The organism is Klebsiella sp. RCJ4 (genome assembly GCF_009025755.1).
Classification (GTDB): domain Bacteria; phylum Pseudomonadota; class Gammaproteobacteria; order Enterobacterales; family Enterobacteriaceae; genus Klebsiella; species Klebsiella michiganensis.
Window position 1 is genome coordinate 1 of the sequence record NZ_WCIN01000011.1, and the last position, 57,671, is coordinate 57,671.

The 57,671-nt window shown below is 56.8% G+C and carries 50 protein-coding genes, 1 rRNA gene, 1 pseudogene and 1 riboswitch (1 of these 53 running past the window's edge); of the genes and pseudogenes, 29 read left to right on the plus strand and 23 right to left on the minus strand.

Annotated elements, in window-relative coordinates; all coding sequences use genetic code 11:
• Positions 1–44: 44 nt before the first annotated feature.
• The 3 genes from F8562_RS03355 to btuB form a co-directional block, all read right to left on the minus strand.
• A 16S ribosomal RNA gene (locus tag F8562_RS03355) occupies positions 45–1,584 on the minus strand.
• A 376-nt stretch (positions 1,585–1,960) separates the two neighbouring features.
• Positions 1,961–2,815 (minus strand): glutamate racemase, encoded by an 855-nt coding sequence (gene murI / locus F8562_RS03360; protein ID WP_004856053.1) that lies wholly within the window; start codon positions 2,813–2,815, stop codon positions 1,961–1,963.
• Positions 2,760–4,628, minus strand: coding sequence for a TonB-dependent vitamin B12 receptor BtuB (btuB, locus tag F8562_RS03365; protein WP_004856052.1), 1,869 nt, complete (start codon positions 4,626–4,628; stop codon positions 2,760–2,762). Before btuB ends, murI begins: the two co-directional genes overlap by 56 nt.
• Positions 4,629–4,693: 65 nt before the next feature.
• Positions 4,694–4,876, minus strand: a riboswitch (cobalamin riboswitch).
• A gap of 116 nt (positions 4,877–4,992) precedes the next feature.
• Between btuB and trmA the strand changes: the two genes are divergently transcribed.
• Positions 4,993–6,093, plus strand: a complete 1,101-nt coding sequence (gene trmA / locus F8562_RS03370) for a tRNA (uridine(54)-C5)-methyltransferase TrmA (protein ID WP_014837056.1) — start codon at positions 4,993–4,995, stop codon at positions 6,091–6,093.
• A gap of 46 nt (positions 6,094–6,139) precedes the next feature.
• Here trmA and F8562_RS03375 read toward each other — a convergent pair whose 3' ends face one another.
• Together F8562_RS03375 and fabR are read right to left on the minus strand one after the other, a co-directional pair.
• Positions 6,140–6,499, minus strand: coding sequence for a YijD family membrane protein (locus F8562_RS03375; protein ID WP_004856046.1), 360 nt, complete (start codon positions 6,497–6,499; stop codon positions 6,140–6,142).
• 15 nt (positions 6,500–6,514) lie between these two features.
• Positions 6,515–7,150: an HTH-type transcriptional repressor FabR gene (gene fabR, locus F8562_RS03380; RefSeq protein WP_004107582.1), complete on the minus strand. Its 636-nt coding sequence runs from the start codon at positions 7,148–7,150 to the stop codon at positions 6,515–6,517.
• Between the two features lie 196 nt (positions 7,151–7,346).
• Between fabR and sthA the strand changes: the two genes are divergently transcribed.
• Positions 7,347–8,747, plus strand: a complete 1,401-nt coding sequence (sthA, locus tag F8562_RS03385; protein WP_004116922.1) for a Si-specific NAD(P)(+) transhydrogenase — start codon at positions 7,347–7,349, stop codon at positions 8,745–8,747.
• Here sthA and oxyR read toward each other — a convergent pair.
• The 4 genes from oxyR to argC form a co-directional block, all read right to left on the minus strand.
• Positions 8,730–9,647 carry a DNA-binding transcriptional regulator OxyR gene (gene oxyR, locus F8562_RS03390; protein WP_014227441.1) on the minus strand — a complete coding sequence of 306 codons (918 nt, stop codon included), beginning with the start codon at positions 9,645–9,647 and terminating at the stop codon, positions 8,730–8,732. The genes sthA and oxyR overlap by 18 nt on opposite strands.
• Before the next feature lie 267 nt (positions 9,648–9,914).
• A complete protein-coding gene (gene argH, locus F8562_RS03395; RefSeq protein WP_094909527.1) occupies positions 9,915–11,288 on the minus strand; it encodes an argininosuccinate lyase in 1,374 nt (457 codons plus the stop codon).
• 77 nt (positions 11,289–11,365) lie between these two features.
• The gene (argB, locus tag F8562_RS03400) at positions 11,366–12,142 is read right to left on the minus strand and encodes an acetylglutamate kinase (protein ID WP_088941751.1); all 777 of its coding nucleotides are present in this window, start codon (positions 12,140–12,142) and stop codon (positions 11,366–11,368) included.
• A gap of 6 nt (positions 12,143–12,148) precedes the next feature.
• Positions 12,149–13,153 carry an N-acetyl-gamma-glutamyl-phosphate reductase gene (gene argC, locus F8562_RS03405; protein WP_014837055.1) on the minus strand — a complete coding sequence of 335 codons (1,005 nt, stop codon included), beginning with the start codon at positions 13,151–13,153 and terminating at the stop codon, positions 12,149–12,151.
• Between the two features lie 184 nt (positions 13,154–13,337).
• Here argC and argE point away from each other — a divergent pair, with 184 nt between their 5' ends.
• Positions 13,338–14,489, plus strand: a complete 1,152-nt coding sequence (gene argE / locus F8562_RS03410; RefSeq protein ID WP_014837054.1) for an acetylornithine deacetylase — start codon at positions 13,338–13,340, stop codon at positions 14,487–14,489.
• Positions 14,490–14,743: 254 nt separating this feature from the next.
• The gene (gene ppc / locus F8562_RS03415) at positions 14,744–17,395 is read left to right on the plus strand and encodes a phosphoenolpyruvate carboxylase (RefSeq protein ID WP_004856030.1); all 2,652 of its coding nucleotides are present in this window, start codon (positions 14,744–14,746) and stop codon (positions 17,393–17,395) included.
• A 96-nt stretch (positions 17,396–17,491) separates the two neighbouring features.
• Here the strand turns inward: ppc and zinT are convergent, their stop codons facing one another.
• On the minus strand, positions 17,492–18,139 hold the full coding sequence (gene zinT, locus F8562_RS03420; RefSeq protein WP_014837053.1) for a metal-binding protein ZinT: 648 nt from the start codon (positions 18,137–18,139) through the stop codon (positions 17,492–17,494).
• A 151-nt stretch (positions 18,140–18,290) separates the two neighbouring features.
• Here zinT and F8562_RS03425 point away from each other — a divergent pair, with 151 nt between their 5' ends.
• The 4 genes from F8562_RS03425 (at position 18,291) to F8562_RS03440 (ending at position 22,059) form a co-directional block, all read left to right on the plus strand.
• Positions 18,291–19,154 carry an AraC family transcriptional regulator gene (locus tag F8562_RS03425; RefSeq protein ID WP_014837052.1) on the plus strand — a complete coding sequence of 288 codons (864 nt, stop codon included), beginning with the start codon at positions 18,291–18,293 and terminating at the stop codon, positions 19,152–19,154.
• A 205-nt stretch (positions 19,155–19,359) separates the two neighbouring features.
• Entirely contained in the window at positions 19,360–20,022 is a 663-nt protein-coding gene (gene fsa / locus F8562_RS03430) for a fructose-6-phosphate aldolase (RefSeq protein WP_004107558.1), read from the plus strand.
• 55 nt (positions 20,023–20,077) lie between these two features.
• Entirely contained in the window at positions 20,078–21,181 is a 1,104-nt protein-coding gene (gene gldA / locus F8562_RS03435; RefSeq protein ID WP_014837051.1) for a bifunctional L-1,2-propanediol dehydrogenase/glycerol dehydrogenase, read from the plus strand.
• A gap of 128 nt (positions 21,182–21,309) precedes the next feature.
• Positions 21,310–22,059 carry a DeoR/GlpR family DNA-binding transcription regulator gene (locus F8562_RS03440; protein WP_014227432.1) on the plus strand — a complete coding sequence of 250 codons (750 nt, stop codon included), beginning with the start codon at positions 21,310–21,312 and terminating at the stop codon, positions 22,057–22,059.
• Between the two features lie 122 nt (positions 22,060–22,181).
• Here the strand turns inward: F8562_RS03440 and metF are convergent, their stop codons facing one another.
• Together metF and F8562_RS03450 are read right to left on the minus strand one after the other, a co-directional pair.
• Positions 22,182–23,069: a methylenetetrahydrofolate reductase gene (metF, locus tag F8562_RS03445; RefSeq protein WP_004856019.1), complete on the minus strand. Its 888-nt coding sequence runs from the start codon at positions 23,067–23,069 to the stop codon at positions 22,182–22,184.
• A 166-nt stretch (positions 23,070–23,235) separates the two neighbouring features.
• On the minus strand, positions 23,236–24,141 hold the full coding sequence (locus tag F8562_RS03450) for a LysR family transcriptional regulator (RefSeq protein WP_014837050.1): 906 nt from the start codon (positions 24,139–24,141) through the stop codon (positions 23,236–23,238).
• A gap of 90 nt (positions 24,142–24,231) precedes the next feature.
• On the opposite strand from F8562_RS03450, the gene F8562_RS03455 reads away from it, so the two are divergent.
• On the plus strand, positions 24,232–24,603 hold the full coding sequence (locus F8562_RS03455; RefSeq protein ID WP_004856015.1) for a carboxymuconolactone decarboxylase family protein: 372 nt from the start codon (positions 24,232–24,234) through the stop codon (positions 24,601–24,603).
• 39 nt (positions 24,604–24,642) lie between these two features.
• Here the strand turns inward: F8562_RS03455 and F8562_RS03460 are convergent, their stop codons facing one another.
• Together F8562_RS03460 and metB are read right to left on the minus strand one after the other, a co-directional pair.
• Entirely contained in the window at positions 24,643–27,075 is a 2,433-nt protein-coding gene (locus tag F8562_RS03460) for a bifunctional aspartate kinase/homoserine dehydrogenase II (RefSeq protein ID WP_014837049.1), read from the minus strand.
• A gap of 2 nt (positions 27,076–27,077) precedes the next feature.
• A complete protein-coding gene (metB, locus tag F8562_RS03465) occupies positions 27,078–28,238 on the minus strand; it encodes a cystathionine gamma-synthase (protein WP_014227429.1) in 1,161 nt (386 codons plus the stop codon).
• A gap of 266 nt (positions 28,239–28,504) precedes the next feature.
• Here metB and metJ point away from each other — a divergent pair, with 266 nt between their 5' ends.
• Positions 28,505–28,822 carry a met regulon transcriptional regulator MetJ gene (gene metJ, locus F8562_RS03470; RefSeq protein WP_004107547.1) on the plus strand — a complete coding sequence of 106 codons (318 nt, stop codon included), beginning with the start codon at positions 28,505–28,507 and terminating at the stop codon, positions 28,820–28,822.
• 97 nt (positions 28,823–28,919) lie between these two features.
• Here the strand turns inward: metJ and rpmE are convergent, their stop codons facing one another.
• On the minus strand, positions 28,920–29,135 hold the full coding sequence (gene rpmE, locus F8562_RS03475; protein ID WP_004107543.1) for a 50S ribosomal protein L31: 216 nt from the start codon (positions 29,133–29,135) through the stop codon (positions 28,920–28,922).
• A gap of 230 nt (positions 29,136–29,365) precedes the next feature.
• On the opposite strand from rpmE, the gene priA reads away from it, so the two are divergent.
• The 7 genes from priA to rraA all read left to right on the plus strand — a co-directional run bounded on the left by priA (position 29,366) and on the right by rraA (position 37,654).
• Positions 29,366–31,561 (plus strand): primosomal protein N', encoded by a 2,196-nt coding sequence (gene priA / locus F8562_RS03480; RefSeq protein ID WP_014837047.1) that lies wholly within the window; start codon positions 29,366–29,368, stop codon positions 31,559–31,561.
• A 150-nt stretch (positions 31,562–31,711) separates the two neighbouring features.
• Complete coding sequence (gene cytR / locus F8562_RS03485) at positions 31,712–32,740, plus strand: DNA-binding transcriptional regulator CytR (protein WP_004856005.1); 1,029 nt, start codon at positions 31,712–31,714, stop codon at positions 32,738–32,740.
• Between the two features lie 91 nt (positions 32,741–32,831).
• The gene (ftsN, locus tag F8562_RS03490; protein WP_071846047.1) at positions 32,832–33,800 is read left to right on the plus strand and encodes a cell division protein FtsN; all 969 of its coding nucleotides are present in this window, start codon (positions 32,832–32,834) and stop codon (positions 33,798–33,800) included.
• 90 nt (positions 33,801–33,890) lie between these two features.
• Entirely contained in the window at positions 33,891–34,421 is a 531-nt protein-coding gene (gene hslV / locus F8562_RS03495; RefSeq protein WP_004107530.1) for an ATP-dependent protease subunit HslV, read from the plus strand.
• 9 nt (positions 34,422–34,430) lie between these two features.
• Positions 34,431–35,765, plus strand: coding sequence for an HslU--HslV peptidase ATPase subunit (gene hslU / locus F8562_RS03500; protein WP_004127247.1), 1,335 nt, complete (start codon positions 34,431–34,433; stop codon positions 35,763–35,765).
• Between the two features lie 384 nt (positions 35,766–36,149).
• Positions 36,150–37,076, plus strand: a complete 927-nt coding sequence (gene menA / locus F8562_RS03505) for a 1,4-dihydroxy-2-naphthoate polyprenyltransferase (protein ID WP_014837046.1) — start codon at positions 36,150–36,152, stop codon at positions 37,074–37,076.
• A 92-nt stretch (positions 37,077–37,168) separates the two neighbouring features.
• Positions 37,169–37,654, plus strand: a complete 486-nt coding sequence (rraA, locus tag F8562_RS03510) for a ribonuclease E activity regulator RraA (protein ID WP_004127241.1) — start codon at positions 37,169–37,171, stop codon at positions 37,652–37,654.
• 59 nt (positions 37,655–37,713) lie between these two features.
• On the opposite strand, the gene pfkA is transcribed toward rraA, so the two are convergent.
• The 3 genes from pfkA to cpxP form a co-directional block, all read right to left on the minus strand.
• Complete coding sequence (gene pfkA / locus F8562_RS03515; RefSeq protein ID WP_004127238.1) at positions 37,714–38,676, minus strand: 6-phosphofructokinase; 963 nt, start codon at positions 38,674–38,676, stop codon at positions 37,714–37,716.
• Positions 38,677–38,878: 202 nt separating this feature from the next.
• Entirely contained in the window at positions 38,879–39,775 is an 897-nt protein-coding gene (gene fieF, locus F8562_RS03520; protein WP_014227425.1) for a CDF family cation-efflux transporter FieF, read from the minus strand.
• A gap of 149 nt (positions 39,776–39,924) precedes the next feature.
• The gene (gene cpxP / locus F8562_RS03525) at positions 39,925–40,428 is read right to left on the minus strand and encodes a cell-envelope stress modulator CpxP (RefSeq protein WP_004855993.1); all 504 of its coding nucleotides are present in this window, start codon (positions 40,426–40,428) and stop codon (positions 39,925–39,927) included.
• Positions 40,429–40,577: 149 nt separating this feature from the next.
• On the opposite strand from cpxP, the gene cpxR reads away from it, so the two are divergent.
• Together cpxR and cpxA are read left to right on the plus strand one after the other, a co-directional pair.
• Positions 40,578–41,276: an envelope stress response regulator transcription factor CpxR gene (gene cpxR / locus F8562_RS03530; protein WP_004127228.1), complete on the plus strand. Its 699-nt coding sequence runs from the start codon at positions 40,578–40,580 to the stop codon at positions 41,274–41,276.
• The gene (cpxA, locus tag F8562_RS03535) at positions 41,273–42,646 is read left to right on the plus strand and encodes an envelope stress sensor histidine kinase CpxA (RefSeq protein ID WP_004107505.1); all 1,374 of its coding nucleotides are present in this window, start codon (positions 41,273–41,275) and stop codon (positions 42,644–42,646) included. Before cpxR ends, cpxA begins: the two co-directional genes overlap by 4 nt.
• A 91-nt stretch (positions 42,647–42,737) precedes the next feature.
• Here cpxA and yiiM read toward each other — a convergent pair whose 3' ends face one another.
• Positions 42,738–43,412, minus strand: a complete 675-nt coding sequence (gene yiiM / locus F8562_RS03540) for a 6-hydroxyaminopurine reductase (protein WP_014227423.1) — start codon at positions 43,410–43,412, stop codon at positions 42,738–42,740.
• A gap of 71 nt (positions 43,413–43,483) precedes the next feature.
• Positions 43,484–44,104, minus strand: a complete 621-nt coding sequence (gene sodA / locus F8562_RS03545; RefSeq protein ID WP_004127220.1) for a superoxide dismutase [Mn] — start codon at positions 44,102–44,104, stop codon at positions 43,484–43,486.
• Positions 44,105–44,395: 291 nt separating this feature from the next.
• Here sodA and rhaT point away from each other — a divergent pair, with 291 nt between their 5' ends.
• Positions 44,396–45,430, plus strand: coding sequence for an L-rhamnose/proton symporter RhaT (gene rhaT, locus F8562_RS03550; protein ID WP_004107493.1), 1,035 nt, complete (start codon positions 44,396–44,398; stop codon positions 45,428–45,430).
• Positions 45,431–45,435: 5 nt separating this feature from the next.
• Here rhaT and rhaR read toward each other — a convergent pair.
• Both rhaR and rhaS (F8562_RS03560) read right to left on the minus strand, forming a co-directional pair.
• Positions 45,436–46,283 (minus strand): annotated as a pseudogene (rhaR, locus tag F8562_RS03555) (HTH-type transcriptional activator RhaR).
• 73 nt (positions 46,284–46,356) lie between these two features.
• A complete protein-coding gene (rhaS, locus tag F8562_RS03560; protein ID WP_151891886.1) occupies positions 46,357–47,193 on the minus strand; it encodes an HTH-type transcriptional activator RhaS in 837 nt (278 codons plus the stop codon).
• A 311-nt stretch (positions 47,194–47,504) separates the two neighbouring features.
• Here rhaS (F8562_RS03560) and rhaB point away from each other — a divergent pair, with 311 nt between their 5' ends.
• The 9 genes from rhaB (at position 47,505) to rhaM (ending at position 57,499) form a co-directional block, all read left to right on the plus strand.
• Positions 47,505–48,971 (plus strand): rhamnulokinase, encoded by a 1,467-nt coding sequence (gene rhaB, locus F8562_RS03570; protein WP_014837042.1) that lies wholly within the window; start codon positions 47,505–47,507, stop codon positions 48,969–48,971.
• A complete protein-coding gene (rhaA, locus tag F8562_RS03575) occupies positions 48,968–50,227 on the plus strand; it encodes an L-rhamnose isomerase (protein ID WP_014837041.1) in 1,260 nt (419 codons plus the stop codon). The genes rhaB and rhaA overlap by 4 nt, the downstream gene beginning before the upstream one ends.
• Positions 50,228–50,364: 137 nt before the next feature.
• Positions 50,365–51,195, plus strand: a complete 831-nt coding sequence (gene rhaD, locus F8562_RS03580; protein ID WP_014837039.1) for a rhamnulose-1-phosphate aldolase — start codon at positions 50,365–50,367, stop codon at positions 51,193–51,195.
• 81 nt (positions 51,196–51,276) lie between these two features.
• Entirely contained in the window at positions 51,277–52,263 is a 987-nt protein-coding gene (rhaS, locus tag F8562_RS03585) for a rhamnose ABC transporter substrate-binding protein (protein ID WP_004127197.1), read from the plus strand.
• Between the two features lie 144 nt (positions 52,264–52,407).
• Complete coding sequence (locus F8562_RS03590) at positions 52,408–53,919, plus strand: sugar ABC transporter ATP-binding protein (protein WP_014837038.1); 1,512 nt, start codon at positions 52,408–52,410, stop codon at positions 53,917–53,919.
• The gene (locus F8562_RS03595) at positions 53,919–54,923 is read left to right on the plus strand and encodes an ABC transporter permease (RefSeq protein WP_094909526.1); all 1,005 of its coding nucleotides are present in this window, start codon (positions 53,919–53,921) and stop codon (positions 54,921–54,923) included. The genes F8562_RS03590 and F8562_RS03595 overlap by 1 nt, the downstream gene beginning before the upstream one ends.
• A complete protein-coding gene (locus F8562_RS03600) occupies positions 54,920–55,924 on the plus strand; it encodes an ABC transporter permease (RefSeq protein WP_014227415.1) in 1,005 nt (334 codons plus the stop codon). Before F8562_RS03595 ends, F8562_RS03600 begins: the two co-directional genes overlap by 4 nt.
• Before the next feature lie 115 nt (positions 55,925–56,039).
• Entirely contained in the window at positions 56,040–57,188 is a 1,149-nt protein-coding gene (fucO, locus tag F8562_RS03605; protein ID WP_014837036.1) for a lactaldehyde reductase, read from the plus strand.
• On the plus strand, positions 57,185–57,499 hold the full coding sequence (gene rhaM, locus F8562_RS03610) for an L-rhamnose mutarotase (RefSeq protein ID WP_014227413.1): 315 nt from the start codon (positions 57,185–57,187) through the stop codon (positions 57,497–57,499). Before fucO ends, rhaM begins: the two co-directional genes overlap by 4 nt.
• Positions 57,500–57,546: 47 nt before the next feature.
• On the opposite strand, the gene F8562_RS03615 is transcribed toward rhaM, so the two are convergent.
• Positions 57,547–57,671, minus strand: partial view of a carbohydrate porin gene (locus tag F8562_RS03615; protein ID WP_042933929.1) — the final stretch only. Its footprint extends 1,255 nt past the window's final position; the window shows 125 of its 1,380 coding nt (coding positions 1,256–1,380); its start codon lies beyond the right edge, outside the window — the gene reads right to left on this strand; it ends in the stop codon at positions 57,547–57,549.

Here is a 57,671-nt window from a genome sequence, read left to right on the forward strand (position 1 = left end):
ATCAGACAATCTGTGTGAGCACTACAAAGGCAGGTTCTTTAAGGTAAGGAGGTGATCCAACCGCAGGTTCCCCTACGGTTACCTTGTTACGACTTCACCCCAGTCATGAATCACAAAGTGGTAAGCGCCCTCCCGAAGGTTAAGCTACCTACTTCTTTTGCAACCCACTCCCATGGTGTGACGGGCGGTGTGTACAAGGCCCGGGAACGTATTCACCGTGGCATTCTGATCCACGATTACTAGCGATTCCGACTTCATGGAGTCGAGTTGCAGACTCCAATCCGGACTACGACATACTTTATGAGGTCCGCTTGCTCTCGCGAGGTCGCTTCTCTTTGTATATGCCATTGTAGCACGTGTGTAGCCCTACTCGTAAGGGCCATGATGACTTGACGTCATCCCCACCTTCCTCCAGTTTATCACTGGCAGTCTCCTTTGAGTTCCCGACCGAATCGCTGGCAACAAAGGATAAGGGTTGCGCTCGTTGCGGGACTTAACCCAACATTTCACAACACGAGCTGACGACAGCCATGCAGCACCTGTCTCAGAGTTCCCGAAGGCACCAAAGCATCTCTGCTAAGTTCTCTGGATGTCAAGAGTAGGTAAGGTTCTTCGCGTTGCATCGAATTAAACCACATGCTCCACCGCTTGTGCGGGCCCCCGTCAATTCATTTGAGTTTTAACCTTGCGGCCGTACTCCCCAGGCGGTCGACTTAACGCGTTAGCTCCGGAAGCCACTCCTCAAGGGAACAACCTCCAAGTCGACATCGTTTACAGCGTGGACTACCAGGGTATCTAATCCTGTTTGCTCCCCACGCTTTCGCACCTGAGCGTCAGTCTTTGTCCAGGGGGCCGCCTTCGCCACCGGTATTCCTCCAGATCTCTACGCATTTCACCGCTACACCTGGAATTCTACCCCCCTCTACAAGACTCCAGCCTGCCAGTTTCGAATGCAGTTCCCAGGTTGAGCCCGGGGATTTCACATCCGACTTGACAGACCGCCTGCGTGCGCTTTACGCCCAGTAATTCCGATTAACGCTTGCACCCTCCGTATTACCGCGGCTGCTGGCACGGAGTTAGCCGGTGCTTCTTCTGCGGGTAACGTCAATCGACAAGGTTATTAACCTTATCGCCTTCCTCCCCGCTGAAAGTACTTTACAACCCGAAGGCCTTCTTCATACACGCGGCATGGCTGCATCAGGCTTGCGCCCATTGTGCAATATTCCCCACTGCTGCCTCCCGTAGGAGTCTGGACCGTGTCTCAGTTCCAGTGTGGCTGGTCATCCTCTCAGACCAGCTAGGGATCGTCGCCTAGGTGAGCCGTTACCCCACCTACTAGCTAATCCCATCTGGGCACATCTGATGGCAAGAGGCCCGAAGGTCCCCCTCTTTGGTCTTGCGACGTTATGCGGTATTAGCTACCGTTTCCAGTAGTTATCCCCCTCCATCAGGCAGTTTCCCAGACATTACTCACCCGTCCGCCACTCGTCACCCGAGAGCAAGCTCTCTGTGCTACCGTTCGACTTGCATGTGTTAGGCCTGCCGCCAGCGTTCAATCTGAGCCATGATCAAACTCTTCAATTTAAGTTTGATGCTCGTGAATTAAACTTCGTAATGAATTACGTGTTCACTCAGAGACTTGGTATTCATTTTTCGTCTTGCGACGTTAAGAATCCATGTCACTTTGAGTGCCCACACAGATTGTCTGATAAATTGTTAAAGAGCAGTTGCGACGCGCTTCAGCGCTCTGTCGCGAGGTCCCGTATAATACGTTTTCCTCATTCAGAGTCAAGCGATTATTTTCGCTTTTCTCTGCCGGTATTCATCGCTGAATCCCGCTGACCCGGCGGGCTGTAAGCCGTTGTTCCGTGTCAGTGGAGGCGCATTATAGGGAGTTCTGAGACGTTGACAAGCCCTGTTTTCAAAAAATCTTTCAACCGTCTCTTTTTTGTGCAAAACGCTATGAAAGCGCCAGTTTTTCCAGCGACTCGAAGCCATAGCGCCGCAAAACGCTCAAAAGCTGCTCAGTTTCAGGCGTCAGCGCCATACAGTACGCAATATTGGCATCACTCGATTTTGCGTCAGGCGCTTCGTGCTCTAATAGCCAGGCGGTGCGACGCGCAATCGCAGCTCCGGAGTCGATCATTCTCGTCCCTTCCGGCAGAACCTGCTGCAGCTCTTCTTGTATTAGAGGGAAATGCGTACATCCCAGCACAACCGTATCAGGCGGTTCCTGCATTCGTAGCCAGGGACGCAGGATGCGCCGCAGTTCATCCAGCGGGACCGGCTCACCGTGCAGTTTGGCCTCTGCCAGTTCTACCAGCTCTGCCGACCCCAGCATTTCGATTTTGCATTCATTCGCAAAACGGGAGATCAGTTCGCGCGTATAAGGGCGTTTTACCGTTCCGCGCGTCGCCAGCAGGCCAACAACGCCATTCGCCGTTAAGCGGGCCGCCGGTTTTATCGCCGGAACGACGCCGACAACCGGAAAGGCGAATTTATCGCGTAAGGCGGGGAGGGAAACGGTACTTGCGGTGTTACAGGCAATAACGGCCAGCGCCAGAGGGTAACGCTGCTGAACCGCAGTCACAATCTCCAGGACGCGTTCAACAATAAACTCTTCACTCTTCTCGCCGTAGGGGAAAGCAACGTTGTCGAAAGCGTAGATATAATGCAGATTCGGCAGAAGCTGCCGAATCTCATTGTAAACCGACAGCCCACCGACGCCGGAATCAAACACCAGCACGGTGGGACGTGGATCAGAAGGTGTAGCTGCCAGACAAGTAGTATTCTCGTCCTGCAGTTTGGTAGCCATAAGCTGTCTCGTAATCTTTATCGAACAGGTTAGCTATTTTACCACGAACTGTCAGGCGATCGGTGATCGGATACGATGCAGAAACGTCTACCGTGCTGTAGCTCGGCAAAATTCTTTGCGTATTGTTGTACTGGGAGGTGTTGTTATCGTAACGCTTCCCATAATACTGCCAGGACACATCCATATCGACATCAAACATGGACCAGTCCAGCTGATACTTTGCCTGTCGTTTAGAACGTCGGGCCAGCACTTCACCGTTATCATCGTTACGCGGATCGACATACTGCAACGTTACGCGATGGCTGAAAATACCGGTATCGATACTTCCCGTCCATTCCACGCCTTTAATCGTCGCGGCATTGATATTGTCGTATTCCCCGTCATAGGTAACAGGATCGGAATAATAGGTAATCAGGTTAGTAATTTTGTAATGGTACGCGGACAAGCGCCAGTCCACGGGACCGGTGAGCCCTTCCAGCCCAGCTTCCCACTGTTTCGACTCTTCAGGTTTCAGATTAGGATTCGCGTTGATACCAAATCGGGTGGAGCCAAACTGTTGCCCTAAAGAAGGCGCGAGGAAGCCGGTACCGTAGCCGAGAGTCAGGCGATAATTTTCGACAAACTCCCAGCCTGCAGTAGTCTGCCAGGTACCGTGCCAGCCAAACTGCTCATCGTGGTCTTCACGTCCGGACGCTTCGAGGGTCACGTCGCCAACTTGCTGCTGGCCCGTCAGGTACAGTCCCGTATTGTCACGTTTGTAGGTATCCGACATCGCCGTATCTGATGAAGTTAACCGCTGCTGCTGCCAGTCCACCCCTGCGCTGACAGAGCCATGACCGACAATAACGTTATTGCCCCATTGCAGGTTACGCTGCGTCATCCTGTCGAGCGTCGTCCCATCATTATAACGGCCATAAATACTGCTGTAGTTGTAGTCCTTTATCTTCTGATAGCTGGCGATGAGCTGGGAGGAATAAATTCCGGAATTAAAGTTCAGCCCCGCATCCCAGCTCTGGTTATAGAGCTGGCTTTCATCGGCGCTGTAGGCCGGGCTATACGGCGGGCTTCCCAGATCGTAATCAGAGTTGTTGGTGTAGCTGTGTCCGCGGAAGAAACCGTCAACATTCTCGTTAAATTTATGCTCGAGGCTGCCCCAAAACGTTTTATTACGAAAACCGTCGCGATCGCCGTCGTGATCCCAGGTTGAATCGGGCTGAACGTTAAAGCCTTTATTACCCTCATAAGAACCCGCAACCGTCGCCACCGTATCGCCAAAGCGATGGCGCAGGGTACCGTCATATTGTTGGTAGCCTTTCGATCCTACCCCAGCGGTAATTTTGGATTGTTCTTTATCGGAATGCGTAATGACGTTAATCACGCCGCCCATTGCCCCGGAACCATAAATCGCTGAACGCGGGCCGCGGATATATTCGACGCGCTGCACCAGCGACAAAGGGATCTGGTTCAGATCGGGGTTATTTGTAATACCCGGTCGGGCCATGGGAACGCCGTCAACCAGCACCAGAACTTGTTTGGCTTCAGTACCACGGATAAAAAGAGAGGAGGATTGACCCATGCCACCATTTTGTGCGACGTCCACGCCAGGCAATCGGCGCATCACATCGTTTAAATCTTTCGCCTGCCAGCGATCGATATCTTCCCGGGTAACCACATCGGTCGGCGCAAGAACCGTATTGACCGGCTGTTGAAAACGGTTTGCTGTGACCACTAACGTATCTGAATTGCTGTCCTGCGCCCAGCCGGAAAATGCCGTGACGGAGAGCGCCGTCATCAGCGAAGCTTTTTTAATCATTTTTAAAGCATCCGTAATAAACAAAGGATGCCGCCGGCTCTATCAGTAGCACGCGATGATAGAAACCAAATGCGACGTATTCCGGCAGGTCTTCGGGCTTGGAGTGTTTAATGGACGAGGACTTCCCGCTAAATAGCCGCAGTGTCTGCATAATGCGCTCATCCCACTTTTCCTTACCGCTGCGCGTCAGCTCCAGATTTACACTGGATTCCCTATTAACTCATAGGACCGGTAGCACGATGCTATAATCAGAAACATATAGATGTCCAGACTTCTACCGTTATATTTCCTTATATCATCAGGGCTGGACATCCCCGGCGCTTTCCCTACAATCCCCGCGTACTTATTTTATTCAGGATGCATCATGACCCCCGAACACCTTCCTACCGAACAATATGAAGCGCAGCTGGCAGAAAAAGTCGTCCGTTTGCAGAAAATGATGGCGCCTTTTAGCGCCCCGGTTCCGGAAGTGTTTCGTTCGCCGGTCAGCCACTACCGCATGCGCGCAGAGTTTCGCCTGTGGCACGATGGCGACGATCTGTACCACATTATGTTCGACCAGCAGACCAAATCCCGGATCCGCGTCGAGACTTTCCCGGCCGCCAGCGAGCTGATTAATCAGCTGATGGCCGCGGTGATTGAGGGCGTACGCGATAACCCGGTACTGCGCCACAAACTGTTTCAGGTGGATTATCTCACCACCCTGAGTAACCAGGCCGTGATATCGCTGCTGTATCATAAAAAGCTCGACGATGAATGGCGTCAGCACGCGGCGCGCTTGCGCGATGCGCTGCGGGCGCAAAATCTGAATGTGCACTTGATTGGCCGCGCCACGAAAACTAAAATCGAGCTGGATCAAGACTATATCGATGAACGCTTGCCGGTTGGCGGGCGTGAAATGATCTATCGTCAGGTTGAGAATAGCTTCACCCAGCCAAATGCGGCGATGAACATTCAGATGCTGGAGTGGGCTATCGACGCCACTAAAGGCGCAACCGGCGACCTGCTTGAGCTGTACTGCGGCAACGGCAACTTTTCGCTGGCGCTGGCGCGTAATTTCGAACGCGTGCTGGCAACGGAAATCGCCAAACCGTCCGTCGCGGCGGCGCAATACAATATTGCAGCGAACCACATTGATAACGTGCAGATTATCCGCATGTCGGCGGAAGAGTTTACCCAGGCGATGAACGGCGTGCGGGAGTTTAACCGCCTGCAGGGAATCGACCTGAAGAGCTATCAGTGCGAGACGATTTTCGTCGATCCGCCGCGCAGCGGGCTGGATAGCGAAACGGAGAAAATGGTGCAGGCGTATCCGCGTATTCTCTATATCTCCTGCAATCCGGAGACCCTATGCCAGAACCTGGAAACGCTCAGTGAGACCCACGAGATCGCGCGCCTGGCGCTATTCGACCAGTTCCCCTATACCCATCATATGGAATGCGGCGTGCTGCTAACGAAGAAGTAAAGCTGCGCGAGAAAACCCGGCAACAGCGCTGCTGCCGGGTGAGAGATTATTCAGCGACCGCGTTCTTGCGGTTGCGTAACCTGTAGCCAATCCAGAACACCATAATCACCGACAGAACCGCCGGGAAGAAGTTAGATCCGATGTCCGGGTATTCCGCGCGCACGACGGTACTGTAAACCAGCACGCCGAGAATAAAACAGGCAGCGGCGAGCCCCGGCAAACCCACGGGCATACTACGATTCTGATAGCGCTGATGCAGGCAGTAAACCGTCAGCACCAACGACAAAATGGGGAAGATGGAAAAAGGGACAATGGAGCTGAACAGCGCGGCGAAGGTACCATTAATGGATAAACCTGCGATCAGCGCCAGCAGCAGCGTACCTCTATCTTGTACTGAGTGTTTCATTGCTCGTCCTTCACGTTATTCGGAATGATTTGATATTTTTTCTTGTTCACGGCGATACCAGTAATACGCGCCTTTCGAGATCATTCTGAGCTGCAGCACCAGGCGTTCTTCCAGCTGTCGACGCTGCTCCGGGCCCACATCGAGAGCCTCGGCGCCAGCGCTAAATACGATGGTGACCATAGCTTCAGCCTGCGCTTCGGTAAAGGCGCGCGGCATATGGTTTTCGATTTCTAAATAGTCGGCAAGTTCCGCGATAAAATGCTGAATTTCACGCGCCACGGCGGCACGAAACGCCGCGGAGGTACCGGAGCGTTCCCGCAGCAGCAGGCGGAAGGCGTTCGGGTTGTTGCCAATGAATTCCATAAAGGTGGAAACAGAGGTGCGAATGACGCTGCCGCCTTTAGCGATACGCTGGCGCGCCTGGCGCATCAGCTGGCGCAGCATGAGCCCGCTTTCATCCACCATGGTCAGACCCAGCTCATCGACATCGCGAAAATGACGATAGAAGGACGTCGGGGCAATCCCCGCTTCCCGCGCCACTTCGCGCAGGCTCAAGCTGGCAAAACTGCGCTCAGCACTCAGCTGACTGAATGCCGCTTCCACCAGCGAACGCCGGGTTTTTTCTTTTTGTTGCGCTCTTACGCCCATCACGTTGTCTGAATCCTTCCATAAGCCCTTCCGGCACTATACCAGAGATTAGAACTAATCGGTTTACACTGGATTGTGAATGATTGTTTACGAGCTGTTTCTGCTTTTATGCCGCAAAAAAGCACAACGATAATTGGGTTAAAGCGCGGCGAATGTTATCATCGTGTTTATTTTATGTATAAAACAGGTGAGTAATGCCATGTCACACTCTTGGGATTATGATGCAATTGTGATTGGTTCCGGTCCTGGCGGAGAAGGTGCCGCCATGGGGCTGGTGAAACAGGGAGCACGCGTTGCCGTCATTGAGCGCTACCATAACGTCGGCGGCGGTTGTACCCACTGGGGTACCATCCCGTCAAAAGCCCTCCGCCATGCCGTCAGCCGTATTATCGAGTTTAACCAAAATCCCCTCTACAGCGACCATTCCCGTCTTCTTCGTTCTTCCTTCGCCGACATCCTGAACCATGCCGACAGCGTCATTAACCAGCAAACCCATATGCGTCAGGGTTTCTATGAGCGTAACCACTGCGAAATCCTGCAGGGCAATGCCCATTTTGTTGATGAACACACTATCGCGCTGGAGTGCCACGACGGTACCGTGGAAACGGTGACGGCGGAAAAGTTCGTGATTGCCTGCGGTTCACGCCCGTACCATCCGGCAGACGTTGACTTCCATCATCCGCGCATTTATGACAGCGACTCGATTCTCAGCCTGCATCACGAACCGCGCCATGTGATCATCTACGGTGCCGGGGTGATCGGCTGCGAATATGCGTCGATCTTCCGGGGAATGGAGGTCAAAGTGGATCTGATCAACACCCGCGATCGTCTGCTGGCGTTTCTCGATCAGGAGATGTCCGACTCGCTCTCCTATCACTTCTGGAACAGCGGCGTGGTCATTCGCCACAATGAAGAGTACGAAAAGATTGAGGGCGTTGATGACGGCGTCATCATGCATCTGAAATCCGGCAAAAAGCTCAAAGCGGACTGCCTGCTGTACGCTAACGGCCGCACCGGGAACACCGACTCACTGGCGCTGGAAAATATCGGTCTGCAAACCGACAGCCGCGGCCAGCTGAAGGTCAACAGCATGTATCAAACCGCCCTGCCGCATATTTATGCCGTCGGCGATGTGATTGGCTATCCAAGCCTGGCCTCCGCCGCCTACGACCAGGGCCGCATCGCTGCCCAGGCGCTGGTAAAAGGCGAGGCATCGGCGCACCTGATTGAGGATATCCCTACCGGGATTTACACCATTCCGGAAATCAGCTCCGTCGGTAAAACCGAGCAGCAGCTGACGGCAATGAAGGTGCCTTACGAGGTGGGTCGCGCGCAGTTCAAACATCTGGCCCGGGCGCAGATCGTCGGTATGAGCGTCGGTACGCTGAAGATCCTCTTTCATCGCGAAACGAAAGAGATCCTCGGGATTCACTGCTTTGGCGAGCGCGCGGCCGAAATTATTCACATCGGCCAGGCGATAATGGAGCAGAAAGGCGGTGGTAACACCATTGAGTACTTCGTTAACACCACCTTTAACTATCCGACGATGGCGGAAGCCTATCGGGTCGCGGCGTTAAATGGCTTAAACCGCCTGTTTTAACGCGGCGTCGAAATGGCCATCCATCTTACCGCGGATGGCCTCCGCCAGATGTTCATAGCGGCTACGCAGCGGCGAACCCGGACGATAAACCAGCCCCACGGTACGTCTCGGCTCCGGCTTGATGCAGGGCACATAGACCACGCCATCGCGCTTTCTCTCCTGCGGCACGGCCAGGGCTGGCAACAGCGTGATGCCGCTACCGGCAGCCACCATGTTACGCAGCGTTTCGAGGCTCGTCGCCCGGAAATGGGTATCTTCATCGGCGCCCGCTTCAAAGCAAAAGCCCATCGCCTGATCGCGCAGGCAGTGCCCATCTTCCAGCATCAGCAGCTTTTCACCGGCCAGGTCCGACATCGGCACGCACTCGCGGTTCGCCCACGGGTGATCTTCGTAGATAGCCAGCATCATGGGCTCATCAAACAGCGGCACCTCAATAAACGCTTCGCTCTCTTTGACCAGCGCCAGAATCGCGCAGTCGAGCTTACCGCTATCAAGCTGCGCTAAAAGCTGATGGGTTTGTGCTTCATGCAGATACATTTCCAGCTTGGGAAAGGTCTGGTGCAGCATCGGGATAATCAACGGCAACAGATAAGGGCCAATCGTCGGGATCAGTCCAATATGCAGCGGCCCGGACATGGTCTCTCCCTGCTGGCTCGCCATTTCCTTAAGCACTTTGACTTCTCGTAGCACGGTACGCGCCTGATCCACCAGCAGCAGCCCTGCCTGGGTGAACAGAACCTTACGGCTGGTGCGCTCCAGCAACATCACGCCGAGTTCATCCTCCAGCTTACGGATTTGCCCGCTGAGCGTCGGTTGGCTGACGTGGCAAGAATCCGCCGCACGGCGGAAGTGGCGGTGTTCGGCTAGCGCTACCAGATATTCAAGATCGCGAATATTCATTATTCATCCTCCATCGCCACGATAGTCCATGGCGATAGATAGAATAGCAACGAACGATTATCCCTATCAAGGTTTCTGTTCAATAATAAACCCATAAATGAGGAAAACTTCAGAAAATCATTGAGCTTCCTCATCACCTCTCTACCCGGATAACTAAAGCCAACGTGAACTTTTGCGGACCTTGTGTCCGCTTTTTTTTGCATAAAAAAGCCCGGAGTTACCCGAGCTTCGTTTATTTACCGCCTTAAAAGCAGCCCCGCAGGCGGATCACACCAGACGCTGTTTAGCGTCGGCAATCGCCTGAGCCACCTGCTGAGGAGAAACGCCACCTTTAGCCGCACGCTTATCCAGACACGACTGCAGCGCCAGAATCGGATAGACGTCATCCGCAATCACGGGGCTAAATTTCTGCAAATCGGCCAGAGGCAGATCCTCCAGCGGCTTGCCCTGGGCAATGGCTTCCACTACCGCTTCACCGACAATATGGTGCGCTTCACGGAACGGTACGCCTTTGGCAACCAGGTAATCCGCCAGTTCGGTGGCATTGGCGTAACCCTGCTGCGCGGCTTCTTCACAACGCGGGCGTTTTACCTGAATACCGTCGAGCACCAGTGCCGCCATATGCAGGCAGTCGAGCCAGGTATCAAGCGCGTCAAACAGGCCTTCTTTATCTTCCTGCATATCTTTGTTGTAGGCCAGCGGTAGCCCTTTGAGGGTCATCATCATGCCGGTCAGCGCACCCTGCACGCGGCCGCATTTACCGCGGATCAGCTCCAGCGCATCCGGATTTTTCTTCTGCGGCATCAGGGATGAGCCAGAAGTCACGCGGTCAGAAAGCTCAACAAAGCCCGCTTCGCCGGTATTGAAGAAGATCAGATCTTCAGCAAAACGCGACAGGTGGACCATACCGATTGAGGCATCGGACAGCAGTTCCAGTACGTGATCGCGATCGGACACGCTGTCCAGGCTATTGCGGGTCGCCGATGCGAAGCCCAGCCAGCCGGCAAGCTGTTCACGATCGATTTCATAGGCGGTACCCGCCAGCGCTCCGCAGCCCAGCGGGCTGACGTCCAGACGTTTAAGCGCATCCTGCAGGCGGCTTTCATCACGCGCCAGCATTTCGACATAGGCCAGACACCAGTGGGCAAACGTCACCGGCTGCGCGCGCTGCAGGTGGGTATAGCCCGGCATAACGGCGTCCTGATTATTCTCCGCCGTCTCAACCAGCACGCTTTGTAGCTGACGATTCGCCGACAGCAGTTCCATCACGGTGTCTTTGCACCACAGCTTCAGGTCGGTCGCCACCTGGTCATTACGGCTACGCCCGGTGTGCAGCTTTTTGCCCAGCTGGCCGACCTTGTCGATCAGCTTACCTTCCACCCAGCTATGAATATCTTCCGCATCGCTTTCAAGGATCTGCTGAGGGTTAGCCCGCACGTCTTCCAGCAGAACGTTCAGCGCCTCTTCCAGCTGTAGCTGCTCATCGGCGGACAGTACGCCCACCGTCACCAGCGCTTTGGACCAGGCAACAGAGCCAACGATATCCTGCTCCGCCAGGCGATAGTCAAAGCGCAAAGAGTCGTTGAACTGTTTGAACCGCTGATCCGCTGCCTGAGTAAAACGCCCACCCCAAAGTGCCATAACATGCTTCCTTAATATCTTTGAATTTTATTGCCCGGCGGCGCTACGCTTACCGGGCCGACAAAATGATAAATTGATTATGCCAGTATACGCGTGCCGATCGGCGTGCCGTTAAACAGCGCAGGGAGCTGCTCCGCGTGGCGCCAGGAGGCGATATCGACCGGGCGGCCTAATGTCCGCGCCGCGTCCAGGGCCGCATTCACTTTGACGATCATGCCGTCGGTGATAATGCCCTGCTCGATCAGCTGTTCAGCCTTCTCGGCGGTCATTTCCGCGATGCGCTGCCCTTTACCATCGAGAATGCCGCTTACGTCAGACAGCAGAATCAGGTCTGCGCCGAGCGTTGCCGCCAGCGCGGTCGCCGCCTGGTCGGCGTTGACGTTCATCAACTCGCCTTCATCGGTGACGCCGATGGAGCTAACGACCGGCATATATCCGCCAGCCAGCAGCGTGTTAATCAGCGCCGGAGAACCCGGCTGAGCGAATCCGACATGACCCAGCTCTTCATCAAGCTGCGTCACTTTGACACTATCGCCATCGCCAAGGAATAGCCCAACGGCAGCCAGGCCGTGCTTCTTCGCCCACGCCAGCAGCGTTTTGTTGGCGGTTCCCGCCAGCGCGCCGGTAATAATGTCGATCTGATCCGCCGGCGTGACCCGCAGACCGTTTTTCTTGTTCACCGGCAGGTTGAGCTGCTTCATGAGTTCATCCACCACGCAGCCGCCGCCGTGCACAATAATCAGCGGGCGATGATGGGATTCGCGGTAGTTCACCAGTGCCGTAAACAGGCGCTCAAGCGCTTCTTCGCTGTCCAGCAGGACGCCGCCAAGTTTGATAATTAAAGGATTCATCATCACACCTTAAATAAGAGACTGCGTCTCAGCGAAGCCGAAACGAATATTTGCGCACTGCACGGCCTGCGCGGCCGCGCCTTTCAGCAGGTTATCTTCCGCCGCCACCACGATGATATGTTCATCCTGGACCGCAAAACCGATATCACAGAATGGCAGACCCACGACATTTTTCAATGCAGGGACACCTTTATCGTATAAACGTACCAGCGGCTTATCCGCATAGGCCTGCTGGAATACCGCCGCCACCTGCTCTTTGCTCACGCCGGGCTTCAGACGGCAGGTAATGGTTTCCAGAATCCCACGCTTAAAATTGCCCAGATGCGGAGTAAAAATAACGTCCGCGCCCAGGTGGGTTGAAATTTCCGGGTGATGACGGTGGTTGAAAACGCCGTAAGGTTGCAGGCTGACTTCGCAGAAGCTATTGCCGATAGAGGCTTTACGCCCGGCGCCGCTGACCCCGCTGGTCGCGTTGATCACCGGCCACTGGTTAAGATCCAGCAGCCCCGCGTTGATCAGCGGTTTTAACGATAGCTGAGCCGCCGTCGGGTAGCAGCCCGGTACGGCGATCAGATTGGCTTCTTTTAGCTTTTCGACGCTCCACTCGGCCAGGCCGTAAACTGCCTGCTCCAGCAGTGCAGGGTGCTGATGAGTGAAACCGTAATATTTTTCATAGAAGGCGCCGTCATTAACGCGGAACGCCCCGGAGAGATCGAACACGACGCAGCCAGCGGCGAGGAACTGCGGCGCCAGATCATGGCTTACCTCGTGCGCGGTAGCCAGAAAAACGACATCGACTCCGGGGCTAAACTCGCTGATATCGGACATCGGCTGCAGCGGCAGATCGACAATGCCTTTCAGCTGCGGATGCAAATCGGAAACTAATTTTCCCGCATCATTGCTTTGCGCGGAGACCGTCAATGCGGTTATGGTCATATGAGGATGGCGATTTACATAGGCCACTAGCTCTGCGCCGGCATAACCGCTGGCGCCCACAATCAGCGTGTTCAACATTGGGGCTCTTCACCTTCTTGCTTACGTATATTTGCCCTGGAAGACCGTTGCCTTCCCCACCCTGTTGAGCCGTAAGAGCATCATCCTTACATTCGATGGGTTTTCTTACGCTCAACGATAATGTATTTTTATTCACAAATAATGCATGAATATTGATACTATCACGACCCGAGGTGTGTCAACAATGAAAAACAAATTACCGCCCTTTATCGAGATTTACCGCGCGCTGATCGCCACACCTTCCATCAGCGCAACCGAAGAGGCGCTGGATCAAAGCAATGAGTCTTTAATCAATTTACTGGCAGGCTGGTTCCGCGATATCGGCTTTAATGTTGAAGTTCAGCCAGTCCCGGACACGCGTAATAAATTCAACCTGCTGGCCAGCAGCGGCCACGGCGCTGGCGGCCTGCTGCTTGCCGGGCACACCGATACCGTCCCGTTTGATGATGGCCGCTGGACCCGCGACCCTTTTACCCTGACCGAGCACGACAATAAGCTGTACGGTCTCGGCACCGCGGATATGAAAGGCTTCTTCGCTTTTATTCTCGACGCCCTGCGCGACGTTGACGTCACTCAGCTGAAAAAGCCGCTCTATATTCTGGCGACGGCCGATGAAGAGACCAGCATGGCCGGTGCCCGCTACTTCGCCGAGACGACCCAGCTGCGACCGGACTGCGCCATTATCGGCGAGCCCACGTCGCTGCAGCCGATACGCGCGCACAAAGGCCACATGTCCAACGCGGTTCGCATTCAGGGGCAGTCGGGCCACTCCAGCGACCCGGCACGCGGCGTCAACGCGATTGAACTGATGCACGACGCCATTGGCCGCATCATGCAGCTGCGCGACGATTTAAAAGAGCGTTATCACTACGCCGCGTTTACCGTCCCGTATCCCACACTTAACCTCGGGGCAATTCACGGCGGCGATGCCTCCAACCGCATTTGCGCCTGCTGCGAACTGCATATGGATATTCGTCCGCTGCCCGGAATGACGCTCAACGATCTCAACGGGCTCCTTAACGAAGCGCTGGCGCCGGTGAGCGAGCGCTGGCCCGGACGCCTGACCGTTTCTGAACTGCATCCGCCGATCCCCGGTTACGAATGTCCACCGGACCATAAGCTGGTTGAGGTCGTCGAAAAACTCCTCGGCGCGCAAACCGACGTGGTCAACTACTGTACCGAAGCGCCGTTTATTCAGACCCTCTGCCCGACGCTGGTGTTAGGCCCGGGCTCTATCAACCAGGCCCACCAGCCGGATGAGTACCTGGAAACGCGCTTTATTAAGCCGACCCGCGAGCTCATCACTCAGGTGGTTCACCATTTTTGCTGGCATTAAATACCCATTCTCTCGTGCGATTTCATCGGCGCGAGAGGGTGACAATTATCACATTTTCATAAGCAACACTTATCAAGCGACCTCCGAGTTAAATTTCGCAAATTGCCGCCATTTATTCGTTTGCTGAAGCGATTTCGCAACAATTGACGTGGGGGTTTTTACGTGGCTTTATAAAAGACGGTTGCTTATCCACTGCTCAAATTATCGAGCGCCGGATATAACAAAATAAAATGAGATGGGGTGTCTGGGGTAACATGAACGAACAATATTCCGCTTTGCGTAGTAATGTCAGTATGCTCGGTAAGGTGCTGGGCGACACCATCAAGGATGCGCTGGGAGAAAACATTCTTGATCGTGTCGAAACTATCCGTAAGTTGTCCAAATCTTCTCGCGCTGGCAATGAAGCCAACCGCCAGGAGCTGCTCACCACGCTGCAAAACTTGTCCAACGACGAGCTGCTGCCGGTGGCGCGCGCCTTCAGCCAGTTTCTGAACCTGGCGAATACCGCTGAGCAATACCACAGCATTTCGCCAAAAGGCGAAGCGGCCAGTAATCCGGAAGTGATTGCCCGCACCCTGAGAAAGCTCAAAGAGCAACCCAATCTCAACGAAACGATTATTAAACAAGCCGTTGAATCCCTGTCGCTGGAGCTGGTGCTGACCGCGCATCCGACCGAAATCACGCGTCGTACGCTGATCCACAAGATGGGCGAGATCAACAGCTGCCTGAAGCAGCTCGATAACAACGACATTGCGGACTATGAACGTCATCAGGTCATGCGCCGTCTGCGCCAGCTGATTGCCCAGTCGTGGCACACCGATGAAATCCGCAAGCATCGCCCTACCCCGGTGGATGAAGCCAAATGGGGCTTCGCGGTTGTCGAAAATAGCCTGTGGGAAGGCGTACCGAACTACCTGCGCGAGCTGAATGAACAGCTGGAAGATAACCTGAACTATCGGCTGCCGGTCGATTTTGTTCCGGTTCGCTTTACGTCCTGGATGGGCGGCGACCGCGACGGCAACCCGAACGTGACCGCCGACATTACCCGCCACGTCCTGCTGCTCAGCCGCTGGAAGGCAACCGATCTGTTCCTGAAAGATGTCCAGCTGCTGATTTCCGAGCTGTCGATGGTTGAGTGCACCGACGAGCTGCGTGAGCTGGCAGGCGCGGAAGGCGCTCAGGAACCCTATCGTTACCTGATGAAAAAACTGCGCACGCAGCTGATGGAGACCCAGGCCTGGCTGGAAGCGCGCCTGAAAGGACAGAAACTGCCGAAACCGGCGGGCCTTATCACGCAAAACGAGCAGCTGTGGGAACCGCTTTACGCCTGTTACCAGTCGCTACAAGCCTGCGGTATGGGCATTATCGCCAACGGCGAGCTGCTCGATACTCTGCGCCGCGTAAAAGCCTTTGGCGTACCGCTGGTGCGTATCGATATCCGTCAGGAAAGCACCCGCCACACCGAAGCGCTGGGCGAAATGACCCGCTATCTTGGCATCGGCGACTATGAAAGCTGGTCAGAAGCCGATAAACAGGCCTTCCTGATCCGCGAACTGAACTCCAAGCGTCCTCTGCTGCCGCGCCAGTGGGAGCCAAGCGAAGAAACGCGCGAAGTGCTCGAGACGTGCAAAGTCATCTCCGAAGCGCCGCGCGGCTCTATTGCGGCCTACGTGATTTCGATGGCGAAAACGCCGTCAGACGTCCTGGCCGTGCATCTGCTGTTGAAAGAGGCCGGCATCGGCTTCGCGCTGCCGGTCGCCCCGCTGTTCGAAACGCTGGACGACCTGAATAACGCCGACGACGTTATGACCCAGCTGCTGAATATCGACTGGTATCGCGGCTTTATCCAGGGCAAGCAGATGGTCATGATCGGCTATTCCGACTCGGCGAAAGATGCGGGCGTGATGGCCGCCTCCTGGGCGCAGTATCAGGCGCAGGACGCGTTAATTAAGACCTGTGAAAAAGCCGGCATTGAACTGACGCTGTTCCACGGTCGCGGCGGTTCTATCGGCCGCGGCGGCGCGCCGGCGCACGCGGCCCTGCTCTCTCAGCCTCCGGGAAGCCTGAAAGGCGGCCTGCGCGTTACCGAACAGGGCGAGATGATCCGCTTTAAATACGGCCTGCCGGAAGTCACCATCAGCAGCCTGTCGCTCTACACCAGCGCGATTCTGGAAGCCAACCTGCTGCCGCCGCCGGAGCCAAAAGCGCAATGGCGCGACATCATGGCCGAGCTGTCCGACGTCTCCTGCGAGATGTATCGCGGCTACGTGCGTGAAAATAAAGATTTTGTTCCTTACTTCCGTTCCGCAACGCCGGAGCAGGAGCTGGGCAAACTGCCGCTGGGCTCGCGTCCGGCAAAACGTCGCCCGACCGGCGGCGTCGAGTCGCTGCGCGCCATTCCGTGGATCTTCGCGTGGACGCAAAACCGCCTGATGCTGCCAGCCTGGCTGGGCGCCGGCGCCGCGCTGCAAAAAGTCGTTGAAGGCGGCAAGCAGAGCGAGCTGGAAAGCATGTGCCGCGACTGGCCGTTCTTCTCTACCCGCCTCGGCATGCTGGAGATGGTCTACTCAAAAGCCGACCTGTGGCTGGCGGAATATTACGATCAGCGTCTGGTGAAACCGGAACTGTGGAAGCTGGGCGAAGAGCTGCGTGAACTGCTGTCCGCCGATATCAACGTGGTACTGGCAATCGCCAACGACTCCCACCTGATGGCCGACCTGCCGTGGATCGCGGAGTCCATCCAGCTACGTAATATCTATACCGACCCGCTGAACGTGCTCCAGGCCGAGCTGCTCCATCGTTCACGTCTGGCGGAAGAGAAAGGTGAAAAACCGGACCCGCGCGTTGAGCAAGCGCTGATGGTCACCATCGCAGGCGTTGCGGCAGGCATGCGTAACACCGGCTAGTTCGCCTTGAAAAACCTGTAGCCCGGCTAAGCGTAGCGCGAGCCGGGTTAAAAACCATAGCTCCGGTAAGCATCGCGTTTACCGGAGCTTTTTTTATTAGTGGTGCAGCATTTCGTCGACAATCTGCTCTTTATGCAGGGCATAAGGATAGTAGGTTGGCCAGTTATCCATCTCTTTCAGCAGCGCTTCCTGGGACTCATTGCCCATAAAGATATGGAAATGTTGGGACTTGCGCGGCGCGATGGTGTGATCGCTAAACTGAACAAACTTCGGCGCTTTTGAATCCGCCTGCTGGCATTCGAACAGGTAGCGCACGCCTTTTTTACCGGATGCGTAGGTCAGAATTTTGTAGCCGGAATAGGCGTACCGGCAGGCGTTGACAGTTTTCCCGACGTGAAACTCCATGACGTTATCTTCGATACCAATCTGGTCCACATCGGTAGCGTAGCCCTTCTTATAATACTCCCGATATTCCGCCACGCTTTTACCGGCTTTTTTGGCCTTCTGCTCCAGCACGGCATCTAAATCGCCGTTCAGCAGATAGGGATTAACCGACTGCCAGATACCCTCCCAGTCGCTCAGCGCCCTGTCCTTTACGTCCTGGTCGGCAAAAATACCTTCACTCGCCTTCTGCTCGGCTTCGGTCAGCGCCGGGCCATGGCTATGGTGGCCGTGGGCAACCGCCTGACTGTTCGCCAGTACCAGGCTAATACCAAGCATAAGTGCGGAAATCTTTCGGGTCATCACTCTCTCCTGAGTTAAGGTTTGCAATAATATGTTACGATATAACATATCAATCAAATCTTACAACTCTCTTCGCAGAAAAATCGCGCGGCTTTTCCCTCTGCCAGTTTGTTAGGTATGATGAAACGGGATCGCGCAACGCGGAGAGAGAATGGATAGCGACATTAATCAGACCATTGATTCTTTTATTAAAGGCCCGGCGGTAATCGGCAAAGTCCACTTTTCCACAGAATCCAGACCGGCTTCTGAGAAAGCGCTAAGCGTCGATTTTCCGCGCCTCGAAATCATGCTTGCGGGCCAGCTTCGCGATCCGGCGATTAAGGCCGACCAGGCGCAGCTGACGCCGCACGATGTGCTGTACGTCCCCGCAGGCGGATGGAATGACCCGCAGTGGCTGATGCCCTCCACGCTGTTAACTGTCTTGTTTGGTAAGCAGCAGCTGGAATTCGTCCTACGCCACTGGGACGGCAGCGCGCTTAACGTGCTGGATAAACAGCAGGTTCCTCGCCGCGGCCCCCGGGTTGGATCGTTTCTGCTGCAGGCGCTGAATGAAATGCAGATGCAGCCGCAGGAACAGCACACGGCCCGCTGTATTGTCACCAGCCTGCTCAGCCACTGTGCCGATCTGCTGGGCAGCCAGGTACAAACGTCATCGCGCAGCCAGGCGCTTTTTGAAGCGATTCGTAAACATATTGATACCCATTTTGCCGACCCGTTAACCCGCGAGTCGGTGGCGCAGGCGTTTTATCTCTCACCAAACTATCTTTCCCATTTGTTCCAGAAATGCGGGCCAATGGGCTTTAACGAATACCTGAATCACATCCGTCTGGAGCAGGCCAGAATGCTGTTAAAAGGCCACGATATGAAAGTGAAAGATATCGCCCACGCCTGTGGTTTCGCCGACAGCAACTACTTCTGCCGCCTGTTTCGCAAAAACACCGAGCGCTCACCGTCGGAGTATCGCCGTCAGTATCACAGCCAGCTGACGGAAAAAACGGCTTCGCTAAAAAACTAGATTTTTGTGTGTTAAACCTGACTTTTGTGCGTTCTTGTTTTCCCATTTTAATCCGGGTTGCGGGATAAATGTGATCTAAATCATCCTTAACCGCAATGCGTACATTTATCCAGTTTTTGGCAAATTTGTCATCTGGCGACCCTTCGCGTGAAAGCCGTATTCTTTCCTCAACGACACTACCGAATTAAGCATTGAGGAAAGCATCATGGAACTCTATCTGGACACCGCAAACGTAGCAGAAGTTGAACGCCTGGCGCGCATCTACCCGCTGGCAGGCGTGACCACCAACCCGAGCATTATCGCAGCCGGTAAAACGCCGGTTTGGGATGTTCTTCCGCGCCTGCAAAAAGCCGTCGGTCCGGAAGGTATTCTGTTCGCCCAGACCATGAGCCGCGACGCGCAAGGCATGGTGGAAGAAGCCAAACGCCTGAGCAACGCCGTCCCCGGTATCGTGGTAAAAATCCCGGTCACCGCCGAAGGCCTTGCCGCTATCAAGCTGTTGAAAAAAGAAGGTATCCCCACGCTGGGTACAGCGGTATACAGCGCATCTCAGGGCCTGCTGGCCGCGCTGGCCGGGGCAAAATATGTGGCGCCGTACGTCAACCGCGTCGACGCCCAGGGCGGTGACGGCATCCGCATGGTCCAGGAGCTACAGTCCCTGCTGGAGCTGCATGCGCCGGAAAGCAAAGTGCTGGCCGCCAGCTTTAAGACGCCGCGCCAGGCGCTGGATTGCCTGTTAGCAGGCTGCGAAGCGATCACCCTTCCGTTAGATGTAGCGCAACAAATGCTCGGTACCCCTGCGGTAGAGTCAGCTATTGAGAAGTTTGAGCAGGACTGGAATAACGCCTTTGGAACGCTAAACCTGTAACCCGATCGGCGAGCTGCCCAGGGGGTGGCATCACGGTCATCCAGGAGGAATAGAAATGGATCGCATTATTCAATCACCCGGTAAGTACATTCAGGGCGCGGACGTCATTACCCGCCTTGGTGGATACCTAAAGCCGCTGGCAGAACGCTGGCTCATCGTGGGCGATAAATTCGTACTCGGTTTTGCCGAAGAAAAACTGCGTAAAAGCCTGGCGGATGCGGGGCTGGCTGGCGAAATCGCACCGTTTGGCGGCGAATGCTCACATAACGAAATCAACCGCTTGCGTGATATTGCCGGTTCCGCCCGCTGCACCGCCGTGCTGGGTATCGGCGGCGGCAAGACGCTGGATACCGCAAAAGCATTAGCACACTTTATGAATCTGCCGGTGGTTATTGCCCCGACGATTGCCTCCACCGACGCGCCGTGCAGCGCGCTCTCGGTCATCTATACCGATGACGGCGAGTTTGATAGCTACCTGATGCTGCCGCACAACCCGAACATGGTCATTGTCGATACGCAAATCGTTGCTGGCGCCCCGGCGCGCCTGCTGGCAGCCGGTATCGGTGATGCGCTGGCGACCTGGTTTGAAGCGCGTGCCTGCTCCCGCAGCGGCGCGACCACCATGGCGGGCGGAAAATGCACTCAGGCGGCGCTGGCGCTGGCTGAACTGTGCTACAACACGCTGGTTGAAGAGGGCGAAAAAGCGATGCTGGCGGCGGAGCAGCACGTGGTGACGCCGGCGCTGGAACGGGTGATTGAAGCCAACACCTATCTGAGCGGCGTCGGCTTTGAAAGCGGCGGCCTGGCGGCTGCGCACGCTATCCATAACGGTCTGACCGCTATTCCGGACGCTCACCACTACTATCATGGTGAAAAAGTGGCTTTCGGTACGCTTACGCAGCTGGTACTGGAAAACGCGCCGGTGGAAGAGATCGAAACCGTAGCGGCGCTGTGCCATAGCGTCGGGCTGCCTATCACCCTGGCGCAGCTGGATATTAAAGTCGATATCCCGGGCAAAATGCGTACCGTGGCGGAAGCCGCCTGCGCGGAAGGTGAAACCATCCACAATATGCCCGGCGGCGCGACGCCGGATCAGGTCTATGCCGCGCTTCTGGTGGCCGACCAGTACGGTCAACGCTTCCTGCAAGAGTGGGAATAACCCCTCGCGACATACCCGCCAGCAGGCGGGTATGTTCTTTTCGCCCGCCATTGCCCGCCAAAACGATGTATTTTATAGTGCGATTTTCCTTTGGGTGAATCGTAGATATGCAGTCATCAAATCGAAGAATGAGCATTTACGCCATTTTGCAACAGGACAAAAAAGTCGTCGTCAATGACCTCGCCGAAAAGTTCGGCGTCACCAAAATGACCATCCGTCGCGATCTCTCTTTCTTTGAAAAACAAGGCATTGTAAAAACAACCTACGGTGGAGCCTACTTAACCCGCGGCGCCAGCGTCGAGCCCGGCTTTCAGCTGCAATCGATACAAATGGCCGATGATAAGCACCTGATTGGCCAGAAAGCCGCCGAGCAGGTTGAAGATGGCGACACGATTATTATCGACTGCGGCACCACGCCGCTGGCGCTCGCTCATTTTATTTTCGATAAGAAAATCATGGTGATAACCAACTCCATTCCGGTGGTTAATCTCCTGAAAGGAAGAAAAAATATCAAGTTGATCGTCGCGCCCGGTGAATATGAAGACGCCAGCCAGGGAATGGTCTCTTTCAGTACCGCCGACTTCTTTCGTCATATCCACGCCGACAAAGTCTTCCTCAGCACTCAGGGCGTCAACGATCTTGGAGAGCTGACGGTTCCTGAAATGACCGATGCCCACGTCAAACAAGCGCTGATGCGCGCCGGGCGGCAAAAAATCCTGCTGGCGGACAGCAGTAAATTTGGTCAAACGTTCCTTGCAGGCCATGCCCGCCTGGCAGACCTTGACCTCGTTATCAGCCAGACCGGCCTCTCCCCCGATATCCTCTCTCTGATGCAAACGCAAAACGTACCGCTGCTGCTGGCGGATAGTCACCTCTGATGGCGCAGGCGCCCCGTTTTACCGCCAGAAAAGATGTTTTAAGGAAATAACCAGAACAAGCGGCGCCGAAGATGTTTTGACGCCGCAGAGAGAAGAGAAGGACGGGGAAATCTGAAGCCTGCTTACGCCGGGCGCACGCCTAAAGTGTGGCAAATCGCGTAGCTCATTTCCGCGCGGTTCAGGGTATAGAAATGGAAATCCTTCACCCCTTCGCGGCTGAGAATCTTCACCATATCCATGGCGATGTTCGCCCCCACCAGCTGGCGGGTTTCGGCGTCATTGTCCAGACCTTCGAACATTTTCGCCATCCACGTCGGGATACGCACGTTGGTCATATCGGCAAATTTTTTCGCCTGCCTGAAGTTAGAGACCGGCAGAATGCCCGGAATAATTTCGACGTCGATACCCGCCGAGACGCAGCGGTCGCGAAAACGCAGGTAGCTTTCAACATCAAAGAAAAACTGGGTAATCGCGCGATTTGCTCCGGCTTCGACCTTGCGCTTCAGGTTAAGCAGATCGGCCTGCGCGCTTTTGGCTTCCGGATGGACTTCCGGATAAGCCGCAACGGAAATATCAAAGTCCCCGACCTCTTTCAGCAGAGTCACCAGGTCGGCCGCGTACATATCCGGCTTACCGCTGCCAGGCGGCAGGTCACCACGCAGCGCAACGATATGGCGAATTCCGCTATCCCAGTAATCTTTAGCAATGGTACGCAGCTCATCGCGGCTGGCATCGATACAGGTCAGATGCGGGGCGGCTTCCAGACCGGTACGCTCTTTAATACCTTTGATAATGCTATGGGTGCGGTCACGTTCACCGGAGTTGGCGCCGTAGGTCACGGAAACAAACTTCGGCTTCAGGCTGCTCAGGCGATCGATGGATTTCCAGAGGGTTTGCTCCATTTCACTGGTACGCGGCGGAAAGAATTCAAAGGAGACGTTAATCTGGCCCTGCACTTCCGCCAGGCTCTGATTCAGGGCTTCCCGCTGATTGGCGTGAAAAAAGCTCATACCTTACCTCATCAATCGCATTTTATTGTTTGTTGTGTCGCGAACTTCTATACGTTTAGACGTCCAGATGTAAAAATGACGGAAAAGGGCATCCGCGTCAATAGAAAAATCAGCGTAAACAGTGAGGAATATTCAGCCAGGATGAAATTAATTCATCTCTTTTTCGCTAAGGCAATGATTTTTCAACGACTGCTGTTACCCTTTCCCGTACCCTCTCATTTGCGGGCAACGTCACCATTCCCAGCCTAAGCGGAAGCTGCTGGCTGGCATCCTGCAAAGGACAAAAGACGACCCCCTGTCGCTGAATCGCGGAAAAAGAGGCCGGCAGGAGGATCATGCCTTCTCCGCGCGCAATCCGCGCCAGCAGAACATCATGCTCGGCAGGCTCCTCCACGTAGGTGGGCACATAGCCTGCCCGGTCAAAAATACGTCGCGTATAGTCAAAAAAATCGGGATTACGCTCGCGTTTAAACCAGAACAGCGGCCGATGATTGAGTGCGCTTAACGTCAGCTCCGCCCTGGCGGCCTCCGGCCAGGATGCAGGTAGCGCCGCGATAAGCGGCTCCTGGTAAGACAAAGGATGCAGGTGAAGCCCCTCGGTATTCAGCGGCAGCGCCACCAGCGCCGCATCGAGCTTGCCCTTTCGCACCAGTTGGGCCAACGCCGGTGATGACTGACGAGTGATGTGCAATGCGCCGGTGTACTCACCCAGAGCGGATTCCGCGGCGGCGAAAACGCCTTGCTCAAAGGCGGTGGTCAACCCCAGACGCAGAGGCTGCTGCGCGGGCGCAGAGAGCTGGCTCAACGCCGCCAGGGTGCGATCCTGAAGCGCCAGCAGAGGCCGAATGATATCCAGCACCCGTCTTCCCTCGTCGGTAAGGATCAGACCTTTGGTATGCCGCAAGAATAGCGTTACCCCCAGCTGAGTTTCCAGATGGCGAATATGACGGCTCAGCGGCGGCTGCGAAATAAATAGCCGCTGCGCGGCCCGGCTGATGTTATTTTCCTCCGCCACCACCGCAAAGTAGCGCAGCAGGCGAATATCCAGAGTGTGTAAACGTGAATTTGTCATACTGAAAAGGTATCACGAAAAGGGTATTACTCAAGTCAGGAAAACTTCCCTAACCTTCCTCATTACGCATCATCACACTGAGGAAAAGCCATGACCAGCGAACGTTATACCATCGGACGAGAAATGCTACAGCGCGTGGACGGCAAAGGCGGCGACGCCGTCGTCAACAGCCTGAAGGATATCGCCCCCGATTTTGCCCGCTATCTGATTGAGTTCCCCTTCGGCGATATTTACGCCAGGCCAGGACTCGATTTACGCAGCCGTGAAATTGCCACTATCGCCGCGCTCACGGCGCTCGGTAACGCCGCGCCGCAGCTAAAAGTGCATATTGCCGCCGGGTTAAATGTCGGGCTGACGCAGGAAGAGATTACGGAAGTGATCATGCAGATGGCGGTCTATGCCGGATTCCCGGCGGCCCTGAATGGCCTGTTTGCCGCCAAAGAAGTCTTCGCGGCGCACTAAGGTGAAAAGACCAGGCGTTGCCTGGTCTTTGATTTATGGCTACAGCAGCTGCGCCAGACGGTTGATATCCGACTGAATCGCCCCGGCGGTCACATCACGACCGGCGCCCGGACCGCGGATCACCAGCGGGTTATCGCGATACCAGCGGCTCTCGATAGCAAAGACGTTATCACACGGCAGCAGCGCCGCCAGCGGATGCTCTTCGCGCACCGCTTCAACGCCGACGCGGGCTTTACCGTTAGCGTCAAAGCGCGCGACGTAGCGAAGCACCAGGCCCATTTCGCGCGCCGCTTCCAGACGCTGCAGCATCTGCTCGTTCAGCGCTTCGCCGTTCTCAAAGAAGTGATCGACAGACCCCTCTTCGCAGTGGGCGGGCACCAGCGACTCAACGCGCACCTGATCCGGCTCGATGTTGTAACCCGCCTCACGGGCCAGGATCACCAGCTTGCGCATGACGTCTTTCCCGGAGAGATCGACGCGCGGGTCCGGTTCCGTCAGCCCCTGCTGCCAGGCCTGATCGACGAGGTCTGTAAACGGCACTGTGCCGTCAAACTGCAGGAACAGCCATGAGAGGGTGCCGGAGAAAATACCGCTCAGCGCCAGAATGGTATCGCCGCTATCAATTAAATCGCGCACCGTATGGTTGACCGGTAAACCGGCGCCGACGGTGGCGTTGTACAGCCAGTGGCGCCCGGTCTTCTCGAACGCGTCGTGGATCTGGCGATACTTACTGCTGCTGCTGGCGCCAGCCAGCTTATTCGCGCTGATAACATGGAAACCATGGCTGGCGAAATCGAGGTACTGGTCGGCCAGCTGCGCGCTGGCGGTTACGTCCAGCACCACTAAATCATCGTACGGATGCGCGCACATCCACAGGAACAGCGACTCTTCATCCTGCTCAACGGCCTCATCATTAAAGAAAGCCAGCGCGCGACTGGCGTCAAGGCCTTCGTAATTAAGCAGGCTACGGCGACTATCCACGACCCCGGCAAGGATGAATTCAAACCCGGTGCGGGCGGAAAGCGTGGTCTGCTCGCGAGCGAACAGCTCCAGCCAGCGGGACCCGATATTACCTTTGCCAAACAGCACCAGGCCAATGCGTTTTTCCGCGCGGAACAACGACTGATGCAGCCCCTGAATAAGACTTTCCGTCGGCCCGGCGCGCAGCACCGCGACCAGGCTGATGCCCTCTTCTGATTGCCAGGTAAACTCTACCGGCTGACCCTTCAGCTGCTGCCAGAAACGGTGGCAGTGCAGCGGATTGCGGGTCACGCCAGCGCCAACCATCGCCACCAGCGCCAGTTTCTGACGCAGGCGCAGCTCGCCCGGCAGCCCCGCTTCGTCCAGCAGCTTCAGCGCGCTGTCGGCCACTTCAGAGGTGTAGCAGAACTGCAGCAGCTTACGGTCGGCGTGTACGCCAACCGCCAGCGGACGCAGCTGGGCGCGTTTTAAGATAGCGTCCAGCTCTTTATGCGCCAGTTTGAAATCCTGGCCGCCGGGTACCTGGAACTCAATCAGGCAGACATCATCATGGCTGGTCACGATACGCGCCCCGGTACCGGAAGCCAGCACGCGTTCGATGCGCGTTGAGCCCTGATCCGGGGTGTAGCTACAGCGTAATTGTAAATCGATATCGCTGCCGGAGACCGGCTGCAGCGTACGGGCATGCAGCACCGGCGCCGCCAGGCGGGCCAGTTCGCTGGCTTCATCCAGGCGCAGCAGCGGCAGCAGACAGGCGTCTTTCACTTTACGCGGATCCGCGCTGTAGACCCCGGCCACGTCGCTCCAGATAGTGACGCGAGACGCCCCGGCCAGGGCGCCGATTTGGGTGGCGGAATAGTCGGAACCGTTACGCCCCAGCAGGACGGTTTCCCCGGCGTTGTTACGCGAAATAAAGCCGGTCACCACCAGACGCTTGTTCGGGTGCTGCGCTATCAGCTGCTGCAAAAGCGGATAGGATAAACCTTCATCCACCTGCGGCTGCGCGGAGCGCTCGGCGCGCAGGAAGCTACGCGCATCCAGCCAGGCGGCTTCTACGCCAAGATGGTTCAGCACCGCCGCCATCAGGCGGGCCGACCAGACTTCGCCGTGACCGACGACTTCGGCGTATACCGCGTCGGTGACGCCGCCGTCAAGCAACCCGGCAAGGCGCTCAAGATCCTGAATAAAGATGGCAATCAGCGTGTCGGCAGCGTCTGGTGACAGCAGTCCGGAGATGAGCTCCATCTGATAACGACGGAGCGATTGTTGCACCTGATGCGCAGAAAGGCGATCGGTCTGGCTGAGCTTCAGCCAGCTGATCAACTGGTTGGTGGTACTGCCGGCGGCAGAGACGACCATCATGTCGCCCGCCTGCGAATACTCCGTCATAATACCCGCGACGCGCAGGTAACATTTCGCATCCGCTAAACTACTCCCACCAAATTTGTGCAGCTGACGACCCTTCGCCCCTGCCTGCGCAATCACACTCATGTTTATTCCTCGTTTGCTGCCCGGAAGCCATTTTCCAGGTCGGCAATTAAATCTTCACCATCTTCAATACCGGTCGAAATACGCAGAAGCGTTTCTGAGATCCCGGCGGCCGCACGCGCCTCAGGCGCCATGCCCGCATGGGTCATCGTCGCTGCGTGGGAAATCAGACTTTCCACGCCGCCCAGCGATTCCGCCAGCGTAAACAGCGATAACCCGCTCAGGAAACGACGCAGCGTCTGCTCATCGCCATCCAGTTCGAAGCTTAACATCGCCCCAAAACCTTTTTGCTGACGCGCCGCAATCTCATGCCCCTGGTTTTCCGGCAGGGACGGATGGTACAGTTTTTTCACCAGCGGCTGGGATTTCAGATAGTCGACAATCGCCAGCGCGTTACGCTGCGCCACTTCCATACGCGGAGAGAGCGTACGTAAGCCGCGCAGCAGCAGATAGCTATCAAACGCTCCGCCGGTGACGCCGATATTATTCGCCCACCATGCCAGTTCGGTGACGGTCGCCGGATCTTTAGCGATCACCACCCCGGCCACGACGTCAGAGTGGCCGTTCAAATATTTAGTGCACGAATGCAACACCAGATCGGCGCCCAGCGCCAGCGGATTCTGCAAAGCCGGGCTCAGGAAGGTGTTATCAACCACGCTGACCGCTCCGGCCTCACGCGCCAGACCGCAGATTTTCGCAATATCCACAACTCTCAGCAATGGATTACTTGGGCTTTCGACCAGAACCAGCTTCGGTTTTTCCGCCAGCGCGGCGCTCAGCGCCTGCTCGTCGTTTTGATCGACAAACAGCACGCGATAGCAGCCGCGCTTCGCCAGGCTGTCAAACAGGCGGTAGCTGCCGCCGTAGCAGTCGTGCGGCGCCACCAGCAGATCGCCCGGTTTCAGAAATACGGTGGTGACCAGCAAAATGGCCGACATGCCGGTATTGGTCAGAACCGCCCCCGCGCCGCCCTCCAGCTCCGCCAGCGCACGCTGCACCACATCACGGGTCGGGTTACCGCGACGAGAGTAGTCGTGGGCGCGAGGTTCGTTAAATCCGGTGAAATTATAGGTGCTGGAGAGATGAATGGGCGGGACAACGCAACCGTACTGCTCGTCGTCATTTAAACCGCTACGCACTGCGATGGTGGCCTGTTTACGCGTCATGTTGGGGAGTTCCTGGGCTGAGTCGGTGAAAAGTCAGGCTTCAGAGTAATCATTGTTATAATAGACGTCAATACATCTGGACATCTAAACTTCTTTGCGTATAGATTGAGCAAACTGGAAATAGCCGTTAAAATTATATGCATTAGCGCACATCCGTAGCGGCTTGTTTGGTGCCAGACGCGCCCCTCTACGGTAAACTACGCGCAATTATGGCCAGGACTCGCGTTCAGGCCCTTAACTAATGAATAGAGGATTAAAGGTAACTCATGGCTGAATGGAGCGGCGAATATATCAGCCCATACGCTGAGCACGGTAAGAAGAGTGAGCAAGTAAAAAAAATTACGGTTTCCATTCCTCTGAAGGTGTTAAAAATCCTCACCGATGAACGCACGCGTCGTCAGGTGAATAACCTGCGGCACGCGACTAACAGCGAACTGCTGTGCGAAGCGTTCCTGCATGCCTTTACCGGTCAACCGTTGCCTAACGATGAAGACCTGCGTAAAGAGCGCAGCGATGAAATCCCGGAAGCGGCGAAAGAGATTATGCGCGAACTGGGCATCGACCCGGATACGTGGGAATACTAAAACCATAAAAAAGGGCAGAAGAAATCTTCTGCCCTTTTTTCTCGCGTTTAGCGCAAGAGAAACAAAAAAGCCGCCCTGAGGCGGCTTCTTCAGCAAATTACTTGCTGGTACCCGGCACGCTGAAGCGCTTGTTGAAGCGGTCAACACGGCCACCGGTAGCAACATCACGCTGTTTGCCAGTGTAGAACGGGTGGCATTTACCGCACACGTCGAGGTTCAGGTCGTGACCTACGGTAGAACGGATTTTCATGACGTTACCGCAAGAGCAGGAAGCAGTAACTTCTTCGTATTTCGGATGAATATCTTTTTTCATGGGAGAACCTCAGTTAAGGCCGCGTCGCTCTTCCAGCCCTAACGCCAGACACCACGCGATGTTAATAATTCCCGGAGCGATTACACTACCGGGTAATAGATTTTGATGTCGCACAAAGCGCATCAAAGGCGGCGAATCATACAGAATTTGACCAGCATATGCAAACTGATCCGCGAGCCCTTATCACAATGTGTATACTAACCCGCCAGATTTCAAGTCAGGAAGATTAAATGCCCGTCGCTCACGTTGCCCTGCCCGTTCCGCTGCCCCGCACTTTTGACTATTTGCTGCCTGAAGGTATGCCGGTCAAAGCGGGCTGTCGCGTGCGCGTTCCGTTCGGCAAGCAGGAGCGGATAGGTATCGTAACGGCGGTCAGTGAGCGCAGCGAACTGCCGCTCGACGAACTCAAGCCGGTGGCCGAAGCCCTCGACGCCGAGCCGGTCTTCTCCGCTTCGGTCTGGCGGCTGCTGCTGTGGGCGGCGGACTACTACCATCATCCCATCGGCGATGTGCTGTTTCACGCGCTACCGATCGTGCTGCGCCAGGGGAAGCCCGCCAGCGCGACGCCAATGTGGTACTGGTTTGCCACCGAACAGGGGCAAGCGGTTGATATCAACAGCCTTAAGCGCTCACCGAAACAGCAGCAGGCGCTGGCGGCGCTGCGTCAGGGCAAGATCTGGCGCCATCAGGTTGCCGAACTCGAATTTAACGACGCCGCCCTGCAGGCGCTGCGGGGTAAAGGCCTGGCCGAACTCGCCAGCGAAGCGCCCGCGATCGCCGACTGGCGCACGGGCTTCTCGGTACCCGGCGAGCGCCTGCGGCTCAATACCGAACAGGCCACCGCCGTGGGCGCGATTCACAGCGCCTCGGACAGCTTTTCCGCCTGGCTGCTGGCCGGGATCACCGGTTCGGGCAAAACGGAAGTGTATCTGAGCGTCCTTGAAAACGTACTGGCGCAGGGGCGCCAGGCGCTGGTGATGGTGCCGGAGATCGGCCTGACGCCGCAGACTATCGCCCGTTTCCGCCACCGCTTTAGCGCCCCGGTGGAAGTGCTGCACTCCGGACTGAACGACAGCGAACGCCTCTCCGCGTGGCTAAAAGCCAAAAACGGCGAAGCGGCGATTGTTATCGGTACCCGCTCGTCGCTATTTACCCCTTTTAAAGACCTCGGGGTCATCGTCATCGATGAAGAGCACGACAGCTCTTATAAACAGCAGGAAGGCTGGCGCTATCACGCCCGCGATCTGGCGGTCTGGCGCGCCCACAGCGAACAAATTCCAATTATCCTCGGCTCGGCGACCCCGGCGCTGGAGACGCTTCATAACGTCCGCCAGGGCAAGTATCGCCAGCTGAAGCTCACCAAACGAGCGGGCAATGCGCGCCCGGCTCAGCAGCACGTTCTGGATTTAAAGGGCCAGCAGCTGCAGGCCGGACTGTCTCCGGCGCTCATTAGCCGCATGCGCCAGCATCTGCAGGCCGATAACCAGGTGATTCTGTTTTTGAACCGCCGCGGCTTCGCGCCGGCGCTGCTGTGCCACGACTGCGGCTGGATAGCGGAGTGTCCGCGCTGCGACAGCTACTACACGCTGCACCAGGCTCAGCATCATCTGCGCTGCCACCACTGCGACAGCCAGCGCCCGATTCCGCGCCAGTGCCCCTCCTGCGGCTCAACGCATCTGGTACCGGTAGGTTTGGGGACCGAACAGCTTGAGCAGGCGCTGGGACCGCTGTTTCCCGCTATCCCGATTTCCCGTATCGACCGGGATACCACCAGCCGCAAAGGCGCGCTTGAGCAATATCTTGCCGACGTCAATCGCGGCGGCGCGCGCATTCTTATCGGCACCCAAATGCTGGCGAAGGGGCACCACTTCCCGGATGTCACCCTGGTTTCCCTGCTGGACGTTGACGGCGCGCTGTTTTCCGCCGATTTCCGCTCGGCGGAGCGCTTCGCTCAGCTCTACACGCAGGTTTCAGGCCGCGCAGGCCGGGCGGGCAAACAGGGCGAGGTGATCCTGCAGACCCACCACCCGGAACACCCGCTGCTGCAAACGCTGCTTTATAAAGGATACGACGCGTTTGCCGAGCAGGCGCTGGCGGAACGGCAAAGCATGCAGCTGCCGCCGTGGACCAGCCACGTGCTGATTCGCGCCGAGGATCATAACAACCAGCAGGCGCCGCTTTTTTTACAACAGCTGCGCAACCTGCTGCAGGCCAGCCCGCTGGCCGATAAGAAACTGTGGGTGCTCGGGCCGGTTCCGGCGCTGGCGCCAAAGCGTGGCGGCCGCTGGCGCTGGCAAATTCTCCTCCAGCATCCGTCGCGCGTTCAGCTACAGCATATCGTCAGCGGAACGCTGGCGTTGATTAACACGCTGCCGGAAGCGCGAAAAGTGAAATGGGTTCTGGACGTCGATCCTATTGAAGGTTAAGGCTTCTCTTGCGAGGCGGATCGAAAAATTCAACCATCGTCACGTTTTTCATGAAAATTCTGTAACTCTCTGGATGTACTATCTGTTAAAAATGTTGCTGATGTCAGAACGCCAGGGATGTGTCTGCGCCAGTCAGCGAGGAGAAATCAGGTGAAGCCCAAAAAACAGGTCGTTGCCGCCACTATGAAAGACGTTGCCCAAAAGGCAAACGTTTCCACGGCAACCGTATCCCGAGCGTTAATGAATCCCGATAAGGTTTCGCAGAGCACCCGTAACCGGGTCGAGCAGGCCGCGCTGGAAGTCGGCTATTTACCGCAATCGCTCGGGCGCAATATGAAGCGCAACGAGTCACGCACCATTCTGGTGATTGTGCCGGATATCTGCGACCCCTTTTTCAGCGAGATCATTCGCGGTATTGAAGTCACCGCGGCGGAACAGGAGTACCTGGTGCTGATTGGCGATTGCGCCCACCAGAACCGTCAGGAAAAGACCTTTATCGACCTGATCATTACCAAGCAGATCGACGGTATGCTGCTGCTTGGCTCCCGTTTGCCCTTCGATGCGGGCGTAGAGGAGCAGCGCAATCTGCCGCCGATGGTCATGGCCAATGAATTCGCTCCCGAGCTTGAGCTGCCGACGGTGCATATCGATAACCTCACCGCCGCCTTTAACGCCGTTAACTATCTGCACGAGCTGGGGCATCGCCGCATCGGCTGTATCGCCGGCCCGGAAGAGATGCCGCTGTGCCATTATCGCCTGCAGGGCTATGTCCAGGCGCTGCGTCGTAGCGGGATAACCGTCGATCCGCACTATATCGCCCGCGGCAATTTTACCTATGAAGCCGGCGCCAACGCCCTCGAACAGCTGCTGGCGCTGCCGGTACCGCCGACGGCTGTTTTCTGCCATAGCGATATTATGGCGCTGGGGGCATTATCGCTGGCGAAACGTCGCGGCCTGAAAGTTCCTGAAGATCTGTCTATTATTGGTTTCGATAACATCTCTTTGTCTGAATTTTGCGATCCGCCATTGACGACCGTCGCGCAACCACGTTTTGATATTGGCCGCGAAGCGATGCTGCTTTTATTGGATCAACTGCACGGTCACAGCGTCAGCAGCGGTTCACGATTACTCGACTGCGAGCTTATCGTTCGCGGCAGTACGCGAAAAATCCGAACATAACCTTCAGGCTTTCGGGCCTGCCCTTCTGGTCAAAGGCCCGCCGCTTAAGTAACATGGCGGGCTGAAAAACGAATAAGACAGCGAAACGATAGTGGCACAACGAGATTATGTACGCCGCAGCCAACCGGCTTCTTCGCGGCGCAAAAAGAGCAATACCCGAAGCTCAAGGAACAAGCAAGGCGGCCTTTCGGCGGTTTCACCGACTATGGTGGCGATCGCTGCGGCAGTGCTGGTGGCCTTTATCGGTGGACTGTACTTCATCACGCACCACAAGAAAGAAGAGGCTGAAGCGCTGCAAAATCGCCAGGCCGCTGGCAACGGCCTCCCGCCGAAGCCGGAAGAGCGCTGGCGCTATATTAAAGAGCTGGAGAGCCGTCAGCCCGGCGTTCGTGCGCCTACGGAACCCACGGCAGGCGGCGAAGTTATGAAGCCGGAGCAGCTGACGGACGAGCAGCGCCAGCTGTTGGCGCAAATGCAGGCCGATATGCGTCAGCAGCCTACGCAGCTGACCGAAGTGCCGTGGAATGAACAAACCCCGGCGCAGCGCCAGCAGACCCTGCAGCGTCAGCGTTTAGTTCAGCAGCAGCAGCTCGCGCAGGTGCAGCAGCAGACACAGACGCAGGTACAGCAACCGCGAACCCAGCCGCGGGCCGTCGAGCAGCCGAAACCGGTGCAGCAGCCGCCGAAGCAAACGGCGTCGAACCAGCAGCCGTATCAGGATCTGCTGCAAACTCCGGCGCATACCAGTACCGCGCAGCCTAAAACCCAGGCCGCCGCGCCGGTAACCCGCGTTGAAGAGGCGCCAAAAACCGCCGCCGCGGAGAAAAAAGACGATCGCAGCTGGATGATCCAGTGCGGCTCCTTCAAAGGCGCTGAGCAGGCGGAAACCGTACGCGCGCAGCTGGCGTTTGAAGGCTTCGCCTCGCACATCACCACCAATAACGGCTGGAACCGCGTGGTAATTGGGCCGCTGAAAGGCAAAGAAAACGCCAGCAATATGATTGAACGGCTGAAAATGGCCGGACACGCAAACTGCATTCGTCTCGCCGCCAGGGGTTGAAACCCTCAAAATCCCCCCCATCTATAATTGCATTCTGCCCCGCGTAACCGCGGGGCCCCTATTCCGCTTTTGCAACCAAGGGGTCTGCTCGTGACTACAATTGTAAGTGTTCGCCGTAACGGCCATGTCGTTATTGCCGGTGATGGCCAGGCCACGCTGGGCAACACCGTAATGAAAGGCAACGTCAAAAAAGTGCGCCGCCTGTACAACGACAAAGTGATCGCCGGCTTTGCGGGCGGCACCGCTGACGCCTTCACGCTGTTCGAACTGTTTGAACGTAAGCTGGAAATGCATCAGGGCCACCTGGTAAAGGCCGCCGTTGAGCTGGCGAAAGACTGGCGTACCGACCGCATGCTGCGCAAGCTGGAAGCGCTGCTGGCCGTGGCTGACGAAAACGCATCGCTTATCATCACCGGTAACGGTGACGTGGTGCAGCCAGAAAACGATTTGATTGCTATCGGCTCCGGCGGTCCTTACGCCCAGGCCGCGGCTCGCGCCCTGCTGGAAAATACCGATATGGGCGCACGCGATATCGCAGAGAAAGCGTTGAATATTGCAGGTGATATCTGCATTTATACCAACCACTTCCATACCATCGAAGAATTACCGTCTAAAGCGTAAGGATCTCCCATGTCTGAAATGACCCCACGCGAAATTGTCAGCGAACTGGACAAACACATTATCGGCCAGGACGCAGCCAAGCGCTCCGTCGCCATCGCTCTGCGTAACCGCTGGCGTCGTATGCAGCTCAACGAAGAGCTGCGTCACGAAGTCACGCCCAAAAACATTCTGATGATCGGCCCGACCGGCGTCGGTAAAACGGAAATCGCCCGTCGTCTGGCAAAGCTTGCCAACGCGCCGTTCATCAAAGTTGAAGCGACGAAATTCACCGAAGTGGGCTATGTTGGTAAAGAAGTGGACTCCATCATCCGCGATCTGACCGATGCGGCGATCAAAATGGTGCGCATGCAGTCCATCGACAAAAACCGCTATCGTGCGGAAGAACTGGCGGAAGAGCGCATCCTTGACGTGCTGATCCCGCCGGCGAAAAACAACTGGGGCCAGGCTGAACAGCCTCAGGAACCGTCCGCCGCGCGTCAGTCTTTCCGTAAAAAACTGCGCGAAGGGCAGCTCGATGATAAAGAGATTGAGATCGATCTCGCCGCCGCGCCGATGGGCGTTGAAATCATGTCCCCTCCGGGCATGGAAGAGATGACCAGCCAGCTGCAGTCCATGTTCCAGAACCTGGGCGGCCAGAAGCAAAAACCGCGTAAGCTGAAAATTAAAGACGCGATGAAGCTGCTGATTGAAGAAGAAGCGGCGAAGCTGGTCAACCCGGAAGAGCTGAAGCAGGATGCCATCGACGCCGTTGAGCAGCACGGTATCGTGTTTATCGACGAAATCGATAAAATCTGTAAGCGCGGCGGCAACTCCTCCGGCCCGGACGTATCCCGCGAAGGCGTACAGCGCGATCTGCTGCCGCTGGTTGAAGGCTGCACCGTCTCCACCAAGCACGGCATGGTGAAAACCGATCATATTCTGTTTATCGCTTCCGGCGCGTTCCAGGTGGCCAGCCCGTCTGACTTAATCCCGGAGCTGCAGGGTCGTCTGCCGATTCGCGTTGAGCTGAAAGCGCTGACCACCCACGACTTCGAGCGCATCCTGACCGAGCCGAACGCGTCCATCACCGTGCAGTATAAAGCGCTGATGGCCACCGAAGGCGTCAATATCGAGTTCACGGAAGATGGCATCAAGCGTATCGCTCAGGCCGCGTGGCAGGTCAACGAGACCACCGAGAACATCGGTGCGCGTCGTCTGCATACCGTCCTGGAGCGTCTGATCGAAGACATCTCCTACGATGCCAGCGAAATGAATGGCCAAACCGTCACCATCGATGCGGAATATGTCGGTAAGCATCTGGATGTTCTGGTGGCAGATGAAGATCTGAGCCGTTTTATCTTATAATCCGGTTCAATATATTTTCATCACTATAGATGAGGCTATATACCCAAAATAATTCGAGTTGCTTAAAGGCGGCAAGGGAGTGACAAATTCGTCGGGAACGAATTTGACCAGCCGAAGGCTGGCCTCCGGTGAGAGGCAGGAGCCTCTCATTAGTCCCCAGGAGCATAGATAACTATGTGACTGGGGGGAATGAGCGTAGCCAACACATAAGCAACTTGAAGTATGACGGGTATAGATACCCTAAATAATTCGAGTTGTGGGAAGGCAGCCGTTGGCTGAGGGCCCTCATTTATCCCGGCAGTGCCTGGGGTGAATGCGCGTCGCCAACGCATCTGCAGCTTGAAGTATGAAGGGTAGAGCCCCATTTTTTATTGGCCGGGACTTATGACCGAACACGCTATCACTCGCACCCAGGCCTGGCTGGAAAGCCTGCGCCCCAAAACGTTACCTCTGGCCTTTGCCGCCATTATTGTCGGCTCCGCGCTTGCCTGGCATCAGGGCAGCTTCGATCCCTGGGTTGCCCTGCTGGCCATCATCACCGCCGGTTTATTACAAATCCTCTCCAATCTGGCCAACGATTATGGCGACGCGGTAAAAGGCAGCGATAAACCTGACCGTATCGGCCCCCTGCGCGGGATGCAGAAAGGGGCAATTACCCAGGCGCAGATGAAACGCGCGTTGATACTCACCGTAGCGCTGATTTGCCTTTCTGGCCTGGCGCTGCTGTTCCTGGCCTGGCAAACCATGGCCGATTTTATCGGTTTTATGGTGCTTGGCGGGCTATCGATCGTGGCCGCCATTACCTACACCGTCGGCACTCGTCCTTACGGCTACATCGGCCTTGGCGATATCTCCGTGCTGGTGTTCTTCGGCTGGCTTAGCGTGGTCGGGAGCTGGTACCTCCAGGCGCACAGCGTTGAAGCGGTTATTTTCTTACCCGCCACCGCCTGCGGCCTGCTGGCAACGGCGGTGCTGAATATTAACAACCTGCGTGATATCAACAGCGATCGTGAAAACGGTAAAAACACCCTCGCCGTGCGCCTGGGGCCGGTTAACGCTCGCCGCTACCACGCCTGCCTGCTGTTTGGCGCGCTGCTGTGCCTGGCGCTGTTTAACCTTCTCTCGCTGCATAATCCGTGGGGTTGGCTGTTCCTGCTGGCAACGCCGCTGCTGGTCAAACAGGCGCGTTATGTGATGCGCGAACGCGACCCTGTCGCCATGCGTCCAATGCTCGAAAGAACGGTTAAAGGGGCGCTGCTGACCAACCTGCTGTTTGTTATCGGAATTATTTGCAGCCGGCTTGTGGGTTAACTGACAAATATCAATTAACAATTGATGATTTTGCCAACAGTACGATTCACGCGATATACTGAAAATTCTCGCAGCAACTGAACGTTAAGCCTATGAAATACGATACTTCCGAGCTTTGTGACATCTACCAGGAGGATGTCAACGTCGTGGAACCTCTGTTCTCCAACTTTGGGGGGCGCTCGTCGTTTGGTGGACAAATCATCACGGTAAAATGTTTCGAGGATAACGGGTTGCTCTACGATATGCTCGAACAGAACGGCCGTGGCCATGTCCTGTTGGTTGACGGCGGTGGTTCCGTTCGACGCGCATTGATTGACGCTGACCTGGCGCGTCTGGCCGTACAAAACGAGTGGGAAGGGCTGGTCGTCTATGGCGCTGTGCGTCAGGTTGACGATCTGGAAGAGCTGGATATCGGCATCCAGGCGCTGGCGGCCATCCCCGTAGGGGCCGCAGGTGAAGGTATCGGCGAAAGCGACGTGCGCGTCAACTTCGGCGGCGTCACCTTCTTTTCCGGCGACCATCTCTACGCCGATAATACCGGGATTATCCTCTCCGAGGATGCCCTGGATATCGAGTAGCGTCCCGCCCATAAAAAAGGCCTTCTCTCTGAGAAGGCCTTTTTATTTCCGCCGGAGGCTTAGTACAGTTTCTTAGCGCAATCCAGCCAGTCGCTTTTGAACGGACGCTTCATGTTTTCGATAGCGTCGATAATGTCGTGGTGAACCAGCTTCTCGTTCTGAATACCGACGCAGCGGCCGCCGAAGCCCTGCAGCAGCAGGTCAATCGCGTACGCGCCCATGCGGGATGCCAGAATACGGTCATAAGGAACCGGAGAGCCGCCGCGCTGAATGTGGCCCAGTACGGTGGCACGCGTTTCACGGCCGGTCTCTTTCTCGATGTAGTGAGCCAGCTCGTCGACGTCGCACATATGCTCGGTAATCGCCACAATCGCGTGTTTTTTGCCTTTCGCGATACCCGCCTTAATTTCTGAAACCAGGTCGTCGCGCGTGTATTCAACCTCAGGCACCATGATGAACTCACAGCCGCCGGAGATAGCTGCCGCCAGGGTCAGATCGCCGCAGTAGCGGCCCATCACTTCAACAACGGAAATACGCTGGTGGGAGGAAGAGGTGTCACGCAGGCGGTCAATGGCCTCTACCACGGTGCTCAATGCGGTAAAGAAGCCGATGGTATAGTCGGTGCCTTTAATATCGTTGTCGATGGTGCCCGGCAGACCGATGCAGGGGAAGCCCATCTCAGTCAGACGCACGGCGCCCATATAGGAACCGTCACCACCGATAACCACCAGCGCATCCAGGCCGCGCTTTCTCATATTTTCAATCGCGACGGCGCGAATATGTTCTTCGCGGAATTCTGGAAAACGCGCCGACCCCAGGAAGGTGCCGCCGCGGTTGATCATGTCGGAAACGCTGTAGCGGTCGAGCTGAACCATACGATCTTCATACAGGCCGAGGTAACCGTCATAGATTCCAAAAACTTCCAGACCTTCCGTTAATGCCGCACGCACAACGCCACGAATTGCTGCGTTCATGCCCGGGGCATCACCGCCACTTGTCAACACACCGATTTTCTTAATCATGACTACCTCTGAACTTAGGAAGCAAAAAATAATCCTGTTGCCTGAAGCGCCCCTCACGAGGAGTGCACAACGATAATTGCAATAGTATATCAAACGCTTCTGGCTGAATTGATTCAGGTCAGACCAAATGGCGGTAATTTATACAAAAAATGCCGATCCGCCCCACACTTTTACATCGAGTTTACAGACTATAACCTAAAGATCATAAAACACCCTGCCGCCCTAACGGCACCACAGAGCAGGGGTCCTGGTGGATAATGACATCGGACCCGGGAAAACGGAGCAACAGCGCCTGCTCCACCTGGTCGGCAATCACGTGTGCCTGAACCAGCGGGAGGTTATCTTCCATTTCCAAATGAATCTGAATAAAGCGAGTCGGCCCTGACTGCCGCGTTCGTAGATCGTGCGCCCCGCTGACGCCTGGCCACGCGGTCACGATATTGATAATTTCCTGGCGTTCCTCATCAGGAAGCGCACGGTCTAACAACGACTGAACGGCGTCATAAGCCATGCGCAGCGCGCTATATAAAATATAGACGCCTATACCTAATGCAAACAGCGCATCAGCACGGTGCCAGCCGTACCAGGAGAGGGCCAGCGCCACCAGAATTGCGCCGTTCATCATAACATCAGACTGATAATGAAGCATATCCGCCCGTACCGCCTGACTTTGTGTTTTTCTTACGACCCAGCGCTGGAACGTGACCAGCAGCAGCGTGCTGACCAGCGCAATCAGCGTCACCACCATCCCTACGCCCGCCGCATTCATCGGCTCAGGACGAACGAGATGATCAATACCGGTCAAGAACAGAAACAGCGCCGAGCCGGAGACAAACATACTTTGCGCCAGCGCGGCCAGCGATTCCGCTTTACCATGGCCAAAGGTATGTTCTTCATCGGCAGGCTGCAGCGAATAACGCACCACCAGCAGGTTGGTCAACGAGGCGGCGATATCCACCAGTGAATCAACCAGCGCCGCCAGAATACTCACAGACCCGGTATACCACCATGCAAAAATCTTGATCAAAAGTAACGCAGAGGCCATCACCGTCGCCGCAATCGCCGCGCGGCTCACCAGCTGCCCATAAGATTGATTCATAAACGCTCCTTACTTCGCGATGCGCTTAGTATAACCCGATCTTTTACCGGGACGGGGAGCCAGGAGGGCGCTGAATAACGGGCAAAAAAAACCCCCACATCATGTGGGGGAAGACAGGGATGGTGTCTATGGCAAGGAAAACAGGGTTGTTACTGGGGTTGCAGGGTATTGCTACTACTCGAAAGCATCATCGCTGAGCCTTTTTGCATCCGTGCAACCTCACGCAACTGATCCATTCGTTGCTGGTGCTTAGCGTTTAAAACCGCTTGCTGCTCTGGCGTTAGCAGGTGATACATCTGGTTGCGAACTTTTGCCATTTCAACCTGGCGGGCAACCTGTTCCTGCGCCATCTTATCTGCCTGAGCGCGTACAGCGTTTTCATCAAAATTTTCTGCGGTGACAAGGCGATGCATTGTCTCCATTTCGCTAACATTAACGGGTGGCCTGTCGTGGCGTGCCCGCTGCATAAGATCTCGTAACTGTTGCCGTTGGTGTTCAGTTAAACTTATGCCGTCAAACATATGGCTCTGGCTGCTGCGCTGGACCCCTTCGTCTCCGGGAAGCCAGTTAACGCTGGTGACGACTTCAGCGGCTTGGCTATATGCACTTAGCGCCAGCGTTGAGGCCATGACGGCAGCGATAACATTGCGCATCACATACTCCCAAAACGTTTGTGTCGCGATTCAACGATAGAGAGTTTACGATGCAGGCTGCAAACATGCGTCAGGGGGTGTAAAACAACGTAAAGTCATGGATTAGCGAGCCTTGATGACGTAATTTCTGCCTCGGAGGTATTTAAACAATGAATAAAATCCTGTTAGTAGATGATGACCGGGAGCTCACCTCCCTGTTAAAAGAGCTGCTCGATATGGAAGGTTTTAATGTGCTCGTCGCCCATGATGGGGAACAGGCGCTGGCCCTTCTGGACGACAGCATCGATTTACTTTTGCTTGATGTGATGATGCCGAAGAAAAACGGTATCGACACGCTCAAAGAGTTGCGTCAGACACACCAGACCCCGGTTATCATGCTAACGGCCCGCGGGAGCGAGCTGGATCGCGTTCTCGGCCTCGAGCTGGGCGCGGACGATTATTTGCCTAAGCCGTTCAACGATCGTGAGCTGGTGGCGCGTATACGCGCGATTCTGCGCCGGTCGCACTGGAGCGAGCAGCAGCAGACAACCGAAGCCGGTTCACCGACGCTGGAAGTGGATGCGCTAAGCCTTAACCCCGGCCGCCAGGAAGCCAGCTTCGATGGTCTGACCCTGGAGCTGACCGGCACCGAGTTCACCCTGCTCTATCTTCTGGCGCAGCATCTTGGCCAGGTGGTATCGCGTGAGCATCTTAGCCAGGAAGTGCTGGGTAAACGCCTGACGCCATTCGATCGCGCGATCGATATGCACATCTCCAACCTGCGGCGCAAGCTGCCGGAGCGCAAAGACGGCCATCCGTGGTTTAAAACCCTGCGCGGACGCGGCTATCTGATGGTATCGGCTTCATGATTGGAAGTTTAACCGCACGCATCTTCGCTATTTTCTGGCTCACGCTGGCGCTGGTGTTGATGCTGGTTCTGATGCTGCCGAAGCTGGACTCGCGCCAGATGACCGAGCTGCTGGAGAGCGAGCAACGTCAGGGCATCATGATTGAACAGCACGTCGAGGCCGAACTGGCGAACGATCCGCCAAACGACCTGATGTGGTGGCGTCGTCTGTTTCGCGCCATCGATAAGTGGGCTCCGCCGGGCCAGCGTTTGCTGCTGGTCACCAGCGAAGGTCGCGTTATCGGTGCCGAACGCAACGAAATGCAGATTATCCGCAACTTTATCGGCCAGGCGGATAACGCCGACCATCCGCAGAAAAAGCGCTATGGTCGTCTGGAAATGGTCGGGCCTTTTTCCGTCAGGGATGGAGAAGATAACTACCAGCTCTATCTGATTCGTCCTGCCAATACGTCACAATCAGACTTCATCAATCTGCTGTTCGACCGGCCGCTACTGCTGCTGATCGTCACGATGTTAGTCAGCGCCCCGCTGCTGCTATGGCTGGCGTGGAGCCTGGCGAAACCCGCGCGTAAGCTCAAAAATGCCGCCGATGAAGTCGCCCAGGGCAACCTGCGTCAGCATCCGGAACTGGAAGCCGGTCCGCAGGAGTTTTTAGCCGCCGGGACCAGTTTTAACCAGATGGTGACCGCGCTGGAGCGCATGATGTCCAGCCAGCATCGTCTGCTGTCCGATATCTCGCACGAACTACGCACGCCGCTGACCCGCCTGCAGTTAGGCACCGCATTGCTGCGCCGCCGCAGCGGGGAAAGCAAAGAGCTGGAGCGTATTGAGATGGAAGCGCACCGGCTGGATAGCATGATCAACGACCTGCTGGTGATGTCGCGCAATCAGGCGAAAACCGCGCTGGTGAGCGAAACGGTGAAAGCCAACCAGCTGTGGGGTGAGGTGCTGGATAACGCCGCCTTTGAAGCCGAACAGATGGGGAAATCGTTCACCGTCGAGTATCCGCCGGGGCCGTGGCCGCTGTACGGTAACCCCAATGCGCTGGAAAGCGCGCTGGAGAATATCGTGCGTAACGCGCTGCGCTACTCGCATACTAAAATTTCGGTAAGCTTCTCAGTGGATAAAGACGGCATCACGGTGAACGTCGATGATGACGGCCCGGGCGTGAGTCCGGAGGATCGCGAGCAGATTTTCCGCCCGTTCTACCGTACCGATGAGGCGCGCGACCGCGAGTCTGGCGGTACCGGCCTGGGGCTGGCGATTGTCGAGGCGGCGATTCAACAGCATCGCGGTTGGGTGAAGGCCGACGACAGCCCGCTGGGCGGCCTGCGCTTAACCCTCTGGCTGCCGCTGTACAAGCGCACCTGATCCCCCCGGCCTGGCTTCACCGGGCCGGGTTCAAAACGGGTAGCCCGGGTAAGGCGCAACGCGCCGCCATCCGGGAACGCGCACGGAAGCGCTATTTCCCCCACAATCTCCGCGAATTATTTTCGATCTTCCCGCTCAGGCGCCGTTTCTGCATGGTACGGCTCCAGCTTACCGACAGCCCCGCCGCGGAGAGCAGACGGTGGTACTGCTCATCATCAAACGGCATCTGCCAGGCGATGGCGCCCGCTTCGTGAACGCTCACGTCGCTGAGCCGGGAAACCAGCGCCAGCGGCGCATCGCTGGACACCTGCCCGCCCGCCACCACCCGATACAGCCAGCCGGTTTTGCCGCTGTTTTGCATAAGCTGCGCCATATCGCTGACGGCAAAGTGATAGTTGAGCTTGAAGCACGGCGATCGCGGCTGGGTGACCTGAATCAGCGCTTCTCCCCAGCGGAAGATATCGCCAATGTAGACGTTTTTTTCGGTCAGCCCTTCGGTCGAGAGATTTTCGCCAAACGCCGGGGCGCAGAAAAGATCCGCCTGCTGCGGAAGCTCACGGGCCCAGTGGGCGTAGTGTTCACGGGGATAGTGGCACAGCGCGCGGTCCGGCCCGCCGTGAATTTTCTTCTCCGCCTGCTCATCGCCCTCCAGCCCCAAATCGCCAAGGGTCAGTTCACCATCGACCTGAATTTTACCGATGGCGCTTGGACGGCTGCCGTCATAATCCCTTACCTTGCCCACAAAGACATTCACCGGATAGTGCATCGCTGCTCCTTTGCTGCGGATATAAAAAAAGCGAGTCATCAGACTCGCTTCTCGCTCAGCACAATGCAAACTTATTTTTTGGCGGCAAAACGCGCTGCGGCTTCGTCCCAGTTCACCACGTCCCAGAACGCTTTGATGTAGTCCGGGCGGCGGTTCTGGAATTTCAGGTAGTAAGCGTGTTCCCACACGTCCAGGCCAATAATCGGGAAGCCGGAAGCGCCGGAGATCGCTTCGCCCATCAGCGGGGAGTCCTGGTTAGCGGTAGAAACCACCGCCAACTTGTCGCCTTTCAGCACCAGCCACGCCCAGCCGGAGCCGAAACGGGTCGCCGCCGCTTTTTCAAATTCCGCTTTGAAGTTGTCAACGGAACCGAAATCACGCTCGATAGCCGCTTTCAGGTCGCCCTGCAGGGTGGTACCGGTTTTCAGGCCTTTCCAGAACAGGCTGTGGTTAGCGTGGCCGCCTGCGTTGTTACGCAGCACGGTTTTTTTGTCTGCCGGCAGCTGATCCAGTTTGGTAATCAGCTCTTCTGCGGACAGGCTCGCGAATTCAGGCAGGCTTTCCAGCGCTGCGTTAGCGTTATTTACGTAGGTCTGGTGGTGTTTAGTGTGATGGATTTCCATCGTCTGCTTGTCAAAATGCGGTTCCAGGGCGTCATAAGCGTACGGCAGGGCAGGCAGTGTATAACTCATAATCATCTCCATTATTGTCGAGCGGCGGAAAGTGTTAATGCCGCGTAAGCAGTTGGTTCATTATAGTTAATTAAATGATATTGAAAACGCTTATCAATGCCGTATTTTTAATAAGGTTATAACAACGGGTAATAGATGTCGTTTTGTGATACAGAACAACTAATTAAGTTTTTGGTTGCCAGGTTCAGGCTTCGGGTGGCAACAGCTTAAAGGCGGAAAAACTGACCGATTTTTACACTCATCGGGTCGGAAGAAGATTTATCCGATAAAAAATAGATGAGGATAAAATCAATGAATCACGCGATTACGATGGGTATTTTTTGGCATTTGATAGGTGCGGCCAGTGCAGCCTGTTTCTATGCCCCGTTCAAGAAAGTTAAACATTGGTCCTGGGAAACCATGTGGTCTATCGGCGGTATTGTCTCCTGGCTGATCCTCCCCTGGGCCATCAGCGCCATGCTGCTGCCCGATTTCTGGGCCTATTACGGTTCTTTTAACGCCTCCACTCTGCTGCCCGTTTTCCTGTTCGGCGCCATGTGGGGTATCGGTAATATCAACTACGGCCTGACGATGCGTTACCTGGGGATGTCGATGGGGATCGGCATCGCCATTGGTATCACGCTGATTGTCGGCACGTTAATGACGCCGATTCTTAACGGTCAGTTTGATGTTCTCATTAACACTAAAGGCGGCCAGATGACGCTGCTCGGCGTGCTGGTCGCGGTGATTGGCGTGGGTATCGTCACCCGCGCAGGCCAGCTGAAAGAGCGCAAAATGGGCATCAAAGCCGAAGACTTCAACCTGAAAAAGGGGCTGCTGCTGGCGGTGATGTGCGGCATCTTCTCGGCCGGTATGTCGTTCGCCATGAACGCCGCCAAGCCGATGCATGAAGCCGCCGCCGCGCTCGGCGTTGATCCGCTCTACACCGCGCTGCCAAGCTATGTGGTGATCATGGGCGGCGGCGCGCTGGTCAACCTCGGCTTCTGCTTTATCCGTCTGGCAAAAGTAAAAAACCTGTCGATAAAAGCCGACTTCTCGCTGGCAAAACCGCTCATCATCAGCAATATCCTGCTTTCGGCGTTAGGCGGCCTGATGTGGTATCTGCAGTTCTTTTTCTACGCCTGGGGCCACGCCAGCATTCCGGCGCAGTACGACTACATGAGCTGGATGCTGCATATGAGCTTCTACGTGCTGTGCGGCGGCCTGGTGGGTCTGATACTGAAAGAGTGGAACAACGCCGGTCGTCGTCCGGTGGGCGTCCTCAGCCTCGGCTGCGTGGTAATTATTATCGCCGCCAATATCGTTGGTCTGGGAATGGCGAACTAGCGTCGTCAGGCGGCGGTGCGACTGCGCTGCCGCCACTGCCCCGGCGTCATGCCTATCTCGCGGTTAAACACCACCGAAAAGTAGTTGCTGTCTTCAAACCCGCACTGCATCGCCACTTCGCCAATCAGCCGTTCGGTATGCTGCAGCAGATACTGCGCGTGACAGATGCGCAGCTGGCGCAGGTAGTGGTTGATGGTCATCCCCGTCTGCTGACGAAACTGCTGGCGCAGCGCGCGTTCGCTGCACCCTTCGCGCTCGCAAAAACGGTCAAGAAAGAAAGGACGATTGAGGCTGCCCGCCAGCTCGGTGAGCAGCTTATCGAGCAGCGCTTCGCTTTGGGTCGCCGCCAGATTATCGGTGGCGTAGCGATAGCGCTGAAGTATAAGCGCCAGCTGCGCAAACAGCAGTTCGGCCATATTATTGGCCTGCGCATCGCTGCGGCTGCTTTCATGCTCCAGCTGGGTAATCACCTGCCTGACCTGGGCCATGCCGCTGCTGCCAATCCGCCAGTGCGGAACCACGGGGTGCCAAACAGGCCGGGAATGTGCGCCGCCCAGTCAAAGTTAAGCCGCAGCCGGTCCGGGCAATAAATGACGTTTTGCAGGACGAGATCGTTCACCGAGGCGTAGGAGTGTTTATCTTCCGCGCGGATATAGAACAGATCGCCGCGGGTAATGCGCCACGGGCGATCGTTCAGGACGTGCAGGCCGTTACCCCGCCACACCAGCACCAGTTCGCAGAACTCATGGGTGTGCTCGGCGAAGACGTTTTGCGGATAGCGATCCGCCACCGCCACCGCCTGAGCGGGAGAGGCAAAAAATTCATCTTTGCGAAGAATCAGCTGACCTGCCACGACATCAACTCCGGACGTGAATAACGTTTCATTATTCGCGTTTATGTCTGTCAAAACGTTGACTGCTCTCCCGTTACTGAAGAATGGCGTCGCGCCCCTGGCGAATATCGCGCGGAGACCAGTCAAACTCGCGGCGGAAAAGCGTCGAAAAGTGGTTACTGTCGCCGAATCCGCAGCGATAGGCGATATCGGTCACGCTGTCATCGCTATGGCGCAGCAGATGGCGCGCTTTCATCAACCGCACCCGATTCAGATAGCGCTGCGGCGTCAGCCCGGTTTGCTGTTTTAACTGACGGTGCAGGGTTCGCAAGGAGAGCGAAAAGCGCGCCGCCACCTCTTCCCAGCAAATATCTTCGGCAAAATGGTCTTCCAGCCAGGCCATTAAATGGTTGAGCCGCGCGTCGTTGTTGGCGGCCCCTTCGGCGAGGCTGCTTTTACGCAGGTGCACCAGCAGCTGCATAAATAAAATCTCGCGGCTGGCGATGGCGTGCATATCCGCATCCGCGCCAACGTTCTCCATCTGCTCCACAATCTTGCGCACCTGCTGCAACGCATTCTGATTCACCCGCCAGTGCGAGAGGTAGTTCCCTTCCTGCTCCTGCGGCAACAGCGCGTTCAGGCCGGACAAAAAGCGAAACGCGTCCGGCGCGCGATAGAGCACGTTAGTCAGGCATAAATTATCCGTGTGCTCGTAGAGATGGCGATCGTGATCGCGAATAAAGCAGACCGAGCCGCCGCTGATGGTGTAGGGCTGGCCGTTGAAAACGTGAATCCCGGTGCCGTGCTCCACAATAACAATCTCATGAAAATCATGGTGATGCTCAGGAAAAGCGGATTGCGGGAGCCGCGGCTCAATGGCGACAGCTGAAACGCCGGACTTAAAGAAATCCACACTGTGCAACATAGTCATAGCCGCTCCTCGAGATGAGAAAAGTTATCAATCAGTGGAGCAAATAGTAATTAAGGGTCGGCGATCCGGCCTTCAATTTTTGACCGCAAAATTCGTAAAGCCTGCCGCTTTTTCAAGAAATGACGGGAAAGATCGGGAACTGCGGACAACATCACATCCCTCACCCCAGCGCGGAGAAAACGAAACTGTGACCTCCCTCACGGTCACCTTTGCTTTCTTGCCAGCGGCCAATTTTCCCTGTCAGTAACAAGAAGGTGAGCCCGACGCGACTTTTTTAGACTGCATGCAATGATTTTCACAAGGATCTTCCCATGAGTTTTCGTCATTGTGTCGCCGTCGATTTAGGCGCCTCCAGCGGGCGGGTGATGCTCGCCGGTTATCAGCCCGGCCAGCAAACGCTGGCGCTGCGTGAAATTCACCGTTTTACCAATAGCCTGCAAAAGGTGGATGGCTTCGACTGTTGGGATCTCGATAGCCTGGAAGGGGAAATTCGCCGCGGTCTGGAGAAGGTCTGCGAACAGGGCATCCTGATCGACAGCATCGGCATCGATACCTGGGGCGTGGATTATGTCCTGCTGGATAAAGCGGGTCAGCGCGTCGGCCTGCCGGTTTCCTATCGCGACTCCCGCACCCAGGGCCTGATGCGCCATGCCGAAGAGCAGCTGGGCCGGGCGGAGATCTACCGCCGCAGCGGTATTCAGTTTCTGCCGTTTAATACCCTTTATCAGCTGCGCGCGCTGGTTGAACAGCAGCCGGAGCGGGTCAGCCAGGCCGCGCATGCGCTGCTGATCCCGGACTACTTTAGCTTCCGCCTGACCGGCAACATGAACTGGGAATACACCAACGCCACCACCACGCAGCTGGTCAACATCAACAGCGATAGCTGGGACGAGGATCTGCTGAACTGGAGCGGCGCGCCGCGCGACTGGTTCGGAACGCCGACCCATCCCGGCAACGTTATTGGCCACTGGATTTGCCCGCAGGGCAATAACATCCCGGTGGTCGCCGTCGCCAGCCACGATACCGCCAGCGCGGTTATCGCCTCGCCGCTGGCCAGCAAAAACGCCGCGTATCTCTCTTCCGGCACCTGGTCGCTGATGGGCTTTGAGAGCAAAACCCCCTGCACCAGCGATGCGGCGCTAAGGGCCAATATCACCAACGAAGGCGGTGCCGAAGGCCGCTATCGGGTGCTGAAAAATATTATGGGCCTGTGGCTGCTGCAGCGGGTGCTCAAGGAGCAAAACGTCGGCGACCTGCCGGCGCTGATCGCGCGTACCGCTGCGCTTCCGGCCTGCCGCTTCGTCATTGACTGCAACGATGACCGCTTTATCAACCCGGACAACATGAGCGCGGAAATCCAGGCCGCCTGCCGCGAAGCCGGGCAGCCGGTTCCCGATACCGACGCCGAGCTGGCGCGCTGTATTTTTGACAGCCTGGCGCTGCTCTATGCCCGGGTGCTTAACGAGCTGGCGGCGCTGCGCGGTCAGCCGTTCAGCCAGCTGCATATTGTCGGCGGCGGCTGCCAGAACGAACTGCTCAACCAGCTGTGCGCCGACGCCTGCGGCATCACCGTGACCGCCGGCCCGGTTGAGGCCTCCACCCTGGGCAATATCGGCATTCAGCTGATGACCCTGGACGAGCTGCACAACGTCGATGAATTCCGTCAGGTGGTGCGGCAAAACTACGCCCTCACCACCTTTACCCCCAATCCTGAAAGTGAAATTGCCCGCTTCGTCGCGCAGTTTCAGCCACAACAGACCAAGGAGCTTTGCGCATGACCACTCAACTTGAACAAGCCTGGGAAATTGCCAAACAGCGCTACGCCAGCGTCGGCGTGGACGTCGAGGAGGCCTTGCGCCAGCTGGATCGCCTGCCCGTTTCCATGCACTGCTGGCAGGGCGATGACGTCGTCGGTTTCGAAAACCCGGAAGGAAGCCTGACCGGCGGTATTCAGGCCACCGGCAACTACCCGGGTAAAGCGCGTAACGCCAGCGAGCTGCGCGCCGACCTTGAGCAGGCGCTGAGCCTGATCCCCGGGCCAAAACGTCTGAACCTGCACGCGCTCTATCTCGAATCCGACGCGCCGGTGCCGCGCAATGAAATTAAGCCGGAGCACTTTAAAAACTGGGTTGAGTGGGCGAAAGCCAACAAGCTGGGGCTCGATTTTAACCCCTCCTGCTTCTCGCATCCGCTAAGCGCTGACGGCTTTACGCTGTCGCACGCCAACGATGAAATCCGCCAGTTCTGGATCGATCACTGCAAGGCCAGCCGCCGTATTTCCGCTTACTTCGGCGAGCAGCTGGGCACGCCGTCGGTAATGAATATCTGGATCCCGGACGGCATGAAGGATATTACCGTTGACCGCTTCGCGCCGCGCCAGCGCCTGCTGAACGCGCTCGATGAAGTGATCAGCGAAAAGCTGGACCCGGCGCACCACATTGATGCCGTCGAGAGCAAACTGTTCGGTATCGGCGCGGAAAGCTACACCGTCGGCTCCAATGAGTTCTATATGGGCTACGCCACCAGCCGCCAGACCGCCCTGTGCCTGGATGCCGGCCACTTCCACCCGACGGAGGTCATCTCCGACAAAATCTCCGCCGCCATGCTCTATATCCCGCGTCTGCTGCTGCACGTCAGCCGTCCGGTACGCTGGGACAGCGACCACGTGGTGCTGCTGGATGACGAAACCCAGGCCATCGCCAGCGAAATCATCCGTCACGATCTGTTCGACCGCGTGCATATCGGTCTCGATTTCTTCGACGCTTCGATTAACCGCATCGCGGCGTGGGTGATTGGTACCCGCAATATGAAGAAAGCCCTACTGCGCGCCCTGCTGGAACCGACCGGGCAGCTGCGTCAGCTGGAGCTCGACGGCGATTACACCGCCCGCCTGGCGCTGCTGGAAGAGCAGAAGTGCCTGCCGTGGCAGGCCATCTGGGAGATGTACTGTCAGCGTCACGATACGCCGGCAGGCAGCCAGTGGCTGGATAACGTACGCGCTTATGAGAATGCGGTTCTGAGCCAGCGCGGGTAAAGCCCGGACGTTCCCCGGGTCGCGGCCGGGCTACAAACCGGTAGCCCGGATAAGCCGTTTACGGCGCAATCCGGGGGCTCGCACATATTCAGGGCGAGGGGCCAACCCCGCGCCGAATCAACAGGAAAGACAAGACTATGCAGACCATTATCGACGCCTGGTTCGTCCAGGGCATGATTAAAGCCACTTCTGACGCCTGGCTGAAAGGCTGGGACGAGCGCAACGGCGGCAACCTGACGCTGCGCCTCGACGAAGCGGATATCGAACCCTACGCGGCGGATTTCCACGCCAAACCGCGCTATATCGCCCTGAGCCAGCCGATGCCGACGCTGGCTAACCAGCCGTTTATCGTCACCGGTTCCGGTAAATTCTTCCGTAACGTCCAGCTCGACCCGGCGGCGAACCTCGGGGTGGTGAAAGTCGACAGCGACGGCGCGGGATACCATATTCTTTGGGGCCTGACCAACGATGCGGTACCGACATCCGAGCTGCCGGCGCACTTCCTGTCGCACAGCGAGCGCATCCGGCTGACCAACGGTAAAGACCGGGTGATCATGCACTGCCACGCCACCAATCTGATCGCCCTGACCTACGTGCTGGAGAACAACAGCGATCTGTTTACCCGCAAGCTGTGGGAAGGGAGTACCGAATGCCTGGTGGTCTTCCCGGACGGCGTCGGCATCCTGCCGTGGATGGTGCCGGGCACCGACGAAATCGGCCAGGCCACCGCCGAGGCGATGCAGAAACATTCGCTGGTGCTGTGGCCGTTCCACGGCGTTTTCGGCAGCGGCCCCAATCTGGACGAAACCTTCGGCCTGATCGATACCGCTGAGAAATCCGCCGAGGTGCTGGTGAAAGTTTACTCAATGGGCGGGATGAAACAAACCATCACCCGCGAAGAGCTGGTCGCCCTTGGCAAACGCTTCAACGTTCACCCCCTGCAGTCCGCGTTAGACCTTTATCCATAACAACATCGCGCCCCGCTCACCGAGACGGGGCGAAAAAATCACCTGCAAACCCTACAAACTAACTCATGTGGAGTAAAAGCAATGAAAACAAACACAAGCTTGATCCTCACCGTTGCCATCCTGGCGTTGTCCGGTTCCGCTTTAGCCGAAGTCAAAATCGCCCTCGTGGCGAAATCACTGGGAAATGGATTCTTCGAAGCAGCGAACGTCGGCGCGCAGGAAGCGGCCAAAGAGTTAGGCGATGTCAAAGTGATCTATACCGGCCCGACCACCACCACCGCCGAAGCGCAGATCGAAGTGCTGAATGGTTTGATCGCCCAAGGGGTGGATGCGATCGCCATTTCCGCTAACGATCCCGACGCCGTGGTGCCGGTACTGAAAAAAGCGATGCAGCGCGGCATTAAGGTGGTCTCCTGGGACTCCGGCGTCGCGCCGGCGGGACGCCAGATCCATCTTAATCCGTCCAATAACGCCTTGATTGGCGAAACCAACGTTAAGCTCGCCGCCGATGCGCTGAAGGCGCTGAACGTGGAAAAAGGCGATGTGGCGATTTTAAGCGCCACCCCAACCTCCACCAACCAGAACATCTGGATTGAGGAGATGAAAAAGGTGCTGCCGCAGTATCCGTCCGTCAATCTGGTGACCGTCGCCTACGGTGACGATCTGTCGGATAAAAGCTACCGCGAAGCGGTGGGCCTGCTGAAGTCATATCCTGACCTGAAAGTGATTGTTTCGCCTTCGTCGGTGGGGATCGTGGCCGCCGCGCAGGCGGTGAAAGATCAGGGCAAAATCGGCAAGGTCTACGTCACCGGGCTGGGGCTGCCGTCGGAAATGGCCGGGGCGATTAAGTCCGGCGCCAGCAAAAGCTTCGCCATCTGGAACCCGATTGACCTCGGCTACGCCGCCACGTATCTGGCCGACGATTTAGTCAAAGGCACGGCGACCAAAACCGAAGCCAATATGGGCAAGCTGGGCAAAGTGAAGCTGGACGCCGACGGTAGCGGCGCGATGGCCGAACCGTTCGTCTACGATGCGAGCAACATCGATAAGTTCTCGAAAATTTTCTAACCCTGTTTCCTCACTCCGGCCCTCTTCCAAAAAGAGAGGGAGAAAGTCAGGCCCTCTGCGCACTGCTGCCAGCGAGCACTGAACGGTTCCTTCGCCCCTTTGGGGAGAGGGTTAGGGTGAGGGGTGATTTTACAGAGAACTATCATGTCAGCATCCACCCCACTGCTGTCGCTAAAGGGCATCACCAAGGTTTTTCCCGGTGTGCGCGCTCTTGAAAACGTACAGCTCGATCTCTGGCCCGGCAAAGTGACCGCTTTAATCGGCGAAAACGGCGCGGGGAAATCGACGCTGGTCAAAGTGATGACCGGCATTTATCAGCCCGAAGAGGGCGAGATTCTCTATAAAGCGATCCCTATCCAACTGCCGAACCCGGAGTCGGCGCATAAGGTCGGGATCACCGCGATTCATCAGGAAACCGTGCTGTTCGACGAACTCTCGGTCACCGAAAATATCTTTGTCGGCCAGTATCTGCATCGCGGCCTGCTGAAGAAGCTCGACTGGCCCGCCATGCACCGCAAAGCCAGCGAAATTCTCACCCGCCTCGAGGTACAGATTGACCCGCGCGCGACGCTGAAAACCCTCAGTATCGCCCAGCGCCATATGGTCGCCATCGCCCGGGCGCTCTCCTTTGAAGCTCAGGTGGTAATCCTCGATGAGCCGACCGCCGCGCTCTCGCAGCATGAAATTCTGGAGTTCTATCAGATCGTTGAGCGCCTGAAGCAGGACGGCAAAGCGATCCTGTTTATCTCGCATAAGTTCGATGAGATTTTCGAGCTGGCGGACTACTACACCATTCTGCGCGACGGCGTGTACGTCAGCTCCGGTGCGATCAACGACATCACCGAAGAGCGGATGGTGGCGATGATGGTGGGCCGCGCGATTACCCAAACCTACCCGAAAGTCGATTGTATCCCAGGGGAAACGGTGCTGGAGGTGAAAGACCTCTGCCACCCCACCGAGTTCGCCCATATCAGCTTCAGCCTGCGCAAAGGGGAGATCCTTGGCTTTTACGGGCTGGTGGGCGCCGGGCGCACCGAGCTGATGCAGGCGCTCTCCGGGGTCTCGCATCCCTCTTCCGGCGATATCGTGCTGAAGGGGAAACCGATGCGCTTTCGCCAGCCGGCCGACGCGATCGGCGCCGGTATCGTCTGCGTGCCGGAAGAGCGGCAGAAGCAGGGAGCGATTATCGCCCTGCCGATCGCCCAGAACATCAGCCTGCCGCAGCTCAGCAAACTGAACCCCGGCGGCGTGCTTAACGACGCCCGCGAATGGCGGCTGGCGGACGAGTACGCCTCGCGCCTGCAGGTTAAGGCCTTTAGCTGGCGGCAGGCGGTGGAAACCCTTTCCGGCGGCAATCAGCAAAAAGTGGTGATCGGCAAATGGCTGGCGACCCATCCCGAGGTGATTATCCTCGACGAACCGACTAAAGGCATCGATATCGGCTCCAAAGCGGCGGTGCACCAGTTTATGTCCGAGCTGGTCAGCCAGGGGCTGGCGGTCATTATGGTCTCTTCGGAGCTGCCGGAAGTGATGGGCATGGCCGACCGGATTATCGTGATGCACGAAGGGCTGATGGTGGCCGAGTATCGCGCCGGTGAAGCGACGGCGGAAACCATCGTCAGCGCCGCCAGCGGCGCCGGTCGGGAGGCAGCGTAATGGGTAAACAACTGCTTAAACACCGCGAAGCGCTGCTGGCGGCGGTGATCGTTTTGCTGATCGGCGCTATCGGCAGCCGGGCGCCGTCGTTCGTCTCGCCGGGCAATCTGGTGGAGATGTTTAACGACACCGCCATTCTGATCGTCCTCGCCCTCGGCCAGATGATGGTGCTGCTCACCAAAGGCATCGATCTGTCGATGGCCGCCAATCTGGCGCTGACCGGGATGATCGTCGCGCTGCTCAACGCCCACTATCCGGGTATCCCGGTGGCGGCGCTGCTGGCGCTGGCGACCCTGCTTGGCCTGCTGATGGGGATGATTAACGGCCTGCTGGTCTGGCGGCTCGGCATTCCGGCCATCGTGGTCACGCTGGGCACCATGAGTATTTATCGCGGGATTATCTTTCTGCTTTCCAACGGCGGCTGGGTCAACTCGCACCAGATGAGCGCCGATTTTCTCGGCCTGCCGCGCGCCTCGCTGCTGGGGCTGCCGCTGCTGAGCTGGTGCGCCATCGCCGCGCTGCTGCTGGTGGGCTATTTCCTCCGCTACAGCCGCACCGGCCGGGCCTTGTACACCGCGGGCGGCAACGCGACGGCGGCGTACTACACCGGGATTAACGCCGGGAAAATGCAGTTTGTCAGCTTCTGCCTCTCTGGCGCGCTGGCCGGGTTCTGCGGCTATCTGTGGATCTCGCGCTTCGCCGTCGCCTATGTCGATGTCGCCAACGGTTTTGAACTGCAGGTGGTCGCCGCCTGCGTCATCGGCGGCATCAGCACCATGGGCGGAACCGGTCGCGTGCTCGGCTGCCTGTGCGGCGCGCTGTTCCTCGGCGTTATCAATAACGCGCTGCCGGTGATTGGCATTTCGCCGTTCTGGCAAATGGCCATTTCCGGCGCGGTGATCGTCATTGCGGTGCTGCTTAACGAACGCGGTAATAAAGTTAGCGGACGATTAATCCTGCGCAACGCGGCGCTGGCGCGGCAGAAACAGGCGGTGAAATCATGAGCAAAATAATGATGTCTGAAGAGATGAAAAGCGCCCCGGCCGCGCCGTCGCCGCTGCGCCGCTTGCTGTGCTGGGAAGGGTTTCTGCTGGCGGTAACCCTGGCGGTATTCGTGGTTAACGCCCTGGCGTCACCCTGGTTCCTTAATATCTGGAACCTGTCGGACGCCACGTTTAACTTTACCGAAAAAGCGATCATCGTGCTGCCGATGGCGATGCTGATTATCGCCAGAGAGATCGACCTTTCGGTAGCCTCGACGATGGCGCTGAGCTCAACGGCGATGGGCTTCTGCGCGGCGGCGGGTATGGATACGCCGCTGCTGGTGGCCGTCGGGCTGGGCGTGGGGCTGCTGTGCGGCCTGTTCAACGGTATCCTGGTGACGCGCTTTAACCTATCGTCGATTGTGATCACCATCGGCACCATGAGCCTGTATCGCGGAATAACCTACATTCTGCTGGGCGACAAGGCGCTCAATCACTACCCGGACAGCTTCGCCTGGTTCGGCCAGGGCTACGTGTGGGGGGCGCTCTCTTTTGAGTTCGCGCTGTTTATCCTCCTCGCCGCCGCCTTTACCTTCCTGCTGCATAAAACCAACTTTGGCCGCCGGACCTACGCCATCGGCAATAACCCGACCGGAGCCTGGTTCTCCGGAATCAACGTCAAGCGCCACAATCTGGTGCTGTTCGCGCTGGTCGGGCTGATGGCCGGGCTGGCGGCGGTCCTGCTGACCTCGAGGCTCGGCAGCACCCGCCCGACGCTGGCGATGGGCTGGGAGCTGGCGGTCGTCACGATGGCGGTGCTCGGCGGCGTCAATATTCTCGGCGGCTCCGGCAGCATGGTGGGGGTGATTATCGCCGCCTTCCTGATGGGGCTGGTGACGTTTGGCCTGAGCCTGCTCAACGTGCCGGGGATCGTGATGTCGATCATCATCGGCGCGATGCTGATCGTGGTGATCTCGCTGCCGATTATTACCCGGCGGATGATGCAGCGAAGACGAATTTAATTTCCCCTTCACCCTAATCTGACCGGTACGTGTAGCCCGGGTAAGGCGCCAGCCGCGACCCGGGGGCGGGTGAAGGGAAACGGATTACCCAAAATCAACATTAAGGAGAATTATCATGAGTTTTATGTTGGCACTGCCCAAAATCAGCCTCCATGGCGCGGGCGCAATCGGCGATATGGTCAAGCTGGTGGCGGGTAAACGCTGGGGCAAAGCGCTGATCGTCACCGACGGCCAGCTGGTGAAGCTGGGGCTGCTCGACAGCCTGTTTACCGCCCTGGATGAACAGCAGATGTCTTACCATCTGTTTGACGAGGTGTTCCCTAACCCAACGGAAGCGCTGGTGCAAAAAGGCTACGCGGCGTATCGCGAGGCCGGGTGTGATTACCTTATCGCCTTCGGCGGCGGCAGCCCGATTGATACCGCCAAAGCGATAAAAATCCTCACCGCCAACCCGGGGCCATCGACCGCCTATTCCGGCGTCGGCAAAGTGAAAAACGCCGGCGTGCCGCTGGTGGCCATCAACACGACCGCCGGCACCGCGGCGGAGATGACCAGCAACGCGGTTATTATCGACGCCGAGCGCCAGGTAAAAGAGGTGATTATCGATCCCAATATCATTCCCGATATCGCCGTCGATGACGCCAGCGTGATGCTGGATATCCCGCCGTCCATTACCGCCGCCACCGGCATGGACGCGCTGACCCACGCCATTGAAGCCTTTGTTTCCGTTGGCGCGCACCCGCTGACCGATGCCAATGCCCTGGAAGCGATTCGCCTGATCAACCAATGGCTGCCGCAAGCCGTGGACGACGGACACAATCTTGAAGCCCGCGAGCAGATGGCGTTTGGCCAGTATCTGGCGGGCATGGCGTTTAACAGCGCCGGTCTTGGCCTGGTGCATGCGCTGGCTCATCAGCCGGGCGCTACCCACAACCTGCCGCACGGCGTGTGCAACGCCATCCTGCTGCCGATCATCGAAAACTTTAATCGCCCGAACGCGGTTGCCCGCTTCGCGCGCGTGGCGCAGGCGATGGGCGTCGATACTCGCGGTATGAGCGATGAAGCGGCCAGCATGGAGGCCATCAACGCCATCCGCGCGCTAAGCAAACGCGTCGGCATTCCGCAAGGCTTCAGCCAGCTTGGCGTCAGCAAAGCCGATATTGAAGGCTGGCTGGATAAAGCGCTGGCCGACCCGTGCGCACCGTGCAATCCGCGCACCGCCAGCCGCGATGAAGTCCGCGAACTCTATCTGGAGGCATTATGATCCGCAAAGCTTTCGTGATGCAGGTAAACCCGGACGCGCATGAAGAGTATCAGCGCCGTCATAACCCCATCTGGCCGGAGCTTGAAGCGGTGCTGAAAGCCCACGGCGCGCACCACTACGCGATTTATCTCGATAAAGAGCGCCATCTGCTGTTCGCCACGGTGGAGATTGAATCCGAAGCGCGCTGGGACGCCGTCGCCGGGACCGAGGTGTGCCAGCGCTGGTGGCAGCATATGCGCGATGTGATGCCTGCCAATCCGGACAACAGTCCGGTAAGCGCGGAGCTTAAAGAGGTGTTTTATCTGGAGTAAAACTATGGCTGCCCCGTTGTGCTGAGCGGGGCAGCCGTTTCAAGCGCTTAGAAGAAGTACTTAAAGCGCACCCGCGCGCCGTAGCGATCGTCATCATCCCCCTGGCTCAGCTTCTCGTCGCTGTCGAGAATGGAGTAATAGGCGCCGAGATAGATATTAAAGTTCTGCATAT

What these genes read in the sequence shown, in the direction of transcription:
- ppc (WP_004856030.1), top strand. Translation starts at nt 14,744, where the DNA reads ATGAACGAACAATATTCCGCTTTGCGTAGTAATGTCAGTATGCTCGGT.
- F8562_RS03460 (WP_014837049.1), bottom strand. Translation starts at nt 27,075, where the DNA reads ATGAGTGTGATTGCGCAGGCAGGGGCGAAGGGTCGTCAGCTGCACAAA.
- cpxR (WP_004127228.1), top strand. Translation starts at nt 40,578, where the DNA reads ATGAATAAAATCCTGTTAGTAGATGATGACCGGGAGCTCACCTCCCTG.
- argC (WP_014837055.1), bottom strand. Translation starts at nt 13,153, where the DNA reads ATGTTGAACACGCTGATTGTGGGCGCCAGCGGTTATGCCGGCGCAGAG.
- menA (WP_014837046.1), top strand. Translation starts at nt 36,150, where the DNA reads ATGACCGAACACGCTATCACTCGCACCCAGGCCTGGCTGGAAAGCCTG.
- fsa (WP_004107558.1), top strand. Translation starts at nt 19,360, where the DNA reads ATGGAACTCTATCTGGACACCGCAAACGTAGCAGAAGTTGAACGCCTG.
- metF (WP_004856019.1), bottom strand. Translation starts at nt 23,069, where the DNA reads ATGAGCTTTTTTCACGCCAATCAGCGGGAAGCCCTGAATCAGAGCCTG.
- cpxA (WP_004107505.1), top strand. Translation starts at nt 41,273, where the DNA reads ATGATTGGAAGTTTAACCGCACGCATCTTCGCTATTTTCTGGCTCACG.
- rhaS (WP_151891886.1), bottom strand. Translation starts at nt 47,193, where the DNA reads ATGACTATGTTGCACAGTGTGGATTTCTTTAAGTCCGGCGTTTCAGCT.
- F8562_RS03450 (WP_014837050.1), bottom strand. Translation starts at nt 24,141, where the DNA reads ATGACAAATTCACGTTTACACACTCTGGATATTCGCCTGCTGCGCTAC.
- rhaD (WP_014837039.1), top strand. Translation starts at nt 50,365, where the DNA reads ATGCAGACCATTATCGACGCCTGGTTCGTCCAGGGCATGATTAAAGCC.
- F8562_RS03590 (WP_014837038.1), top strand. Translation starts at nt 52,408, where the DNA reads ATGTCAGCATCCACCCCACTGCTGTCGCTAAAGGGCATCACCAAGGTT.
- cpxP (WP_004855993.1), bottom strand. Translation starts at nt 40,428, where the DNA reads ATGCGCAATGTTATCGCTGCCGTCATGGCCTCAACGCTGGCGCTAAGT.
- F8562_RS03600 (WP_014227415.1), top strand. Translation starts at nt 54,920, where the DNA reads ATGAGCAAAATAATGATGTCTGAAGAGATGAAAAGCGCCCCGGCCGCG.
- murI (WP_004856053.1), bottom strand. Translation starts at nt 2,815, where the DNA reads ATGGCTACCAAACTGCAGGACGAGAATACTACTTGTCTGGCAGCTACA.
- F8562_RS03375 (WP_004856046.1), bottom strand. Translation starts at nt 6,499, where the DNA reads ATGAAACACTCAGTACAAGATAGAGGTACGCTGCTGCTGGCGCTGATC.
- trmA (WP_014837056.1), top strand. Translation starts at nt 4,993, where the DNA reads ATGACCCCCGAACACCTTCCTACCGAACAATATGAAGCGCAGCTGGCA.
- yiiM (WP_014227423.1), bottom strand. Translation starts at nt 43,412, where the DNA reads ATGCACTATCCGGTGAATGTCTTTGTGGGCAAGGTAAGGGATTATGAC.
- argE (WP_014837054.1), top strand. Translation starts at nt 13,338, where the DNA reads ATGAAAAACAAATTACCGCCCTTTATCGAGATTTACCGCGCGCTGATC.
- rhaT (WP_004107493.1), top strand. Translation starts at nt 44,396, where the DNA reads ATGAATCACGCGATTACGATGGGTATTTTTTGGCATTTGATAGGTGCG.
- rhaM (WP_014227413.1), top strand. Translation starts at nt 57,185, where the DNA reads ATGATCCGCAAAGCTTTCGTGATGCAGGTAAACCCGGACGCGCATGAA.
- oxyR (WP_014227441.1), bottom strand. Translation starts at nt 9,647, where the DNA reads ATGAATATTCGCGATCTTGAATATCTGGTAGCGCTAGCCGAACACCGC.
- F8562_RS03440 (WP_014227432.1), top strand. Translation starts at nt 21,310, where the DNA reads ATGAGCATTTACGCCATTTTGCAACAGGACAAAAAAGTCGTCGTCAAT.
- rhaS (WP_004127197.1), top strand. Translation starts at nt 51,277, where the DNA reads ATGAAAACAAACACAAGCTTGATCCTCACCGTTGCCATCCTGGCGTTG.
- rhaB (WP_014837042.1), top strand. Translation starts at nt 47,505, where the DNA reads ATGAGTTTTCGTCATTGTGTCGCCGTCGATTTAGGCGCCTCCAGCGGG.
- priA (WP_014837047.1), top strand. Translation starts at nt 29,366, where the DNA reads ATGCCCGTCGCTCACGTTGCCCTGCCCGTTCCGCTGCCCCGCACTTTT.
- hslU (WP_004127247.1), top strand. Translation starts at nt 34,431, where the DNA reads ATGTCTGAAATGACCCCACGCGAAATTGTCAGCGAACTGGACAAACAC.
- sodA (WP_004127220.1), bottom strand. Translation starts at nt 44,104, where the DNA reads ATGAGTTATACACTGCCTGCCCTGCCGTACGCTTATGACGCCCTGGAA.
- btuB (WP_004856052.1), bottom strand. Translation starts at nt 4,628, where the DNA reads ATGATTAAAAAAGCTTCGCTGATGACGGCGCTCTCCGTCACGGCATTT.
- gldA (WP_014837051.1), top strand. Translation starts at nt 20,078, where the DNA reads ATGGATCGCATTATTCAATCACCCGGTAAGTACATTCAGGGCGCGGAC.
- F8562_RS03425 (WP_014837052.1), top strand. Translation starts at nt 18,291, where the DNA reads ATGGATAGCGACATTAATCAGACCATTGATTCTTTTATTAAAGGCCCG.
- metJ (WP_004107547.1), top strand. Translation starts at nt 28,505, where the DNA reads ATGGCTGAATGGAGCGGCGAATATATCAGCCCATACGCTGAGCACGGT.
- pfkA (WP_004127238.1), bottom strand. Translation starts at nt 38,676, where the DNA reads ATGATTAAGAAAATCGGTGTGTTGACAAGTGGCGGTGATGCCCCGGGC.
- rhaA (WP_014837041.1), top strand. Translation starts at nt 48,968, where the DNA reads ATGACCACTCAACTTGAACAAGCCTGGGAAATTGCCAAACAGCGCTAC.
- F8562_RS03595 (WP_094909526.1), top strand. Translation starts at nt 53,919, where the DNA reads ATGGGTAAACAACTGCTTAAACACCGCGAAGCGCTGCTGGCGGCGGTG.
- argB (WP_088941751.1), bottom strand. Translation starts at nt 12,142, where the DNA reads ATGATGAATCCTTTAATTATCAAACTTGGCGGCGTCCTGCTGGACAGC.
- F8562_RS03455 (WP_004856015.1), top strand. Translation starts at nt 24,232, where the DNA reads ATGACCAGCGAACGTTATACCATCGGACGAGAAATGCTACAGCGCGTG.
- fucO (WP_014837036.1), top strand. Translation starts at nt 56,040, where the DNA reads ATGAGTTTTATGTTGGCACTGCCCAAAATCAGCCTCCATGGCGCGGGC.
- argH (WP_094909527.1), bottom strand. Translation starts at nt 11,288, where the DNA reads ATGGCACTTTGGGGTGGGCGTTTTACTCAGGCAGCGGATCAGCGGTTC.
- zinT (WP_014837053.1), bottom strand. Translation starts at nt 18,139, where the DNA reads ATGACCCGAAAGATTTCCGCACTTATGCTTGGTATTAGCCTGGTACTG.
- fieF (WP_014227425.1), bottom strand. Translation starts at nt 39,775, where the DNA reads ATGAATCAATCTTATGGGCAGCTGGTGAGCCGCGCGGCGATTGCGGCG.
- sthA (WP_004116922.1), top strand. Translation starts at nt 7,347, where the DNA reads ATGTCACACTCTTGGGATTATGATGCAATTGTGATTGGTTCCGGTCCT.
- metB (WP_014227429.1), bottom strand. Translation starts at nt 28,238, where the DNA reads ATGACGCGTAAACAGGCCACCATCGCAGTGCGTAGCGGTTTAAATGAC.
- rpmE (WP_004107543.1), bottom strand. Translation starts at nt 29,135, where the DNA reads ATGAAAAAAGATATTCATCCGAAATACGAAGAAGTTACTGCTTCCTGC.
- rraA (WP_004127241.1), top strand. Translation starts at nt 37,169, where the DNA reads ATGAAATACGATACTTCCGAGCTTTGTGACATCTACCAGGAGGATGTC.